49 protein-coding genes (1 of these 49 running past the window's edge) are annotated in these 57,671 nt (G+C 63.7%); 23 read left to right on the forward strand and 26 right to left on the reverse strand.

What is annotated here, in order from left to right; genetic code table 11:
• The 5 genes from CAF78_RS02800 to CAF78_RS02815 all read left to right on the forward strand — a co-directional run.
• On the forward strand, positions 1-344 hold a 344-nt coding region (locus CAF78_RS02800), incomplete at its 5' end, for a DcrB-related protein (RefSeq protein ID WP_143515004.1).
• Positions 341-1,564: a PAAR domain-containing protein gene (locus CAF78_RS02805; RefSeq protein WP_085691016.1), complete on the forward strand. Its 1,224-nt coding sequence runs from the start codon at positions 341-343 to the stop codon at positions 1,562-1,564. The genes CAF78_RS02800 and CAF78_RS02805, both read left to right, overlap by 4 nt.
• Positions 1,561-2,034: a YrhA family protein gene (locus CAF78_RS27635; protein WP_218189735.1), complete on the forward strand. Its 474-nt coding sequence runs from the start codon at positions 1,561-1,563 to the stop codon at positions 2,032-2,034. The genes CAF78_RS02805 and CAF78_RS27635 overlap by 4 nt, the downstream gene beginning before the upstream one ends.
• Positions 2,035-2,079: 45 nt before the next feature.
• Positions 2,080-2,475, forward strand: a complete 396-nt coding sequence (locus CAF78_RS02810) for a hypothetical protein (protein ID WP_256573842.1) — start codon at positions 2,080-2,082, stop codon at positions 2,473-2,475.
• A gap of 184 nt (positions 2,476-2,659) precedes the next feature.
• Complete coding sequence (locus CAF78_RS02815) at positions 2,660-3,091, forward strand: DUF2628 domain-containing protein (protein ID WP_085674917.1); 432 nt, start codon at positions 2,660-2,662, stop codon at positions 3,089-3,091.
• A gap of 74 nt (positions 3,092-3,165) precedes the next feature.
• On the opposite strand, the gene CAF78_RS02820 is transcribed toward CAF78_RS02815, so the two are convergent.
• The 10 genes from CAF78_RS02820 to CAF78_RS02865 form a co-directional block, all read right to left on the reverse strand.
• Positions 3,166-4,791 (reverse strand): BatD family protein, encoded by a 1,626-nt coding sequence (locus CAF78_RS02820; RefSeq protein ID WP_085674916.1) that lies wholly within the window; start codon positions 4,789-4,791, stop codon positions 3,166-3,168.
• Positions 4,788-6,506 (reverse strand): tetratricopeptide repeat protein, encoded by a 1,719-nt coding sequence (locus CAF78_RS02825; RefSeq protein ID WP_085674915.1) that lies wholly within the window; start codon positions 6,504-6,506, stop codon positions 4,788-4,790. The genes CAF78_RS02820 and CAF78_RS02825 overlap by 4 nt, the downstream gene beginning before the upstream one ends.
• A complete protein-coding gene (locus tag CAF78_RS02830; RefSeq protein WP_085674914.1) occupies positions 6,503-7,579 on the reverse strand; it encodes a VWA domain-containing protein in 1,077 nt (358 codons plus the stop codon). Before CAF78_RS02830 ends, CAF78_RS02825 begins: the two co-directional genes overlap by 4 nt.
• Positions 7,572-8,066 (reverse strand): DUF4381 domain-containing protein, encoded by a 495-nt coding sequence (locus CAF78_RS02835; protein ID WP_085674913.1) that lies wholly within the window; start codon positions 8,064-8,066, stop codon positions 7,572-7,574. Before CAF78_RS02835 ends, CAF78_RS02830 begins: the two co-directional genes overlap by 8 nt.
• Positions 8,063-9,007, reverse strand: coding sequence for a DUF58 domain-containing protein (locus CAF78_RS02840; RefSeq protein WP_085674912.1), 945 nt, complete (start codon positions 9,005-9,007; stop codon positions 8,063-8,065). The genes CAF78_RS02835 and CAF78_RS02840 overlap by 4 nt, the downstream gene beginning before the upstream one ends.
• A gap of 3 nt (positions 9,008-9,010) precedes the next feature.
• Positions 9,011-9,970 carry a MoxR family ATPase gene (locus CAF78_RS02845; protein ID WP_027919334.1) on the reverse strand — a complete coding sequence of 320 codons (960 nt, stop codon included), beginning with the start codon at positions 9,968-9,970 and terminating at the stop codon, positions 9,011-9,013.
• A gap of 135 nt (positions 9,971-10,105) precedes the next feature.
• On the reverse strand, positions 10,106-11,437 hold the full coding sequence (locus CAF78_RS02850) for an MFS transporter (RefSeq protein WP_085674911.1): 1,332 nt from the start codon (positions 11,435-11,437) through the stop codon (positions 10,106-10,108).
• Positions 11,438-11,481: 44 nt separating this feature from the next.
• Positions 11,482-12,675, reverse strand: a complete 1,194-nt coding sequence (gene lhgO / locus CAF78_RS02855) for an L-2-hydroxyglutarate oxidase (RefSeq protein ID WP_085674910.1) — start codon at positions 12,673-12,675, stop codon at positions 11,482-11,484.
• 104 nt (positions 12,676-12,779) lie between these two features.
• Complete coding sequence (locus CAF78_RS02860; RefSeq protein WP_085674909.1) at positions 12,780-13,490, reverse strand: FadR/GntR family transcriptional regulator; 711 nt, start codon at positions 13,488-13,490, stop codon at positions 12,780-12,782.
• 107 nt (positions 13,491-13,597) lie between these two features.
• The gene (locus CAF78_RS02865; RefSeq protein ID WP_085674908.1) at positions 13,598-13,951 is read right to left on the reverse strand and encodes a hypothetical protein; all 354 of its coding nucleotides are present in this window, start codon (positions 13,949-13,951) and stop codon (positions 13,598-13,600) included.
• 247 nt (positions 13,952-14,198) lie between these two features.
• Here CAF78_RS02865 and CAF78_RS02870 point away from each other — a divergent pair, with 247 nt between their 5' ends.
• Positions 14,199-19,064, forward strand: coding sequence for an NAD-glutamate dehydrogenase (locus tag CAF78_RS02870; RefSeq protein WP_085674907.1), 4,866 nt, complete (start codon positions 14,199-14,201; stop codon positions 19,062-19,064).
• 168 nt (positions 19,065-19,232) lie between these two features.
• Here the strand turns inward: CAF78_RS02870 and CAF78_RS02875 are convergent, their stop codons facing one another.
• The gene (locus tag CAF78_RS02875; RefSeq protein ID WP_027919327.1) at positions 19,233-20,051 is read right to left on the reverse strand and encodes a pyruvate, water dikinase regulatory protein; all 819 of its coding nucleotides are present in this window, start codon (positions 20,049-20,051) and stop codon (positions 19,233-19,235) included.
• Positions 20,052-20,240: 189 nt separating this feature from the next.
• Between CAF78_RS02875 and ppsA the strand changes: the two genes are divergently transcribed.
• From ppsA to CAF78_RS02915, 8 genes are all read left to right on the forward strand, one after another.
• Entirely contained in the window at positions 20,241-22,616 is a 2,376-nt protein-coding gene (ppsA, locus tag CAF78_RS02880) for a phosphoenolpyruvate synthase (protein WP_085674906.1), read from the forward strand.
• A 102-nt stretch (positions 22,617-22,718) separates the two neighbouring features.
• A complete protein-coding gene (locus CAF78_RS02885; protein WP_256573841.1) occupies positions 22,719-23,711 on the forward strand; it encodes an alpha/beta fold hydrolase in 993 nt (330 codons plus the stop codon).
• 218 nt (positions 23,712-23,929) lie between these two features.
• Complete coding sequence (gene rraA, locus CAF78_RS02890) at positions 23,930-24,421, forward strand: ribonuclease E activity regulator RraA (RefSeq protein ID WP_085674904.1); 492 nt, start codon at positions 23,930-23,932, stop codon at positions 24,419-24,421.
• A 27-nt stretch (positions 24,422-24,448) separates the two neighbouring features.
• Positions 24,449-25,444 (forward strand): CorA family divalent cation transporter, encoded by a 996-nt coding sequence (locus CAF78_RS02895; protein ID WP_085674903.1) that lies wholly within the window; start codon positions 24,449-24,451, stop codon positions 25,442-25,444.
• A gap of 93 nt (positions 25,445-25,537) precedes the next feature.
• A complete protein-coding gene (locus CAF78_RS02900) occupies positions 25,538-25,801 on the forward strand; it encodes a CrfX protein (protein ID WP_085674902.1) in 264 nt (87 codons plus the stop codon).
• A gap of 2 nt (positions 25,802-25,803) precedes the next feature.
• Positions 25,804-26,628: a mechanosensitive ion channel domain-containing protein gene (locus tag CAF78_RS02905; RefSeq protein ID WP_085674901.1), complete on the forward strand. Its 825-nt coding sequence runs from the start codon at positions 25,804-25,806 to the stop codon at positions 26,626-26,628.
• A 113-nt stretch (positions 26,629-26,741) separates the two neighbouring features.
• Positions 26,742-27,308: an RNA polymerase sigma factor SigX gene (sigX, locus tag CAF78_RS02910; RefSeq protein ID WP_033696348.1), complete on the forward strand. Its 567-nt coding sequence runs from the start codon at positions 26,742-26,744 to the stop codon at positions 27,306-27,308.
• A gap of 110 nt (positions 27,309-27,418) precedes the next feature.
• Positions 27,419-28,456 (forward strand): OmpA family protein, encoded by a 1,038-nt coding sequence (locus tag CAF78_RS02915; RefSeq protein WP_085674900.1) that lies wholly within the window; start codon positions 27,419-27,421, stop codon positions 28,454-28,456.
• A gap of 84 nt (positions 28,457-28,540) precedes the next feature.
• Here CAF78_RS02915 and cobA read toward each other — a convergent pair whose 3' ends face one another.
• From cobA to CAF78_RS02940, 5 genes are all read right to left on the reverse strand, one after another.
• On the reverse strand, positions 28,541-29,281 hold the full coding sequence (gene cobA / locus CAF78_RS02920) for a uroporphyrinogen-III C-methyltransferase (RefSeq protein WP_085674899.1): 741 nt from the start codon (positions 29,279-29,281) through the stop codon (positions 28,541-28,543).
• Between the two features lie 27 nt (positions 29,282-29,308).
• Positions 29,309-30,976: a bifunctional protein-serine/threonine kinase/phosphatase gene (locus CAF78_RS02925; RefSeq protein ID WP_085674898.1), complete on the reverse strand. Its 1,668-nt coding sequence runs from the start codon at positions 30,974-30,976 to the stop codon at positions 29,309-29,311.
• A 9-nt stretch (positions 30,977-30,985) separates the two neighbouring features.
• The gene (locus CAF78_RS02930; protein ID WP_085674897.1) at positions 30,986-32,197 is read right to left on the reverse strand and encodes a NarK/NasA family nitrate transporter; all 1,212 of its coding nucleotides are present in this window, start codon (positions 32,195-32,197) and stop codon (positions 30,986-30,988) included.
• Between the two features lie 198 nt (positions 32,198-32,395).
• Positions 32,396-32,971, reverse strand: coding sequence for an ANTAR domain-containing response regulator (locus CAF78_RS02935; RefSeq protein ID WP_085674934.1), 576 nt, complete (start codon positions 32,969-32,971; stop codon positions 32,396-32,398).
• A gap of 11 nt (positions 32,972-32,982) precedes the next feature.
• Positions 32,983-34,185 (reverse strand): CmpA/NrtA family ABC transporter substrate-binding protein, encoded by a 1,203-nt coding sequence (locus CAF78_RS02940; protein ID WP_085674895.1) that lies wholly within the window; start codon positions 34,183-34,185, stop codon positions 32,983-32,985.
• Positions 34,186-34,312: 127 nt separating this feature from the next.
• Here CAF78_RS02940 and CAF78_RS02945 point away from each other — a divergent pair, with 127 nt between their 5' ends.
• Complete coding sequence (locus CAF78_RS02945) at positions 34,313-35,338, forward strand: quinone-dependent dihydroorotate dehydrogenase (RefSeq protein ID WP_085674892.1); 1,026 nt, start codon at positions 34,313-34,315, stop codon at positions 35,336-35,338.
• 96 nt (positions 35,339-35,434) lie between these two features.
• Here CAF78_RS02945 and rmf read toward each other — a convergent pair whose 3' ends face one another.
• Positions 35,435-35,650, reverse strand: coding sequence for a ribosome modulation factor (gene rmf / locus CAF78_RS02950; protein ID WP_079227119.1), 216 nt, complete (start codon positions 35,648-35,650; stop codon positions 35,435-35,437).
• 562 nt (positions 35,651-36,212) lie between these two features.
• Here rmf and rlmKL point away from each other — a divergent pair.
• On the forward strand, positions 36,213-38,405 hold the full coding sequence (rlmKL, locus tag CAF78_RS02955; RefSeq protein ID WP_085674890.1) for a bifunctional 23S rRNA (guanine(2069)-N(7))-methyltransferase RlmK/23S rRNA (guanine(2445)-N(2))-methyltransferase RlmL: 2,193 nt from the start codon (positions 36,213-36,215) through the stop codon (positions 38,403-38,405).
• Positions 38,406-38,499: 94 nt separating this feature from the next.
• The gene (locus CAF78_RS02960; RefSeq protein WP_085674888.1) at positions 38,500-40,893 is read left to right on the forward strand and encodes a diguanylate cyclase; all 2,394 of its coding nucleotides are present in this window, start codon (positions 38,500-38,502) and stop codon (positions 40,891-40,893) included.
• A 162-nt stretch (positions 40,894-41,055) separates the two neighbouring features.
• Here the strand turns inward: CAF78_RS02960 and dacB are convergent, their stop codons facing one another.
• Positions 41,056-42,519 carry a D-alanyl-D-alanine carboxypeptidase/D-alanyl-D-alanine-endopeptidase gene (gene dacB / locus CAF78_RS02965; protein ID WP_085674886.1) on the reverse strand — a complete coding sequence of 488 codons (1,464 nt, stop codon included), beginning with the start codon at positions 42,517-42,519 and terminating at the stop codon, positions 41,056-41,058.
• Positions 42,520-42,706: 187 nt separating this feature from the next.
• Between dacB and CAF78_RS02970 the strand changes: the two genes are divergently transcribed.
• Positions 42,707-43,051: a YggL family protein gene (locus CAF78_RS02970; protein ID WP_085674884.1), complete on the forward strand. Its 345-nt coding sequence runs from the start codon at positions 42,707-42,709 to the stop codon at positions 43,049-43,051.
• Between the two features lie 38 nt (positions 43,052-43,089).
• Here CAF78_RS02970 and CAF78_RS02975 read toward each other — a convergent pair whose 3' ends face one another.
• The 6 genes from CAF78_RS02975 to CAF78_RS03000 form a co-directional block, all read right to left on the reverse strand.
• Positions 43,090-46,689: an ATP-binding protein gene (locus CAF78_RS02975; RefSeq protein ID WP_085674882.1), complete on the reverse strand. Its 3,600-nt coding sequence runs from the start codon at positions 46,687-46,689 to the stop codon at positions 43,090-43,092.
• A gap of 7 nt (positions 46,690-46,696) precedes the next feature.
• A complete protein-coding gene (locus CAF78_RS02980; protein WP_085674880.1) occupies positions 46,697-47,317 on the reverse strand; it encodes a response regulator transcription factor in 621 nt (206 codons plus the stop codon).
• A 293-nt stretch (positions 47,318-47,610) separates the two neighbouring features.
• Positions 47,611-48,942 (reverse strand): deoxyguanosinetriphosphate triphosphohydrolase, encoded by a 1,332-nt coding sequence (locus CAF78_RS02985; protein ID WP_085674878.1) that lies wholly within the window; start codon positions 48,940-48,942, stop codon positions 47,611-47,613.
• 105 nt (positions 48,943-49,047) lie between these two features.
• Positions 49,048-49,377 (reverse strand): hypothetical protein, encoded by a 330-nt coding sequence (locus CAF78_RS02990; protein WP_085674876.1) that lies wholly within the window; start codon positions 49,375-49,377, stop codon positions 49,048-49,050.
• Complete coding sequence (locus CAF78_RS02995; protein ID WP_085674874.1) at positions 49,374-49,748, reverse strand: phage holin family protein; 375 nt, start codon at positions 49,746-49,748, stop codon at positions 49,374-49,376. Before CAF78_RS02995 ends, CAF78_RS02990 begins: the two co-directional genes overlap by 4 nt.
• A 9-nt stretch (positions 49,749-49,757) precedes the next feature.
• A complete protein-coding gene (locus tag CAF78_RS03000) occupies positions 49,758-50,072 on the reverse strand; it encodes a YqjD family protein (protein ID WP_085674873.1) in 315 nt (104 codons plus the stop codon).
• Between the two features lie 322 nt (positions 50,073-50,394).
• Between CAF78_RS03000 and CAF78_RS03005 the strand changes: the two genes are divergently transcribed.
• The 5 genes from CAF78_RS03005 (at position 50,395) to CAF78_RS03025 (ending at position 53,772) form a co-directional block, all read left to right on the forward strand.
• On the forward strand, positions 50,395-51,603 hold the full coding sequence (locus tag CAF78_RS03005) for an ammonium transporter (RefSeq protein ID WP_085674872.1): 1,209 nt from the start codon (positions 50,395-50,397) through the stop codon (positions 51,601-51,603).
• A 74-nt stretch (positions 51,604-51,677) separates the two neighbouring features.
• Complete coding sequence (locus tag CAF78_RS03010) at positions 51,678-51,917, forward strand: glutaredoxin family protein (protein WP_085674871.1); 240 nt, start codon at positions 51,678-51,680, stop codon at positions 51,915-51,917.
• 108 nt (positions 51,918-52,025) lie between these two features.
• Positions 52,026-52,457 (forward strand): D-Ala-D-Ala carboxypeptidase family metallohydrolase, encoded by a 432-nt coding sequence (locus CAF78_RS03015; protein ID WP_085674870.1) that lies wholly within the window; start codon positions 52,026-52,028, stop codon positions 52,455-52,457.
• Between the two features lie 71 nt (positions 52,458-52,528).
• The gene (locus CAF78_RS03020) at positions 52,529-52,837 is read left to right on the forward strand and encodes a transcriptional regulator (RefSeq protein ID WP_085674869.1); all 309 of its coding nucleotides are present in this window, start codon (positions 52,529-52,531) and stop codon (positions 52,835-52,837) included.
• Positions 52,838-52,887: 50 nt separating this feature from the next.
• Positions 52,888-53,772 carry a pseudouridine synthase gene (locus CAF78_RS03025; protein WP_085674868.1) on the forward strand — a complete coding sequence of 295 codons (885 nt, stop codon included), beginning with the start codon at positions 52,888-52,890 and terminating at the stop codon, positions 53,770-53,772.
• Positions 53,773-53,840: 68 nt separating this feature from the next.
• Here the strand turns inward: CAF78_RS03025 and CAF78_RS03030 are convergent, their stop codons facing one another.
• Together CAF78_RS03030 and acnA are read right to left on the reverse strand one after the other, a co-directional pair.
• The gene (locus CAF78_RS03030; RefSeq protein WP_085674867.1) at positions 53,841-55,406 is read right to left on the reverse strand and encodes a PAS domain-containing methyl-accepting chemotaxis protein; all 1,566 of its coding nucleotides are present in this window, start codon (positions 55,404-55,406) and stop codon (positions 53,841-53,843) included.
• 301 nt (positions 55,407-55,707) lie between these two features.
• On the reverse strand, positions 55,708-57,671 hold the 3' portion of the coding sequence (gene acnA, locus CAF78_RS03035; RefSeq protein WP_085674866.1) for an aconitate hydratase AcnA. Its footprint extends 778 nt past the window's final position; only the last 1,964 of its 2,742 coding nucleotides appear in the window; its start codon lies off the right edge, out of view; it ends in the stop codon at positions 55,708-55,710.

Raw genomic sequence — 57,671 nt, forward strand, 5'->3', positions numbered from 1 at the left:
TTTCACCCGATGTAGATCTGGAAGTGCTTTCACAACAGTTGTTGAAGGAATTAGAAAAATCACTCGCTCATCTTCAATGGCTCGAGCCGCTTTCAGCTGCCGAGGTGGCAGGTGTTGAGGCTAGACGAGCCGAGTTGCGCTGGCGTCAACACGGTCAGCCCGTGCACCAGATTCAGCTGATTTTTCTGCACCGGGACGAACATGGATGCCCGCTACTGATTCAGATCACCGCGTCCAGCAACAATCCCAAGGGCATGACCGCTATCGAGCGCAGTGCCTTCGAGGAAATGCTCGGCAGCCTGGCGCTACGCGCAACGGAAGTTGAAAAGGCAGCCGCCGTATGACCGGCGCCGCTGCCCGACAGGATGATCCGGTAGAACACTCCAGTGCATTGAGCGGGTTATTGGCCGGCCTTGCTCTGGGGGCCGGAGCGGTGCTGGTCGGGATTGCAGTGGTCGGAACCGGTGGACTGGGTGGTTTGGCAATTGCGGCCATGATCGGCGCTGGCGCCGCAACAGGCGCTGGGATTGGTCAGTTGCTGGGAAGTCTTTCGCATGCTCAACGCGAGACCGGGTGGATTACCTCAGGCTCTGACAACGTGCATATCAATGGCAGGCCCGCTGCCAGAGCGCATGTCGATAAAGCGCTGTGCACCGATCATCCCGGCGTGCCGCAAACCCTGGCTCAAGGCAGTCGCACGGTTTACATCAACGGACAACCTGCTGCACGCGTTGGGGACAGTACGGTCTGTGACGGGAGAATTAGTGCGGGGTCATCGAACGTGTTTATCGGCGGTGATACCGAGACCACGGATGAGATCGTTCCAGAAGTACCCGGATGGCTTGAGGCGGCGGTATTTGGAGTGGGGGTTGCCAGTGCGGTGGCGTTGGTGGGGCCGGCAATGACGCTCTGGGGGACGTTTGGGGGTGTGGTTGGCGGCACCGTTGCAGGTGGCTATGGAGTAAAGCTGTATGGTCAGGATTCTGATCAACAAAAACTTTTGGCGTTTGGCGGAGCAGTGATAGCCGGAAGTTTGGCATCACGTTACCGATTCGGTGAGAACGGAGGTCTTGCTGCCAATTTTGGCAATCTGAAGATAACAAGACGTAGCGCAAAAGGCTATGTCGGCATGCTGCGCGGTGAGCTTTACAGGCTACCGGATGTGAAGACCGAGAGATTTCTCTATATCAAACGCCCGACCGATCAATTGAAGACCTTGCGGAGGGAGTTTGATAGCAGGGCTAGGTCTCAGTTTCTGAAAGAGTTATCCAGCGATGCGGAGAAGGTCACCCTCCTGAAAAAGGCAGGATTTAATGATGCGGAAATAAGCAGAATTCAAAGTGGAAGGGTACCTAGCAAAGAGTGGGAGGTTCACCATGTATGGCCTCTGGATGATGGAGGTACAAATGATTTTAGCAATCTGACACTTATCAAAAGTGAACCATTCCATAAAGTGTTAACGAATCAGCAGAAGGCTTTGACAAAAGGAATGCTGGCTGGCGATAAGCGCTGGATGGAGTGGCCAGTCATAGACTCGAAAATCTATCCGGGCCCCGGAGAATGAAATTGAATATTGAGGCTGAAAAGATAATACTAAAATTGATCAGTTCACTCTGTCCCGCGGAGATATTTGTGGGGAGGGCTGCCAGTAAGCATGATATTGAACTGCTTGAGCTATCTGTAAGGCGAGAATTTTCTGCAATTCTCCCGGAGCAGTATATAGATTTTTTGTCCAGGTTTGATGGCGTGGCATCAGGAGGGGTATTTATATATTCAAGTCGGCCGCATAAATATCCTGACAGTGATGGCTTTAGTCATGACTTTTTAGAATTAAACCAAATTGCAAGGGAGGTAGAGTTTATGAGGAATTTTTTAGTGTTTGGGGAAAGCGATCAAGACGAGTATGTGCTGGACTTGCTGAGCGGAAGATACCAAGTGAGGGATAAGCAAGCTTTTGATAATATTTTTGAGGAATTCGAATGTTTCGACGATATTTTAGGCTTTATGGTGAATCTAATCATGCAGCGCACTTGAGAGGCTGATAAATTTAGCGCTCTGTACTATTACATTGAGCCGGAGGTGGCAGGAGGGCTGGGTGGCGGGACAGTTCTGGATGCCTCTATACATCCTCCTGTTGTTCACTCTTTGGAATTTCAGTTTGATGGTTGGCTTGGTGATCAGCTTCTTGAGTCTTTTCCTTGCTTTATTGTTGCTGAAGTCGTATCGATCGCAATAAAAGAGGCTGGCCTCTCGGGGGTCGGCTTTGGTCCTGTTGGTGTTAAAAAATCCGAAATCTTTGATGCGTTCAACCCCGGTGTGATGCTTCCGGAGTTTGTATGGTTGAAGGTTTTCGGCGTAGCGGGTGTCTCTGATTTCGGTCTGGCTCAGGATCATCGTCTGGTTATTTCGGAAGCGGTATATAAACTTCTCAAGAGGTTTGGTCTGGAAAATGCGGAAGTTCGGGAGTGTAGCTAGAGGCGTTGGCTTTTGTTGAGGTGGTTTTGATTGCATGAGAAAGCGGGTTAAGGAACGGATTGTGATCTGGCTCTCACTCTGCCCCCGTTGCAGTGCTTGCTCTGATGTCAACCGTGAACTACCCTCCGAGCCTGCCATGTTCATGGCCATTCGAAACCCACGGACGATCATCACGGAGCTCCCCATGGAAGGTATCCCGCAATCCCAATCCACCTCTACCAACCTCAAGCCTAAATGGCAAGAGCGTTTCGCCTTCTTCGATCAGCACGGCGCGCCGACCTCCGAGTCATACAAAGCCGCTTTCCGTGCCTTGCCTTTTCGCAAGAAGCTGCTGATCAACAATAACTTCATCGGCTTTTTCTTCGGCCCGATCTACTGGTTCGTGCTGGGGTTGTGGAAGAAGAACCTGGTCATGCTGGCGATCATGATCGCCCTTGGGTTGCTGCTGGGTGTCGTCGAGGCGGTGACGGGGAGCGAGATTCCGCGTCCGGTGGATAACGGGATCAGCATGGCGTTTGCGTTTCTTTATAGTTTCTTGAGCAACCGGGCTTATTACCTGAAGCAGACCAAAGGGGTGAATGGCTGGAACCCGTTTGAGGGGCAGCGGTTTATCTGAATTCTTGATGGCGTCAGGGCTGGCAGGAGCCTGGCGAGAAAGATTCAGTGCCTGTCAGATCGAGCGCCGCCCCCTCACTTCGGATAAAGCGGCGGCAAGCTCCCACTCTCACCCGCCGGCAACAACACCTGTTCCGCCGGCGGGATCGTGCCGATCGCCCGCCACAGATCCTCACCCTGCCAATACTGCCCACTCTCGCTGTAAAGCGCCCCATTCAACCCATCCAGCGCATCCGACAGCGGCACGAACCGCGCCGCCATCTCGGCCAGGGTTTCCGGCTGCTGGCGTGCCCAGGCATCGAGCGCCTGGCGTGTAGCTTGCGGGTCGTTGGCCAGGCATGCGCGCTTGAGGTCGTCGAGCAAGGTACGCGGGCTTGGCCCGTTCTGCGCAGCACGCAATACCGCCGGTTGCGAGCGGGCGCGCCACCACAGGGCGAAGCCGAGCACCGTGGTCAGGGCGAACAGCAGGGTGGCGAGCTGCCAGGGCCACAGCAGGTGACTGGCACCGCTGCTGTCACTGACCGGCGTGTCGGCGCTCAGCGCCGGGTTGTCCTGCACGTCCAGCATACGCGCCGGCAGGCTGCTGTGTTCCAGGTGGTCTTCGCGGGTGTTCCACCAGGTGACTTCCACTGCCGGCAGGGCCAGCTTGCCGCTGTGGGTCGGCACCAGTGCTTCGCGTTCCTCGCGGTTGGCGGTCATGCCGCGTTCGCTGATCTCGTTGCGCAGCACTGGCTGGTCCGGGTAACGGCGCAGGCCGACGATCTCGGTGGCGGGCAGCTGCGGCAGCTGGGTGCTCGACAGGCCTTCGGCACGCAGGGTGATGCTGCGCGTCAGCGAGTCGCCAATCTGTGGCTGCTGGCTGGCGGGGTCGGGGTTCCAGTGTTCTTCCAGGGTCAGGCTGCGTGCCGGCAGCCACGGTACGTTGGCAGGCCAGGCTGCGGGAATGGGGCGTACGGCCAGGCGCAGCGGCAATGAACTGACCTGCACCTGGCGACCGACCCGGGCGGTACCGGCGGGTTGCTGGCCGTTGTCGGCGGCGGTGGCGGTGAAGGTCAGCGGTGGGATGTCCAGGTCGCCGCTCTGCTGTGGGTACACCGCGTAGCGGGTCTCGATCACCCCGTGGCGCACGCCGTTGATTTCTTTCTCGTAGGTGCGCGACTCGCCCAGCGGCTCGACCTTGGCGTTTTCCAGCTGCAGCGGGCTCAGGCTGCTGTCGTCGTACAGCGACACCGAATGGTAGATGCGCAGGGTCAGCACGGCCTGGGCCTGGACGTACACCTCGTTGCTGTCCAGGGTGGCCTCGACGAACACCTGCGAGGCGGTTTCCGGGCGGCTGGCGTCGGCCTGCAGCACCTGCAGGTCGATGGCCTGGCTGTGCGACTGGCCCAGCTGCAGCTCGGGGATGCGCAGGCTGCCGCTGCGCCGTGGCAGCAGGGTGATGATCCAGCGGGTGCTGGCGCGGGTTTCGCCGTCGAGGGTGTGCAGGCTGTTCAGCTGGCGGGTGCCGCGCACTTCGAAGTCGCTGTCCAGGGCGCGCAGGTCGGGCTTGCCGAACTGGGTCACGTCCTGGCTTTCGAGGGTCAGCTCAAGGGTTTCGCCGGCCTCCAGGCGCGTGCGGTCGACGCTGGCCTGCAGCGTGGGTAGGGCCTGGGCCATGACGGCCCACAACAGGCTGAGAAGCAAGACGCCGAAGCGACTCATCGTGTTTTTTCCTGATGCAATTGCTGTTCATACCAGAATTTGCGCCGCAACAGCTCCGCCGGGTTGTCGGGGATCTCGCGCAGCCATTGTTCCAGGGCCTGGCGCTGTTCGGCATCGAGGTTGGTCGATACCGGGCGCTGTGGCGGCTGGGTGATGCTGTCGTCATCGCCGCCCTGGTTGCCAGGCGCCGCCTGGCTGTTGTTGCTGCCTTCACCGGGTTGTTCGGCGCTGGCCTGTTGTTCACTGCCTGGCGTGCCTTGGACGGGGCTGCTGGCCGAGCTGCTGTTGCCTTCGGTTTCGCTGCCCGGGGTGCCTTGGGCATCGCTGTTGGCCGGTTGTTCCTCGGCCTGGGCAGCGCGTTGCTGCAGCAACTGCTGCACCAGCGCCTGGTTGGCCAGTGCCGGCTGCAGGTCGGGCTGGCGCTCCAGGGCCTGTTCGTAGGCGTCCAGGGCGGCCTCCAGTTCGCCGCTGCGGGCCAGGGCATTGCCTCGATTGTAGTGGGCTGCGGCGCTGTCGCCCTGGGCGAAGGCCTCGGCGGCACCGGCGTAGTCGCCAGCCTGGTACAGCGCCATGCCGCGCCACTGCGGGTTTTGGAAGTGCCGGGCAGCGTCTGCCGGGCGTTGCTTGCGCAGCAGCATCTGGCCCTGTTGATCGGGGCGCAGCCACAGGTCGTTGAACTCGAAGGCCTGGCTGGGTTGCGGCAGGGCCAGCAGCAGCGGCAGGCAGAACAGCCAGCCACGGCGCCCGGCACAGGCGGCCAGCAGCAACAGCGGCAACAACAGCCAGTAACCTTGGTCGGCCCAGCTGTCCAGTTGCAGGGTCTGGCCGGCATCACGCAGGTGGCGCGGGTTGTCGAACAGGCCCAGGCCGCGCAGGTCGAGGTCGTCGATGCGGGCATGGCGGTAACGCCCGCCGGTGCCACTGATGAAGGCCTTGAGGCTGGCGCTGTCGAGGCGCGGCAGGAGGATGCCACCCTGGTCATCCTTGAGGAATTCGCCATTGGCCTGGCGCACCGGAGCGCCGTCGCCGGTGCCGATGCCGAGCATCAGCAGGCTCGGGCCCTGGCGGCCGAGGGCCTGGGTGATGCCCTGGCGTTCCGGTGCGCTCAGCGCCGAGCCGACCAGTAGCAGGCGGCCCTGGCCGAGGCCGCTCTGGGCCAGCAGGGCCAGGCCTTTCTGTACGGCCAGGTCGGCGCGCTGGCCGGGCTTGGGCATGATCGACGGGTCGATGGCCTCCAGCAGGTTGCGCGTGGTGCCCAGGTCGTCCGACAGCGGCACCAGGGTGTGCGCACTGCCGGCATAGACGATCAGCGCGGTCTGGCTGTCGCTGCGGTGTTCGAGCAGGTCGAGGATCTTGCGCCGGGCCTGTTCCAGGCGGTTGGGGGCAACGTCTTCGGCGAGCATCTGCGGGGTCAGTTCGAGCAGGATCACCAGTGGGTCGGCCGGGCGCTGGCGGGTTTCTTCCAGGCGCTGCCAGCTCGGCCCGAGCAAGGCCAGTACCACCAGCAGCCAGGCCAGGCCCAGGGCCACCCACGGCAGCTTGCTGTTGCTGCCGCTGCCGCCGCCGAGCAGCACCGGGTGGAAGGCCGGCGGCAGGATCATCTGCCAGCGCCCGGCGCGCTTGCGCCGGTGCCACAGCTTGAACAGCAGCCAGCCGAGCAGGGGCACGACCAGCAGCCAGAGCGGGCGCAACCATTGTGGCCAGAGATCGATCATCGCCGTTTCCTCAGGCGCAGGCGTTTCAGGCGCTGGCGCCATTCCGGATGGGGCTGCAGGAAACGCGGTTTGCGCAGCACCTTGTGCAGCAGGTTGTCGGGCCATTGCACCGCCACCACCAGCAGCACGCTGAGCAGCAGGGCCAAGGCCAGCGGCCAGGCATACAGGGCCTTGGCGGTGCGCGCCTGAGTCGGTTGCTGGGCCACCGGTTCGAGCTGGTCGAGGGTGTCGCCGATGGCGCTGAGCTCGGCGCCGTCATGGGCGCGGAAGTAGGCGCCGTGGGTGATGTCGGCAATTTCCTTGAGCGACGCTTCGTCGAGGTCCAGGCTCGGGTTCAGGCCGAGCAGGCCGGGCGTGCCGCTGGCTTCGGGGTTGGCGCCGATGCCGATGGTGTAGATGCGCACGCCTTCCTGGGCAGCCAGGCGAGCGGCGGTCAGCGGGTGGATCTGCCCGCCGTTGTTGGCGCCATCGGTGACCAGCACCAGCACCCGGCTCTGTGCCGGGCGTTGGCGCAGGCGCTTGACCGCCAGGCCGATGGCGTCGCCGATGGCGGTGTTCTTGCCGGCGATGCCGATCTGCGCATCAATGAGGAAAGTGCGCACGGTGCGCCGGTCGAAGGTCAGCGGCGCTTGCAGGTAGGCCTGGCTGCCGAACAGGATCAGGCCGACACGGTCACCCTGGCGGTCCTGCAGAAAGTCGCCGAGCAAGGCCTTGACCAGGTCGAGGCGGCTGATGTCTTCGTCTTTCCACTGCATGTCGGGGAAGTCCATCGAACCCGAGACATCCACCGCCACCAGCAGGTCGCGGCCGCTGGAAGCCACCGGCACCGGTTCACCGAGCCATTGCGGGCGCGCGGCGGCCAACAGCAGCAACAGCCAGATCAGCACATACGGCGCCTGCTGGCGCAGGGTGGGCAAATTCAGGCGTGCGCGGCGCCCGGCCAGGCCTTCCAGTTCGTCGAGGAAGCCGACCTTGAGCACCGGCTCGCCGCTGTCGGCGGCAGGCAGCAGCAGGCGCGCCAGCCACGGCAGCGGCAGCAGCGCGAAAATCCACGGCCAGGCCAGTTCAAACATGTTTGCGAATCCAGGTTTCAACCGCCTGGCTGAGCCCGACGATGGCCTTGTCGTCGAGCTTGCACTCGGGCTTGTAGGCGCCTTCGACCAGCACCATCCAGCGGGTCAGGCCGGCCGCCGGGCAGCGGTTGTCGAGAAAGGCCAGCCACTGGCGGCCATTCAAGGTATGGCTGTTGGCGCCGGGGTAGTGGTTGCGGCACAGGCGCTTGAGCAGGGCGTTGATCTGCTGCAGCCAGGCGCCGGCCGGGGCGCCGTCGTAGGGGCGTGGCAGGCGGGCGAGTTCGGCCAGGGCTTCCAGGCGCACCGGGTCGAGCGGCAGCTCGGCGCGCACCACCGGGCGCTTGCCCGGGCGCCAGTGGCGCAACCGCCACAGGCCCCAGGCCAGCAGGGGCAGCAGCGCGAGCAGCAGCCACCAGCCCGGTGCCGGCGGCCACAGGCCGATCGCAGGCGGTGCAATCAACGGTTGCAGCTGGTCCAGCGGGTTCATTGACCGCTCCCGGGGCGCTGGGCGTTCAGGTATTCGCGCAGTTGCTCGATCATCTCGCTCTGGGTGCTCAGCGGCATCAGCAGCACGCGCAGCTTCTGCGCCATCAGCTCCCAGCGCTCGATGCGCGCTTCGGCCTGTTGACGGTAGGCCTGGCGCAGGTTGGCGTCCAGGGTGTCGAGCTCCAGCTGGGCGCCGCGCTGGGCGAAGCGCAGCAGGCCGGCAGCGGGCAGGGCGTGGTCGAGCGGGTCGGACACCGGCATCAGCAGCAGGTCGCAATGGCGCGAGAGCATGGCCAGGTGTTGCTCGGCCTGGGCGCTGAGCGAACGTTCGTCGCAGATGACGATGGCCAGGCTGCCGGGGCGCAGCACTTCACGGGCACGGCGCAGGGCCAGGCCAAGGTTGTCGGCCTGGGGCGCGGCTTCGGTGTGCAGGGCCTGATTGACCTTGGCCAGGCGGTTGAGCAGCTGCAACAGGCTTTGCTTGCTGCGCCGGGGTTTGATCTCGTGGTGCTCGTTGTCACCGAACACCAACCCGCCAATGCGGTCGTTGTGGCCCAGCGCGGCCCAGCCGAACAGCGCGGCCGCTTCGGCGGCGAGCACTGACTTGAACATCAGCCCCGAGCCGAAGAACAGGCGCTGGCTCTGTTCGACCAGGATGAAGATCGGCCGTTCGCGTTCTTCGTGGAACAGCTTGGTGTGCGGCTCCTGGGTGCGTGCGGTCACACGCCAGTCGATGTTGCGCACGTCGTCACCGGCCTGGTACACGCGCACCTGGTCGAAGTCCACGCCACGCCCGCGCAGCTTGGAATGGTGCAGGCCGACCAACGGGCTGCGCTGGCCGGGGCGGGAAAACAGCTGGATCTCGCGCACGCGGTGGCGCATGTCGATCAGTTCGGCGAGGCCGATGCGGATGCCGGGTTCGGCCTGCTGCGCGGTGGGCATGGGTCAGGCGACGGCCACGACGTCGAGGATGCGCTGGACCACGCGGTCCTGGTCGATCCCCGCCGCTTCGGCTTCGAACGACAGGATGATGCGGTGGCGCAGCACATCGAACAGCACCGCCTGGATGTCTTCGGGGCTGACGAAGTCGCGCCCGGCCAGCCAGGCATGTGCGCGGGCGCAGCGGTCGAGGGCGATCGAGCCCCGCGGGCTGGCGCCATAGGCGATCCAGTCGGCCAGCTCGGCGTCGAACTTGGCCGGGGTGCGGGTGGCCATGACCAGCTGCACCAGGTATTCCTCCACGGCGTCGGCCATGTACAGGCCGAGGATTTCCTTGCGCGCGGCAAAGATCGCCTGCTGGCTGACCCGGCGCTCGGGTTTCACTTCGCCGCCCAGCGCTTCGCCACGGGCCTGGGCCAGGATGCGACGCTCCACGGCGGCATCGGGGAAGCCGATCTTCACGTGCATCAGGAAGCGGTCGAGCTGGGCTTCGGGCAGTGGGTAGGTGCCTTCCTGCTCGATCGGGTTCTGCGTGGCCATGACCAGGAACAGCGGCGACAGGTCATAGGTGCTGCGGCCCACGCTGACCTGGCGCTCGGCCATGGCTTCTAGCAGTGCCGACTGGACCTTGGCAGGGGCGCGGTTGATTTCGTCGGCCAGCACCAGGTTGTGGAAGATCGGCCCCTGCTGGAACACGAAGCTGCCGGTTTCCGGGCGATAGATTTCGGTGCCGGTGATGTCGGCCGGGAGCAGGTCCGGGGTGAACTGGATGCGATGGAACTGAGCTTCGATGCCTTCGGCCAGCTCTTTGATGGCCTTGGTCTTGGCCAGGCCGGGCGCACCTTCGACCAGCATGTGGCCGTCGGCCAGCAACACGATCAACAGCCGCTCGACCAGCTTTTCCTGGCCTAGGATCTGGGAGGAAAGAAAGGTGCGTAGCGCGATCAGCGCTTCACGGTGTTCCATCGGCGGCGGTTCCTGGGGCTGGGCCAGGTCGCGGGCGACCTGGCAGGGGGTGATACTTTAATCTATCCAGGGGGGCGCCGACCAATGAACGCCGGGATTTTTATCGCTGCAGGCGCACCCGCGCGCCTGGTAGGGTCAGTTTTTCGAGGTGGAATGCTTGCGCCCCTGGTCGCACAGGGCGAACACCACCACCAGCACCCCGGCAATCGCCAGGATCAGCGCCACGCCATCGGTGGAATGGGTCGCCGACCCGGCCACCAGGGCGAGCCCGCCCAGCGGCGCCAGGCCACCGGCTACCGCCGTACCGATCTCGCGGCCGGTGCCAAAGCCGGACGAGCGTGTCTGGGTCGGGAACTGGCGGCTGAGGAACGAACCCTGCGGGGCGAACATCATCGGCGCAAGGATGCCGGTACCGATCGCGATGGCGATGTAGATCTGGGTGGGCTCGCCAGTGCTCAACAGCTGCAGGAACGGGTAGGCGAACAGTGCCGACAGCACCCCGCCGAGCATCAGCACGGTCTTGCTGCTCCAGCGGTCGCACAGCCAGCCGAAGAACGGCACGGCGAAGATCGCCACCAGGCTGGCAATGGTCACCGACAGCGAGGTGACATGCGCCTCCACGCCCTTGAACTGGGTCAGGTAGGCCAGCGAGAAGGTCTTGAAGATGTAGCTCAGGGCGTTGTAGCCGATGGCCACGAAGAACACCACGGCCAAGCCCTTGAGGTCGTTCCTGAACAGCAGCTTCAACGGCGATACCTGCGGCTTGCTGCTGTCGGCCTTGTCCAGCTCCTTGAAATCCGGTGTCTCGGGGATGCTCTTGCGCACCCACAGGCCGATCGCCACCAGGGCGATGCTGGCAATGAACGGGATGCGCCAGCCACCGGCGAGCAGGAAGTCGTTGCCATTCATCGTCAGCAGGTACACGGTCAGCGATGACAGCAGCAGCCCCAGGTTCAGCCCCAGCGCCGGCCAGGCGCCCTGGCTGCCGCGCTTGCCTTCACTGGCATGTTCGTAGGAGGTGACTGCCGCGCCGGACAGTTCGGCGCCCGCGCCCAGGCCTTGGATGATGCGGATCACCACCAGCAGGATCGGTGCCCAGATGCCGATGCTGGCATAGCTCGGGATCAGCCCGATCAGCGCCGTGCACACGCCCATCATGCAGAAGGTGATCACCAGCACATGCTTGCGCCCGAAGCGGTCGCCCAGGTAGCCGAACAGCACGCCACCGAAGGGGCGGGCGATGAAGCCGATGGCGAAGGTGGAAAAGGCCAGCAGCGAGGCCACCGCCGGGTTGCTGGCATCGAAGAAGATCTTCGAGAACACGATCGCCGCCATGGTCGCGTAGAGGTAGAAGTCGTACCACTCCAGCATCGAGCCGAAGATGGTCGCCGCCGCCACCTTGCGCAGGCGCTTGCGTTGCTGTTGCGGGGTCTCGTGCGCGGCCGGGGCCGCCTCATGTATCGACATGGGGGGGTTCCTTATTGTCTTTGTAGTTGTGGGTGTTGCAGGTTTCAGCGGGCCTTGAGGATCTTCTCGGCGATCATCTGGCCGATGGGGATGGCCGAGGTGGCAGCCGGCGACGGGGCATTGCAGACATGCACCATGCGCGGGGTCTCGGCGAACAGGAAGTCGTGCACCAGGGTGCCGTCGCGCATCACCGCCTGGGCACGGATGCCGGCTTCATACGGCAGCAGGTCCGCCACTTCCAGCGATGGGCAGTACTTGCGGCACTGTTCCAGGTAGCCGCGCCGGAACAGCGAGTTCTTCATCTCGGTGGTGCCCGAGCCGAGGTTGTTCCAGATCGTCTTCCAGAAGCCGGGGAAGCGGGCGTACTCGGCCACGTCGCGCCAGTTGACCGAAAACTTGCGGTAGTTCTCGCGACCGAAACCGAGCACGGCATTCGGGCCGACGGTGACGCTGCCGTCGATCATGCGCGTCAGGTGCACGCCGAGGAACGGCAGCTCCGGGTCAGGGATCGGGTAGATCAGGTGGTTGACGATCTGGTTCTTGCTGGCCGGCAGGCGGTAATACTCGCCGCGGAAGGGGATGATCTGGTGGTCGATCTTCACCCCGGCCAGGCGCGCCAGGCGGTCGGACTGCAGGCCGGCACAGGCGACCAGCTGGCGGGCGCGCCAGGTCTGGCTGTCGGTGCCGATGGCGACGTGGTCGGCATGCTCCTGGATGGCGCGCACGCTGGTCGACAGGTGCACCTCGCCGCCGGCCTGGCGGATCACCTTGGCCATGGCGTTGCACACCTGGGTGTAGTCGACGATACCGGTGGCATCGAGGAACAGCGCGCCGTTGCCGACGATGTTCGGTTCGCGTTCAGCCAGGGCGGCGGCGTCCAGGCGCTCGACCTTCAGGCCGTTCATCTGCGAGCGCTCATACAGCGCCTGCATGCGCTGCACTTCCAGGTCGTTGGAGGCCACCAGCAGCTTGCCGCAGACCTCGAAGGCAATGCCGTGCTCGCTGCAGAAGTCCTTGGTCGCCTGGGCGCCACGCTTGCACAGTTCGGCCTTGAGGCTGCCCGGCGCATAGTAGATGCCCGCATGGATCACGCCGCTGTTGTGGCCGGTCTGGTGGCGGCCGAGGCTGGCTTCCTTCTCCAGGATCAGCAGGGATGCGCCTGGGCGCTGCTGGAGCAGGGCCATTGCGGTGGCGAGGCCGACGATGCCGCCGCCGATGATGCAGTAGTCGTAGGTCATGCAGGGGTACCTTGGTGTTCTTGTCGGTGGATCTGCTTATCAGGTTGTCAGACTAAGTAGTGCGTAAAAAGGCCCGCGCCGGGCCGCGCCTGTATCTCCAGGGGTCAGTCGAGGGCGGGGAGGTCGAGCTTCAGGCGTTTGGCCGAAGCGCGCAGGTGCGCTTCGGCGCAGGCTGCGGCTGCCTGGTGGTCACCTGCGGCGATGGCCTGGTACAGCGCCTGGTGTTCGCGGTTGGCGTCGGCCGAGCCACCCACCGAGTGGGCAGCGGAGTTTTCCCAGGCGGTGCGCCGGGCGCTGGCCAGCTGGCCGCCGAGGAAGTCATGGAAGGCCACGAAGTAATCGTTCTTGCTGGCTTCGGCGATTGCCCGGTGGAAGGCCACGTCGGCAGCCGAGGCCGTGGCGAAATCGCTGCGCTTGTCGAGCATCTCTTGCAGGGCCTTGGCCATGTGGGCCAGGTCCTGTTCGTCGCGGCGGCGGGCGGCGATGGCGGCGGCCTGGGTTTCGATCCACAGGCGCATCTCGAACATCTGCACCAGGTCCGGCTTGCGGCCATGGCTGCCGGGGAAGCGGAACACGGTACCGGCAGGTGTTTGCGAAATGTAGGAACCAAGCCCGCGACGGGCGATCAGCACGCCGTCGGCCTTGAGCTGTGCCACGGCCTCGCGCACCACCGAGCGGCTGACGTTCAGCTGTTCGGCCAGTTGCTGTTCGGTGGGCAGGCGCGATTCGGCGGCCAGGCGGCCGGAATCGATCTCGGCGCGGATGGCGCTGACCACCCGCTCGACCAAGGTGTCGGGGCGCTGGAGCTCTAGCATGGAAACGGTTGCCTAGTTATCAGGTTGTCAGACAATGCCTGCGATCAGGCAGGGCTGTCAATTTTTTCAATGGGCTGTGCGCTTTGCAGGGCCGGAGCAGGAAAAAATCAGAGCTCGCTGACGAAGGTGCCGGTGCCATCGAGGATGTTTTTCAGGGTCAGTGCCACTTCCTCAAGGTCAGTCCCCGCCGAGGTCAGCAGGATCTCCAGCGCCTCATCCCCTTTCAGCGCATCGCGATCCCCGGCCGCCACCTCGATCAGCAGGCGTTGCGCGCTCAAGGTCACCTTCAGCCCATCCAGTGTCGAGGGCTCGTCATCCAGGGTCAGGTCGACGGTGTCTTCGTCCGGGTAGCGGGTCAGCAGAAACATCTGCCCCTTGTCGCTGTGGCAGCACAGGGTCGCCATGTTGTCTTCCTCGTCATCGCAAGGGGTGGCGAACAGCACGGCGGTCTTGATTTGCATGGCTACAACTCAGTTCGAGGGAATGAGAGGGAATTCTGACAGCCTTGCACACATCCATAAACGTAAAGTTGCCGCCCCTTGACCGAAATTGTCGCAGCGTTGCAAGCGGTGATGACCCATCAGTCGTTAAGCTTCGGCGAGCCCTGAACTTTACGTCCGGCTTGCCATGGGTTGGCTATCGTTGATCCGTACATGGCGGACGTGCGCGACGCTTCAACTATTACAAAGCCCAAGCGGAGTACCACAGATGGCGTTCTTCACCGCAGCCAGCAAAGCCGACTTCCAGCATCAACTGCAAGCGGCCCTGGCGCAGCACATCAGCGAACAGTCCCTGCCACAAGTGGCGCTGTTCGCCGAGCAGTTCTTCGGCATCATCTCTCTGGACGAGCTCACCCAACGCCGGCTTTCGGACCTGGCCGGCTGCACCCTCTCGGCGTGGCGCATCATCGAGCGCTTCGACCCCGAATACCCGCAAGTGAGGGTGTACAACCCCGATTACGAACGCAATGGCTGGCAGTCGACCCACACCGTGGTCGAAGTGCTGCACCACGACCTGCCGTTCCTGGTCGACTCGGTGCGTACCGAGCTGAACCGCCGCGGTTACAGCATCCACACCCTGCAGACCACGGTGCTGAGCGTGCGCCGAGGCGCCAAGGGCGAACTGCTCGAGCTGCTGCCCAAGGGCACCCAGGGCGAGGGTGTGCGCCATGAGTCGCTGATGTACCTGGAGATCGACCGTTGCGCCAATGCCGCCGAGCTGACCGTGCTGGCCCGCGAGATCGAGCAGGTGCTGGCCGAAGTGCGCGTGGCGGTGGCCGATTTCGAGCCGATGAAAGCCAAGCTGCGTGAAGTCGTCGCCGAGGTGGAAAACACCGCCTATGGCCCGGCCCAGCATGAAAAGGGCGAGGTCAAGGCCTTCCTGGAGTGGCTGCTGGACAACCACTTCACTTTCCTCGGCTATGAAGAATTCACCGTCCAGGCCGACAGCACCGGTGGCCAGATGGTCTACGACGAACAGTCGTTCCTCGGCCTGCCGCGCCGCCTGCGGGTGGGCCTGACGGCAGAAGAGCTGCGCATCGAAGACTACGCCGTGGCCTACCTCAACGAGCCGCTGCTGCTGTCGTTCGCCAAGGCTGCGCTGCCCAGCCGCGTGCATCGCCCGGCCTACCCGGACTACGTGTCGATCCGCCAGCTGGACGCCGATGGCAAGGTCATCAAGGAACACCGTTTCATGGGCCTGTACACCTCGTCGGTGTATGGCGAGAGCGTGCATGCCATCCCTTACATCCGTGTGAAGGTCGCCGAAGTCGAGCGCCGTTCCGGCTTCGACCCGAAAGCACACCTGGGCAAGGAGCTGGCCCAGGTGCTCGAAGTGCTGCCGCGCGACGACCTCTTCCAGACGCCGATCGACGAGCTGTTCAACACCGTGATGTCGATCGTGCAGATCCAGGAGCGCAACAAGATCCGCGTGTTCCTGCGCAAGGACCCATACGGGCGCTTCTGCTACTGCCTGGCCTACGTGCCGCGCGAGATCTACTCCACCGAAGTGCGGCAGAAGATCCAGCAGGTGCTGATGGAGCGCCTGAAGGCCAGCGACTGCGAGTTCTGGACGTTCTTCTCCGAATCGGTGCTGGCGCGTGTGCAACTGATCCTGCGGGTCGACCCGAAGAACCGCATCGACATCGACCCGCAGCAGTTGGAAAACGAAGTGATCCAGGCCTGCCGCTCGTGGCATGACGACTACTCGGCGCTGGTCATCGAGAACTTCGGTGAGGCCCAGGGCACCAATATCCTCGGTGACTTCCCCAAAGGCTTCCCGGCAGGCTACCGCGAGCGCTTCCCGGCGCATTCGGCGGTGGTCGATCTGCAGCACGTGGTGGCGCTGTCCGAGAGCAAGCCGCTGGCGATGAGTTTCTACCAGCCGCTGACCCGCCTGGGCGACCGTCTGCTGCACTGCAAGCTGTACCACGCCGACACCCCGCTGGCGCTGTCGGACGTGCTGCCGATCCTGGAAAACCTCGGCCTGCGCGTGCTCGGCGAGTTCCCTTACCGCCTGCGCCACGCCAGCGGCCGTGAGTTCTGGATCCACGACTTTGCCTTCACCTACAGCGAAGGCCTGAACCTGGACATCCAGCAGCTCAACGACACCCTGCAGGATGCCTTCGTCCACATCGTCAACGGCGACGCCGAGAACGACGCGTTCAACCGCTTGGTCCTCACCGCCGGCCTGCCATGGCGTGACGTGGCCCTGCTGCGCGCCTATGCCCGCTACCTCAAGCAGATTCGCCTGGGCTTCGACCTCGGCTACATCGCCAGCACCCTGAACAACCACACCGACATCGCCCGCGAACTGACCCGGTTGTTCAAGACCCGCTTCTACCTGGCGCGCAAGCTCACCAACGAAGACCTGGACGACAAGCAGCAGCGCCTGGAACAGGCGATCCTCACCGCCCTGGACGATGTCCAGGTGCTCAACGAGGACCGCATCCTGCGGCGCTACCTGGACCTGATCAAGGCCACCCTGCGCACCAACTTCTACCAGCCGGACGCCAACGGCCAGAACAAGTCGTACTTCAGCTTCAAGTTCAACCCCAAGCTGATCCCCGAGCTGCCCAAGCCTGTGCCGAAGTTCGAGATCTTCGTCTATTCGCCCCGGGTCGAGGGCGTGCACCTGCGCTTCGGCAACGTCGCCCGCGGCGGCCTGCGCTGGTCGGACCGCGAGGAAGACTTCCGCACCGAAGTGCTGGGCCTGGTGAAAGCCCAGCAGGTGAAGAACTCGGTGATCGTGCCGGTTGGCGCCAAGGGCGGCTTCCTGCCGCGCCGGCTGCCGCTGGGCGGCACGCGCGACGAGATCGCCGCCGAAGGCGTGGCGTGCTACCGCATCTTCATCTCTGGCCTGCTCGACATCACCGACAACCTCAAGGACGGTGGCGTGGTGCCGCCGGCCAACGTGGTGCGTCACGATGATGACGACCCGTACCTGGTGGTGGCGGCCGACAAGGGCACCGCGACCTTCTCCGATATCGCCAACGGTATCGCCATCGACTACGGCTTCTGGCTCGGCGATGCGTTCGCCTCGGGTGGCTCGGCCGGTTATGACCACAAGAAGATGGGCATCACTGCCCGTGGCGCCTGGGTTGGCGTGCAGCGCCACTTCCGCGAGCGCGGCATCAACGTGCAGCAGGACCCGATCACCGTCATCGGCGTCGGCGACATGGCCGGTGACGTGTTCGGCAACGGCCTGCTGATGTCCGACAAGCTGCAGCTGGTGGCGGCGTTCAACCACCTGCACATCTTCATCGACCCGAACCCGGACCCGGCCACCAGCTTCGTCGAGCGCAAGCGCCTGTTCGACCTGCCGCGTTCGGCCTGGAGCGACTACGACAGCAGCATCATGTCCGAAGGTGGCGGGATCTTCCCGCGCAGTGCCAAGAGCATCGCCATCAGCCCGCAGATGAAGGAACGCTTCGCCATCGAGGCGGACCGCCTGACCCCGACCGAGCTGTTGCACGCCTTGCTCAAGGCGCCGGTCGACCTGCTGTGGAACGGCGGCATCGGCACCTACGTCAAGGCCAGCAGTGAAAGCCACGCCGATGTCGGCGACAAGGCCAACGACGCCCTGCGGGTCAACGGCAACGAGCTGCGCTGCAAGGTGGTGGGCGAGGGCGGCAACCTCGGCATGACCCAGCTCGGCCGTGTCGAGTTCGGCCTGCACGGCGGCGCCACCAACACCGACTTCATCGACAACGCCGGTGGCGTGGACTGCTCCGACCACGAGGTCAACATCAAGATCCTGCTCAACGAAGTGGTGCAGGGTGGCGACATGACCGAGAAGCAGCGCAACCAGCTGCTCGGCAGCATGACCGACGAAGTGGCCGGCCTGGTGCTGGGCAACAACTACAAGCAGACCCAGGCGCTGTCGCTGGCTGCCCGCCGCGCCCGCGAGCGGATCGCCGAATACAAGCGCCTGATGGCCGACCTCGAAGGCCGTGGCAAGCTGGACCGGGCCATCGAGTTCCTGCCGTCCGAAGAACAGCTGGCCGAGCGCCTGGCCGCCGGCCAGGGCCTGACCCGCGCCGAGCTGTCGGTGCTGATCTCGTACAGCAAGATCGACCTCAAGGAACAGCTGCTCAAGTCGCTGGTGCCGGACGATGACTACCTGACCCGCGACATGGAAACCGCCTTCCCGCCGTCGCTGGTCAGCAAGTTCGCCGAAGCCATGCGCCGTCACCGTTTGAAGCGCGAAATCGTCAGCACCCAGATCGCCAACGACCTGGTCAACAACATGGGCATCACCTTCGTCCAGCGCCTGAAGGAGTCGACCGGCATGAGCCCGGCCAACGTCGCCGGGGCCTATGTGATCGTGCGCGACATCTTCCACCTGCCGCACTGGTTCCGCCAGATCGAGGCGCTGGACTACCAGGTGCCGGCGGAAATCCAGCTGACCCTGATGGACGAGCTGATGCGCCTGGGCCGCCGCGCCACCCGCTGGTTCCTGCGCAGCCGGCGCAACGAGCAGGATGCCGGGCGTGACACCGCGCACTTCGGGCCGAAGATCGCGCAGCTGGGGCTCAAGCTCGACGAGCTGCTGGAAGGGCCGACCCGCGAGCGCTGGATGGTGCGGTACCAGAGCTTCGTCGACGCCGGTGTACCGGAGTTGCTGGCGCGCATGGTGGCCGGCACTACCCACCTGTACACCCTGCTGCCGATCATCGAGGCCTCGGACGTGACCGGCCATGACCCGGCGCAGGTGGCCAAGGCCTTCTTCGCCGTGGGCAGCGCGCTGGACCTGACCTGGTACCTGCAGGAAATCAGCAACCTGCCGGTGGAGAACAACTGGCAGGCCCTGGCCCGCGAGGCGTTCCGCGACGACATCGACCTGCAACAGCGGGCCATCACCATCTCGGTGTTGCAGATGGCCGATGCCCCACAAGACATGGACGCCCGTGTGGCGCTGTGGGCCGAGCAGCATCGGGTGATGGTCGAGCGCTGGCGCGCCATGCTCGACGACCTGCGCAACGCCACCGGCACCGACTATGCGATGTACGCGGTGGCCAACCGCGAGCTGGTCGACCTGGCCATGAGCGGGCAGGCGGCGGTGGTGCCTTCCTGAACCTTTTGGTGAGGTAAACAAAGCCCCGGCAGCGATGCCGGGGCTTTTTTTTGTACTCCTGTGCCGGCCCTTTCGCGGGCAAGCCCGCTCCCACAGGATCTGCACCTCAGCTGATGACGGTGTAGTACCTGTGGGAGCGGGCTTGCCCGCGAAGAGGCCGGTGCAGGCTTATTTGAACCTGCGCTCCACACCTTTCTCAACGAGGATCTTCGCTGAAATTTCTTCCACCGAAAAATGCGTGGAGTTGATGTTGGGGATGTTCTCGCGGCGGAACAGGTTCTCCACCTCGCGCACCTCGAACTCGCACTGGGCAAAGCTCGAATAGCGGCTGTTGGGCTTGCGTTCGTGGCGGATGGCGGTCAGGCGGTCGGGGTCGATGGTCAGGCCGAACAGCTTGTTGTGGTGTTTTTTCAGCACCGCCGGCAGCTGCAGGCGCTCCATGTCATCCTCGGTCAGCGGGTAGTTGGCTGCGCGGATGCCGAACTGCATGGCCATGTACAGGCAGGTCGGGGTCTTGCCGCAACGCGACACGCCGACCAGGATCAGGTCGGCCTTGTCGTAGTAGTGGGTGCGCGCGCCGTCGTCGTTATCCAGGGCGAAGTTGACCGCCTCGATCCGTTCCATGTAGTTGGAATTGCCGCCGATCGAGTGCGACTTGCCCACGGAATACGACGAATGGGCAGTCAATTCCTGCTCCAGCGGGGATAAAAACGTCGAAAAGATGTCGATCATGAAGCCGTTCGACGTCGCCAGGATCTCACGGATGTCCTGATTGACGATGGTGTCGAAGATGATCGGCCGCATACCATCGCGCTCTGCAGCCGTGTTGATCTGCTGCACCATGGTCCGCGCTTTTTCCGGGCTGTCGATGTACGGACGGGTGAATTTATTGAACGGAATGCTTTCGAATTGAGCGAGCAGGCTCTGGCCCAGGGTTTCGGCGGTGATGCCGGTGCCATCGGAGATGAAGAACGCGGTTCGTTTCATTTGCGACTGGGGCCTTAAGCTGATGACGTTTCTTGGATATGATAGGTTCGGTTTGCCGAATGCGGCTGTCGGCATTCTGCCATATTTCGCGAGCCTATTTTCCAGGTACAGGCCACAAGCGTCCGGCCCAGTCAGAGCGGCAGGCGGGCGCCCTTGAGCTTTTCCCATACAGTTAGTGGAGAGATCACCTTGGTAGAGTACGTAGTTTCCCTCGATAAGCTCGGCGTCCATGATGTGGAGCATGTGGGGGGCAAGAACGCATCCCTGGGCGAGATGATCAGTAACCTCGCCGGTGCCGGCGTGTCGGTGCCGGGCGGCTTTGCCACTACGGCTCAGGCGTACCGTGACTTTCTCGAACAGAGTGGCCTGAACGACAAGATTCACGCCGCGCTCGATGCCCTGGACGTGGACGACGTCAACGCCCTGGCCAAGACCGGCGCGCAGATTCGCCAGTGGGTGATGGAGGCCGAGTTCCCTGCGCGTCTGGATAGCGAAATCCGAACCGCCTTCGCCGAAATGTCCAAGGGCAACGACAACATGGCCGTGGCCGTGCGTTCCTCGGCCACCGCCGAAGACCTGCCGGACGCCTCGTTCGCCGGCCAGCAGGAAACCTTCCTCAACATCCGTGGCGTCGATAACGTGATCCGCGCGGCCAAGGAAGTGTTCGCCTCGCTGTTCAACGACCGCGCCATCGCCTACCGCGTGCACCAGGGCTTCGACCACAAGCTGGTGGCCCTGTCTGCCGGCGTGCAGCGCATGGTTCGCTCGGAAACCGGCACCGCCGGCGTGATGTTCACCCTCGACACCGAGTCGGGCTTCCGTGACGTGGTGTTCATCACCGGCGCCTATGGCCTGGGTGAAACCGTGGTGCAAGGTGCGGTCAACCCGGACGAATTCTACGTACACAAGCAGACCCTGCAGGCCGGCCGCCCGGCCATCCTGCGCCGCAACCTGGGCAGCAAGGCGATCAAGATGGTCTATGGCGACGAAGCCAAGGCCGGTCGCTCGGTCAAGACCGTCGAGGTCGACCGTGCCGAGCGCGCCCGCTTCTGCCTGAGCGACGACGAAGTCAACGAGCTGGCCAAGCAGGCGATGATCATCGAGCAGCACTACCAGCGCCCGATGGACATCGAATGGGCCAAGGACGGCGACGACGGCAAGCTGTACATCGTCCAGGCCCGCCCTGAAACGGTGAAGAGCCGCGCCAGCGCCAACGTCATGGAACGTTACCTGCTCAAAGAGAAGGGCACCGTGCTGGTCGAAGGCCGCGCCATCGGCCAGCGTATCGGCGCCGGCAAGGTCCGCGTGATCAACGACGTGTCCGAGATGGACAAGGTGCAGCCGGGTGACGTGCTGGTCTCCGACATGACCGACCCGGACTGGGAACCGGTGATGAAGCGCGCCAGCGCCATCGTCACCAACCGTGGCGGGCGTACCTGCCACGCGGCGATCATCGCCCGTGAGCTGGGCATTCCGGCCGTGGTCGGTTGCGGCAACGCCACCCAGGTGCTCAAGGACGGCCAGGGCGTGACCGTCTCCTGCGCCGAAGGCGATACCGGCTTCATCTTCGAGGGCGAACTGGGCTTCGACGTCAAGCAGAACTCGGTGGATGCCATGCCGGAGCTGCCGTTCAAGATCATGATGAACGTCGGCAACCCGGACCGCGCCTTCGACTTCGCCCAGCTGCCCAATGCCGGTGTCGGCCTGGCGCGCCTGGAGTTCATCATCAACCGCATGATCGGCGTGCACCCCAAGGCGCTGCTGAACTACGCCGGCCTGCCAGCCGATCTGAAAGAAAGCGTCGACAAGCGCATCGCTGGCTACAACGACCCGGTCGGCTTCTATGTCGAGAAGCTGGTCGAGGGCATCAGCACCCTCGCGGCGGCCTTCTACCCGAAAAAGGTCATCGTGCGCCTGTCGGACTTCAAGTCCAACGAGTACGCCAACCTGATCGGCGGCAAGCTGTACGAGCCGGAAGAAGAAAACCCGATGCTGGGCTTCCGCGGTGCTTCGCGCTACATCAGCGAATCGTTCCGTGACTGCTTCGAGCTCGAGTGCCGTGCGCTGAAGCGCGTGCGCAACGAAATGGGCCTGACCAACGTCGAGATCATGGTGCCGTTCGTGCGCACCCTGGGCGAGGCCAGCCAGGTCGTCGACCTGCTCGCCGAAAACGGCCTGGCCCGAGGTGACAACGGCCTGCGCGTGATCATGATGTGCGAACTGCCGTCCAACGCGATCCTCGCCGAAGAGTTCCTCGAGTACTTCGACGGCTTCTCGATCGGTTCCAACGACCTGACCCAGCTGACCCTGGGCCTGGACCGCGATTCGGGCATCATCGCCCACCTGTTCGACGAACGTAACCCGGCCGTGAAGAAGCTGCTGGCCAACGCCATCCAGGCGTGCAACAAGGCCGGCAAGTACATCGGTATCTGCGGTCAGGGCCCATCGGACCACCCGGACCTGGCCAAGTGGCTGATGGAGCAAGGCATCGAAAGCGTGTCGCTGAACCCGGACTCGGTACTCGAGACCTGGTTCTTCCTGGCCGAAGGCCAGGGCGCGGCCTGATGCGGTAAATTGCGGGGGCGCGTCTGGCGCGCCTCCGCCTGGTTTTTTCCAGGGCGAGTTCCAGTGATGGATCCCGCCCTTTTTTGTGCACCAAGCAACCTTATGCAAAGCAGCAGCAACCTTTTTCCCGTGGCCTTGCTCAGTGCCGAGCGCCGCGGCGACCTCAGCGAAGACGTGTACCGGATCAAGGCCGGCAACAGCCCTGACCCCAGCGTCGAACTGGCCGTGACCCGCCTGGGCCTGGCCGATCAAGGCCGGCCCCAGGGCGTGCCGGTGATCCTGCTGCATGGCAGCTTCTCCAACCGGCGCTTCTGGTATTCGCCCAAAGGCATCGGCCTGGGTGCCTACCTGGCGCGGGCCGGCTTCGATGTGTGGATCCCGGAGATGCGCGGCCATGGCCTGTCGCCGCGCAATCTTGCGTGGAAGCACAACAGCGTCGCCGACTATGCCCGCGACGACCTGCCGCTGATCGGCGCGTTCGTGCGCGAGCAGTCTGGCCAGGCGCCGCACTGGGTCGGCCATTCCCTGGGTGGAACCACCCTGGTGGCAGCCTTGGGTGGCGGATTTCTCAAGGCCGAGCAGGTGGCGAGCGTGGCGCTTTTCGGTACCCAGATCAGCCGTGTCTATTGGCCGCTCAAGGTGCCACCGCTGACTTGGGGGGCGAAACTGCTGCTCAAGCGCTGGGGGCAGATTTCCGGGCCTCGGTTCAAGCGTGGGCCCGAGGACGAGCCAATTGGCCTGGCCCTCGAGAGCATGCGCTGGCATGGCCTGTTCGGCCGCTTTGGTGACAAGCAGGGCGACTGGTGGGCGGGGTTGGCCGAAGTGGATGTACCGCTGCTGGCGGTGGCGGGTGCCGGCGACTTCCAGGACCCGGTGTGGGCCTGCCGCAAGCTGTTCGATCAGCTTGGCGGGGCGCGCAAGCAGTTCCTGCGGCTGGGGCGCGAAGAGGGCTTCGAGGCGTTCGGGCATGTCGACATGCTGGTGAGCAAGGCGGCGCAGGCGCAGGTCTGGCCACTGGTGGAGCGCTGGTTGCGCAATCCGCTGCTGCCGGTGCATGAGTCGACGGTGGTGCGCGAGCCCGTGCCTGCCAACTGAACCAGTTGCGCCTGTACCGGCCTCTTCGCGGGCAAGCCCGCTCCCACAGGGCCCCCTCAGGCCCTGTGGGCAGTGATGTACCTGTGGGAGCGGGCGTGCCCGCGAGGCCGGTACAGGCTGAATACACAACTGACTGCCCGGTCCCGGATGACTGTGATGGCGTCTACGGTGTAGCCTTGGCCGATACCCGCTTTCGTTGTGACTGACAGGAGCTTCCCATGCAGCATTACGTAACGCCCGACCTGTGTGACGCCTACCCGGACCTGGTACAGGTGCTGGAGCCGATGTTCAGCAACTTCGGTGGCCGCGATTCCTTCGGTGGCCAGATCGTCACCATCAAGTGCTTCGAAGACAACTCGCTGGTCAAGGACCAGGTCGAGCTCGATGGCAAGGGCAAGGTCCTGGTGGTCGATGGCGGTGGCTCGCTGCGCCGTGCGCTGCTCGGTGACATGCTCGCGGAGAAGGCCGCGAAAAATGGCTGGGAAGGCCTGGTGATCTATGGCTGCGTGCGTGACGTCGACGTGCTGATCCAGACCGACGTCGGGGTGCAGGCCCTGGCCAGCCACCCGATGAAGACCGACAAGCGCGGCATTGGCGACCTCAACGTGGCCGTGACCTTTGCCGGTGTCACCTTCCGCCCGGGTGAGTACCTGTATGCCGACAACAACGGCGTGATCATCTCGCCAAGCCCGCTGAAGATGCCGGAGTGACGCGCCGTACGCGCTGATGGAGCTTTGATGTTCGAGGAAGACAACGCGCAGTGGGGGCTGGTGCATGCCCTGGTGCTCGATGGTAAGGGGGGCGCGCGTTCGATTGCCCGGACCGAGCTGGATGACCTGCAGTTGCAGCCACAGGAGAGCCTGTGGCTGCACTGGGACCGTAGCCATCCGCAGACCCGCACCTGGCTGTTGCAGGACAGTGGCCTGAGCGAATTCGCCTGCGACCTGCTGCTGGAGGAAAACACCCGGCCACGGTTGTTGCCGCAGCCGGGAGAACAGCTGCTGCTGTTCCTGCGTGGCGTCAACCTCAACCCGGGCGCAGAACCCGAAGACATGGTCTCGGTACGTATCCATGCCCAGGCGCAGCGGGTCATTTCGCTGCGCTTGCGGCCGTTGCGTGCCAGCGATGAAGTCCTTCAGCAGCTCGAAGAGGGCAGGGGGCCGAAATCGGCGTCCGAACTGTTGCTGTTGATGGGCGAGTTACTGACCGAGAAGGTCCAGAGCCTGGTGAGCGACCTTTCGGAACTGGTCGACCTGGAAGAAGAAAAGGTGGAATCCGACGAGCGGTACTCCCCTGAGCAAGGCAGCCTGCAGCAGATCCGTCGCCGCGCTGCGGCCTTGCGCCGCTTCCTGGCGCCGCAGCGGGAGATCTATGCCCAGCTGTCGCGCAGCAAGTGGAGCTGGTTCTGCGATGCCGATGCCGATTACTGGAACGAGCTGAACAACAGCCTGATCCGTTACCTCGAAGAGCTCGAGCTGGCCCGCGAGCGAGCAGCGCTGGTGCTGGAAAGCGAAGACCGCCGCCGTAGCGAGCGGATGAACCGGACCATGTACCGCTTCGGCATCATCACCTGCATCTTCCTGCCCATGAGCTTCATCACCGGGCTGCTCGGCATCAACGTCGGCGGTATTCCGGGGGCGAGCAACCCGTATGGCTTCCTGCTGGCCTGCATCGTCGTGCTGGGCCTCGCGGTGGGGCAATGGTGGTTGTTCCGGCGGTTGCGCTGGGTATGAAGATGTCGAGTCATCCTGAAACATTCGTTCCACTGCGATGTGTGACCCATCGCCCGGCCACCTCGTCTCTGAGTGACACTGCGCGAGGTGCCCATGCACGATCCGTTTGAACAATCCCTGCGTGACCTGCTCAAGGCGTCGCCCTCCGGTGAGGAGCGAGACGATGCCGCATGCCTGGGTCGCGTGCTGAAAACCGCTAACCGCCAGGTCGGTGCCGGTGATCTGTTCAGCCTGCTTGGCCGTTGGAGCCAGGCGCTGCTGATCGCCGTGAACAATGGTTCGGCGCATGTTGCGCCGGTGCGTCGACACTCTACCCGCAACGCTGCCGATGGCAGCAAAGCAGATAAGGCCGATTGAATATGGAACTCGATCTCTGGACCCAGAGCCTGGTCACTGCGATGACCGCCCTATGGACCAAGGTAGCGAACTTCATCCCCAACCTGTTCGGCGCGCTGGTCGTGGTGCTGCTCGGTTTCGTGGTGGCCAAGCTGCTCGACACGTTGCTTTCCAAACTCCTGGCCAAGTTCGGCCTGGACCGCCTGATGGCCGGCACCGGGTTGACCAAGATGCTTGGCCGGGTCGGTATCCAGGTGCCGATCTCGACCCTGATCGGCAAGATCGTCTACTGGTTCGTGCTGCTGATCTTCCTCGTCTCGGCCGCAGAGTCGCTGGGCCTTGAGCGGGTTTCGGCAACGCTCGACATGCTCGCCCTGTACCTGCCCAAGGTCTTTGGCGCAGCCCTGGTGCTGCTGGCCGGCGTGCTGCTGGCACAGGTGGCCAACGGCCTGGTGCGCGGCGCTGCCGAGGGTATCGGCCTGGAATACTCCGCCGGCCTGGGGCGCATTACCCAGGGCCTGGTGATCATCATCAGCATCTCGGTGGCCATCAGCCAGCTCGAGGTCAAGACCGACCTGCTCAACCACGTGATCGTCATTGGGCTGATTACCGTTGGTCTGGCCGTTGCGCTTGCCATGGGCCTTGGCAGCCGCGAAATTGCCGGGCAGATTCTGGCCGGCATCTACGTTCGCGAACTCTACCAGGTCGGCCAGCAGGTGCGGATTGGAGAGGTTGAAGGAATGATCGAAGAGATCGGCACGGTCAAGACGACGCTGTTGACCGATGATGGCGAACTGGTGTCGCTGTCCAATCGCGTGCTCCTCGAGCAGCGAGTCAATAGCCGCTAACCGCACAAAAGCTGTTAATGTATGCCGCCGCGAAAATCGCCCCATGGGGCTGAGCGGCGACATTGACCTGACTGTCGGCCAGATCCGTTTTGAATAAAGTTCATTCGCCGCCCATGCGTTATGACCCCCGCGAACTCACCGACGAGGAGTTGGTGGCGCGCTCGCATGAGGAGCTGTATCACGTAACCCGCGCCTATGAGGAACTCATGCGGCGCTACCAGCGGACCCTGTTCAACGTCTGTGCGCGTTATCTGGGGAACGACCGCGACGCTGATGATGTCTGTCAGGAAGTGATGCTGAAGGTGCTGTACGGTCTGAAGAACTTCGAGGGCAAGTCCAAGTTCAAGACCTGGCTCTACAGCATTACCTACAACGAGTGCATTACCCAGTACCGCAAGGAGCGTCGTAAACGCCGGTTGATGGATGCCTTGAGCCTGGACCCTGTAGAAGAGGCGTCCGAAGAGAAGGCTCCGAAACCGGAAGAAAAGGGCGGGCTGGACAAGTGGCTGGTGCATGTGAACCCGATCGATCGTGAAATCCTGGTGCTGCGCTTTGTCGCGGAACTGGAATTTCAGGAAATCGCCGATATCATGCACATGGGCCTGAGCGCAACGAAAATGCGCTACAAGCGCGCGCTAGACAAGCTTCGTGAGAAATTTGCAGGTCTGGATGAAACTTAGTCCCTTGTAAATATCTCTAACGGATCGGCGAGTTCTGCTAGACTTGCCGTCGAGTTGTCCCCCGGATGTTGGTGGGACTGCTTAACTATCACCAGATGGGGATTTAACGGATGAAATTGAAAAACACCTTGGGCTTGGCCATTGGCTCGCTCGTCGCAGCTACTTCGTTCGGCGTTATGGCTCAAGGCCAGGGCGCAGTCGAAATCGAAGGCAACGTTACCAAGCAGTACTATGACAGCGAACGTAACTTCAAGAACGACGGCACCAATCCTGGTGTTCGCCTGGGCTACTTCCTGACTGACGACGTATCCCTGGACCTGGGCTACAACGAGACCCACAACGCTCGTGGCGAAGTCTTCAACAAGGACATCAAAGGTTCCAAGGCCAAGCTGGACGCTACCTACCACTTCGGTACCGTCGGCGACGCTCTGCGTCCGTACGTTTCCGCTGGTTTCGCTCACGAGAGCCTGGGCCAGGCCACTCGTAGCGGCCGTGACCACTCCACCTTCGCCAACGTTGGCGCTGGCGCCAAGTGGTACATCACCGACATGTTCTTCGCCCGTGCCGGCGTAGAAGCCATGTACAACATCGACGACGGCAACACCGAGTGGGGTCCAACCGTGGGTGTTGGTCTGAACTTCGGTGGCAGCGGTGGCAAAGTTGCTGCAGCGCCTGCTCCAGTTGCTGAAGTCTGCTCCGACTCCGACAACGACGGCGTTTGCGACAACGTCGACAAGTGCCCAGACACCCCAGCCAACGTTACCGTTGACGCTGATGGCTGCCCGGCTGTTGCCGAAGTCGTTCGCGTTGAGCTGGACGTCAAGTTCGACTTCGACAAGTCGGTCGTCAAGCCAAACAGCTACGGCGACATCAAGAACCTGGCTGACTTCATGAAGCAGTACCCACAGACCACCACCGTGGTTGAAGGTCACACTGACTCCGTCGGCCCAGACGCTTACAACCAGAAGCTGTCCGAGCGTCGTGCCAACGCTGTGAAGCAGGTCCTGACCCAGCAGTACGGCGTAGAATCCAGCCGTGTTGACTCGGTTGGCTACGGCGAAACCCGTCCGGTTGCCGACAACGCCACCGAAGAAGGCCGTGCTATCAACCGTCGCGTTGAAGCTCAGGTAGAAGCCCAGGCCAAGTAATTGGTTTGAAGCTTCCATGAAAAACCCGGCCTCGGCCGGGTTTTTCTTTGCCTGGAATTTCTATTGCCTGTTACGGCCTCAGCATCATCCGGCCGCTGCTATCCGTACCTGCATCACCTGCTCCCCTACCACCTCGCCGATTACCAGGATTGCCGGGCTGCACAGCCCGAATACACGGGCGTCCTCGACCATCCCCGATACATCGCTGCGGCATTCCCGCTGCTGTGGCAACGATGCATTCTCGATCATCGCCACCGGCATCCCCGGCGCCATGCCGCCATCCAGCAGGCCTCGGCGGATTTGCTCCAGACGCGCCACACCCATGTACACCACCAGTGTCGTGCCGCCCTGTGCCAGTGCCGCCCAGTTCAGTTCGCTGTCATCCTGGGTGTGCGCGGTCACCAGCGTCACCCCGCGGCTGACGCCGCGCGAAGTCAGCGAGATGCCGCACTGGGTCGCACCGGCCAGGCCTGCGGTGATGCCGTTGACCAGCTCCACCTCGATGCCATGGCCCTGCAGCCACAGGGCCTCCTCGCCGCCACGGCCAAAGATGCACGGGTCACCGCCCTTGAGCCTGACCACGCAACGGCCCTGCCGCGCATGGCGCAGCATCAGGCGCTGGATGAAGGCCTGGGGCGTGGAGCGGCAACCGCCGCGCTTGCCTACGGCAATCACCCTGGCCTGTGGGCAATGCTCCAGCACTACGGGGTTGACCAGGTCGTCGATCATCACCACGTCGGCCTGTTGCAGTGCGCGCACGGCCTTGAGGGTGAGCAGTTCAGGATCGCCAGGGCCGGCACCGACCAGCCAGACTTTTGCATTCATCAGCGTTTCCTCATGGGCAGGGCGCGTTCAACCCTTGAGCAGGGCGAACAGCAGTATCAGGTTGAACAACAGGGACAGCAGGGCCAGGGTCCGCCAGACCTTCAGCGGCTCGCGCTCAAGCAGCGGGCGCGGGCGGCTGGGCAATTCCTGGCGGTCACCGCGTTCGAGCAGCAGCAGCCACTGTTCGGCGGTTTCAAAGCGTTGTGCCGGGTCTGTTGCCACGGCCTGCTGCAGGTTGTGCTGCAGCCATTCGGGCAGGTCGGGGCGATAGCGTGAGGCATTCACCGCCTGGCCGAAGCGGGGGCGCTGGAAGGCCTCGATCTCGCCGTAGGGGTAGTGGCCGGTCAGCAACAGGTAGAGCGTGACGCCGACCGCGTACAGGTCCTGGCGCGGGCTCGGCGGCTGGCCCTCGAAGGCTTCCGGGGCAATGAACGAAGGCGTGCCGGGCAGCTGGTGCAGCGGCTCCTGGGAAAGGCCGGGGCAATATGCCAAGCCGAAGTCCAGCAGGCGCAGCTGACCGTCATCGCCCAGGTGCAGGTTGTCGGGCTTGATGTCCCGGTGCAGCAGGTTGCGCCGGTGCAGGACGCCCACCGCTTGCAGCAGCTGGCGGGCGATTTCCATCCATTGCGCCAGCGCCAGCGGGCCCTGTTCGGCAGCATGTGCCGCGAGGGTCTTGCCGCTGTGCTCGCGCATCACGTAGTACAGGTGCTGACGCTGGCTGGCGGCATGCAGCTCGGGGAAGTGGCGGCCTGCCACCCGGCGCAGGAACCATTCCTCCAGCAGCAAGCCCTGGGCGGCGCCGGGTTCCTGTTCACGGTCCTCGGGCAGGGTCTTCAGCAGCCAGGGCTGGCCCTGTGCATCGCGCACACGGTAGAGCAGCGACTGGCGGCTGTGTGCCAGGCGCGTTTCCACCTGCCAGCCATCGAGCAGCTGGCCTTCGCGTAGCGGGCCCGGCAAAGGCCACTGCTGCAGTTGCACCAGGGTGTCGCCGAGGTTGGCCGTGCCCAGCTGCTCGACCCGCACCAGCAAGGCGCTGGCGTTGTCCTGGCTGCCGTTGTGATGGGCACTGGCAACCAGCGTGTCGGCAGCTGACTGCAGGTCGGGCTGCTCGCGCAGCACGGCCTGGATGTGCTGGTCGCCAAGGCTGGCCCATACGCCGTCGCTGAGCAGCAGGTAGCATTCACCGGCCTGCAGTTCGCCGTCCAGGTAGTCGACCAGCAGGTGCTGGTCCAGGCCCAGCGCACGCTTGAGCACATGCTGCATGCCGGGCTGGTCCCAGACGTGGTCTTCGCTCAGGCACTGCAGGCGCCCGGCGTGCCAGCGGTAGGCCCGGCAGTCGCCCACGTGCGCCAGGGTGAAGCGGCGCCCGCGCAGCACCAGGGCGCTCAGCGTGGTCAGCAACGGTTGATTACCCTGGGCGCGCAACCAGCGGTTCTGGGCCAGCAGCAGGCGGTCCAGGGCCTGGGCCACGCCCCAGGTGGCGGGCGTGGCGTAATAGTCCATGGCCAGTGCCTGCAGGCTGGCGCGGGCCGCCAGGCCGCCGTCGGCACACTGGCTGACACCATCGGCGAGGGCGAACAGGTAACCCTTGCTGGCGGCCAGCTCCGGCGCCGGCGTGACCAGGCGCAGGGCATCCTGGTTCTCCGTGCGTGGCCCGGTGGCGCTGGCCTGGGCAAAGCTCAGTTGCAGGCTCATGGCGCCGCCTCAGACCCGTGCTGCGGTCACGGCGGCCGAGCCCCAGGTGGTGCGCCAGCGTTGCTTGACCCCGTGCAGGCCGAACCAGGCGAGCAGGCCAAGGCTGGCGAACAGCCACAGGCCCAGCTGATAGTCGCCGGTGTGCTGCTTGATGGCTCCGAGCCCTGCCGCCAGCAGGAAACCGCCGATGCCACCGGCCATGCCGATCAGCCCGGTCATCACGCCGATCTCCTGGCGGAAGCGTTGCGGCACCAGCTGGAACACTGCGCCATTGCCAGCGCCGAGGCCGAGCATGGCACTGACGAACAGCGCCAGGGCAGCGGCGGCACTCGGCAGGTTGAAGCCGACCGCGGCGATGCAGACGGCGGCCACGCTGTACATGCCGAGCAGGGTGCGGATGCCGCCGAAGCGGTCGGCCAGGGCGCCACCCAGCGGGCGCATCAGGCTGCCGGCGAACACGCAGGCGGCGGTGTAGTAACCGGCGGTGACCGGGCTCAGGGCGTACTGGTCGCTGAAGTAGCCGGGCAGGGCACTGGCCAGGCCGATGAAACCGCCAAAGGTGACGCTGTAGAAGAACATGAACCACCAGCTGTCACGGTCGCCCAGGGCCTTGAGGTAGTCGGCCGCGGCCTTCGGCTTGGGCCGTTGTGGGGCGTTGCGGGCGAGCAGGGCGAACAGGACCAGGGTCAGCAGCAGCGGAATCACGGCGAAGCCGAACACGTTGTTCCAGCCAAACCCGGCGGCCAGCACCGGGGCCAGCAGGGCGGCGAACACCGTGCCGGAGTTGCCTGCGCCGGCGATGCCCATGGCCTTGCCCTGGTGCTGCGGCGGGTACCACTGCGAGGCGAGTGGCAGCGACACGGCGAACGAAGCGCCGGCAACCCCGAGGAACACGCCCAGCAGCAGAGCTTGTTCATAGGTGTGCACGCCCAGGTACCAGGCGCCGGCCAGGGCGACGATGACGATCACCTGGCCGATCAGGCCAGCGGTCTTTGGCGACAGGCGATCGACCAGCACACCCATGACAAAGCGCAAGACCGCACCGGCAAGGATCGGCGTAGCCACCATCAGGCCGCGCTGCTGGGCGCTCAGTTGCAGGTCGGCGGCGATCTGCACCGCCAGCGGACCCAGCAGGTACCAGACCATGAAGCTCAGGTCGAAATACAGGAACGCGGCGAACAGCGTGGGCACATGCCCGGATTTCCAGAAGCTGGTACTCATCGAACACCTCACTCGGCAATGCAACGGAAACGAAAAAGACGCCGCTACCCGGTCCACTGGTGTGGAGGGGAGAGCGACGTCTTTGTCGGGAGTTTTATGAGGCAACCGCCGTTGGCTACCGGTGGAATATCTTCAGCAAGAGCTGGGCCAACTTTGTACCTGGCAAGGCCGCTCCTGCAAGGATTGCGATCGCCGTGCTTAGCCGAGCATTTCGTGGATGGCGATGATCTGCTCGGCCACCTGGATGAGCTTCTGCTGCCGGCTCATGGCCTGCCGGCGCATCAGGGTATAGGCCTGCTCCTCGTTGCAGTCCTTCATCTTCATCAGCAACCCCTTGGCCTGCTCGATGCGCTTGCGTTCGGCCAGTTGCTGGTCGCGGGCCAGCAGCTGGGCCTTGAGCGCCTGGTCGCTCTCGAAGCGGGCCATGGCCACATCGAGAATGGGCTGCAACCGCGCCGCATGAATGCCTTCGACGATGTAGGCGCTGACCCCGGCCTGAATCGCCTGGCGCATCACCGCCGGGTCATGCTCGTCGGTGAACAGCACGATCGGCCGTGGCTGGTCGCGACTGACCAGCACCACTTGCTCCATCACGTCGCGGTCGGGTGAGTCGGTATCGATCAGCACCACGTCCGGGCGCACCGTTTCGACGCAGGCTGGCAGGTCGATGGTCAGGTCTGGCGCCTCGATCACCTCGAAGCCGGCTTCGCGCAGCGCGGCCTTGAGGCGGCCAACCTTCTTCTGGGTATCGTCGATCAGCAGGATGCGCAGCATGGTGATGGCCCTCACAGACCGACTCGGGCATCGGGCGTATCGCCCAGGGCGTGCAGGCGGAAGCTGCGGGCGTAGGCATACGGATCAGTGCCGTCCCAGCGCGTGCCGTCGATCAGCAGGCTGCTGCGCATGGCTGACGCGGGGCAGGGCACGCCGAGTGCGCCGGCGGCCTCGCGGTACAGCTGCAATTGTTGCACCTGGCGAGCCACGCCGAGGTAGTCGGGGTCGTCACGCAGCAGGCCCCAGCGGCGGAACTGGGTCATGAACCACATGCCGTCCGACAGGTAAGGCAGGTTGGCGCGGCCCTGGTCGAACAGGCGCAGGGCGTGCCGGTCGTGCCAGGCGTTGCCCAGGCCGTCCTGATAGTCGCCCAGCAGCCGCGGCTCGACGTTCTCCAGCGGTGTGTCGAGGTAGGCGCTGCCGCTGAGCAGTTGCGCGGTGCTGCGCAGGTTTTCCGGGCTCTGCTCGATGAACCGGCTGGCAGCGAGCACCGCCTTGACCAGCGCGCGTGCGCTGTTGGGGTAGTGTTCGACGAAGGCGCGGGCGCAAGCCAGGACCTTCTCCGGGTGGTCGGGCCAGATCGACTGGCTGGTGGCCAAGGTGAAGCCCTGGCCCTGGCTGACGGCGGCAGCGGCCCAAGGCTCGCCGACGCAGAACCCGTCGATGCGCCCGGCCTGGATATGCGCCGCCATCTGTGCCGGCGGCACCACCACGCTGGTGACGTCGTGCAGCGGGTGGATGCCCTGGCTGGCCAGCCAGTAATAAAGCCACATGGCGTGGGTGCCGGTGGGGAAGGTCTGGGCGAAGGTCAGCCGTGCGCCATGCTGGTGCACCATTTGAGCCAGTGCTTCAGGGCTGGTCACGCCCTGGCGCTGCAGGGCCGGCGACAGGTTGATGGCCTGGGCATTCTGGTTCAGCCCCATGAGCACCGCCATGTCGCTGGCCGGTACACCGCCGATGCCCAGGTGCACGGCGTAGACCAGGCCATAGAGGCAATGGGCGGCATCCAGCTCGCCGCTGGCCAGCTTGTCGCGCAGGCCCGCCCAGGAACCCTGGCGTTTCAGGTTGAGGGTCAGGCCGTGTTGCTGGGCGAAGCCCTGGGTGGCGGCGACCACCACCGAGGCGCAATCGGTCAGGGCCATGTAGCCGATGTTGAGGCTGGGTTTTTCCGGCGCGTCGCTGCCGTTTACCCAGGCTAGAGGTGCTGTGTTCACGAAGGTCCTCGCCCGTACTGAATAGGCTGTAGGCAAGGGAAGTAGCAACCCATGTGCCAAGCCCCTGTCATGCCGGGCGCGCGCTGGCTATAATCGCTGCCTCATTCACCCCGAGCCTTGCCCGCCCATGTATACCCTGGCCCGCCAGCTGCTGTTCAAGCTTTCCCCGGAAACCTCCCATGACCTGTCCCTGGACCTGATCGGCGCCGGTGGCCGGCTTGGGCTCAACGGTGTGCTGTGCAAGCAGCCGGCCGCATTGCCGGTGACCGTGATGGGCTTGAACTTTGCCAACCCGGTGGGGCTGGCGGCGGGCCTGGACAAGAACGGCGCGGCCATCGACGGCTTTGCCCAGCTGGGCTTTGGCTTCGTCGAGATCGGCACCGTGACCCCACGCCCGCAGCCGGGCAACCCCAAGCCGCGGTTGTTCCGCCTGCCGCAGGCGACGGCGATCATCAACCGCATGGGCTTCAACAACCTGGGCGTCGATCACCTGCTCGAGCGCGTGCGTGCTTCGCGCTATGACGGCGTGTTGGGAATCAACATCGGCAAGAACTTCGATACCCCGGTCGAGCGTGCGGTGGACGACTACCTGATCTGCCTGAACAAGGTCTATACCGAAGCCAGCTACATCACCGTCAACGTCAGCTCGCCGAACACCCCGGGCCTGCGCAGCCTGCAGTTCGGCGACTCGCTCAAGCAGCTGCTCGATGCCCTGGCCGAGCGCCGTGAGCAGCTGGCCGCCGAGCATGGCAAGCGTGTGCCGCTGGCGATCAAGATCGCGCCGGACATGAGTGACGAGGAAACCGCGCTGGTGGCCGCAGCGCTGATGCAATCGGGCATGGATGCGGTGATTGCCACCAACACCACCCTGGGCCGCGAGGGCGTCGAAGGGCTGGAGCATGGTGGCGAGGCCGGTGGCCTGTCGGGTGCGCCAGTGCTGGAGAAGAGCACCCATATCGTCAAGGTGCTGGCCGGCGAGCTGGGTGGCAAGCTGCCGATCATCGCCGCCGGTGGTATTACCGAAGGCCGTCATGCGGCAGAAAAGATCGCCGCTGGGGCGAGCCTGGTGCAGATCTACTCGGGCTTTATCTACAAGGGCCCAGCGCTGATCCGTGAAGCGGTGGATGCGATCGCGGCAATGCCCAAGGCCTGAAGGCGGGCATAAAAAAGGGCCCCTTCAAGGGGCCCCTGGGCCGAAGCCCGCCGCCCGGATAGGGCGCGCATGGTGACTCGAATTCAGTGTCCTCGTTCAGCCAACGGCGTGATTTTCGTTGAGTCTATGGATGCCAGCGGTGCCAGTCATTCCGTCCCAGTTATCGCCGCGACCTTCGCGCCAGCCGTTGATCCAGGCTTGGCGAACGGAAGGAAGTGTAAAGGGGCAAAGTTCGCGGGATTTGCCGGTGACCCCGTATTGGTAGCCACGTGAATATGCTCTTTCCAACGGATCACGCTTAAGTCTTCTCATAGGGTGTTGCCCTCACTTGTTGACTGTAATGTCCCGTCGGCCTCTCCGAGGCCGGGCAGAGTCGTTCTGCCGGTTTTGCGCTCGCTGCCGGCGTGGCGAGCTGAAGGTGCCGCCTCGTTGCGAAGCGGCCTGAGACCAGTTCTATCGAATGCACGTCACCCTGTGAATGATCGATTTGTCATAAGCACGTAACCTTTCCAAGGGTGAGGGGATAAGTAAATAAATGCGACTCAACCTTGTTTGGCGTTGAGCCCGCTATGATCAGGGTTTGCCGAACCTTGACGTCATTTCGCCAGCGTTGCGGCGGGATGACAGAAATATTTGGTAATGCGACGAAGGGTCACACGGGCCCCGACTCGACGGAAATTATTGGAACTGCCTGATGATCTAAGCTGTTTTTGCCACACGGCGAGCGGCAGATCGATCAGGTGGCCCGGCCGCCTTGCTGCGATGATGCAGTAGGTAAGGCCACTCGGACGCTTGCTGGAAGGGCGTTCGGGCAAACATCGGCACGGCGATGCGTCGCCTTGTCACTTACATAGCCCAAGGCGCTGGAATTCTCATGTCGGACCGTTTCGAACTCTATCTCACCTGCCCCAAAGGCCTGGAAGGCCTGCTTGCCGAAGAGGCCCGAGGCCTCGGCCTCGATGAAGTGCGTGAGCACACCTCGGCCATCCGCGGCGCCGCCGACATGGAAACCGCCTACCGCCTGTGCCTCTGGTCGCGCTTGGCCAACCGTGTGTTGCTGGTGCTCAAGCGCTTCTCGATGAAGAACGCCGACGACCTCTACGATGGCGTGCACGCCGTCGACTGGGCCGACCACCTGGCCGCTGACGGCACCCTGGCCGTGGAATTCAGTGGCCACGGTTCGGGCATCGACAACACCCATTTCGGTGCGCTCAAGGTCAAGGACGCGATCGTCGACAAGCTGCGCAACCGTGAAGGCCTGCGCCCGTCGGTGGAAAAGGTCGACCCGGATGTGCGCGTGCACCTGCGCCTGGACCGTGGCGAGGCGATCCTGTCCCTCGACCTGTCCGGGCACAGCCTGCACCAGCGTGGCTACCGCTTGCAGCAAGGCGCTGCGCCGCTGAAGGAAAACCTCGCGGCAGCGGTGCTGATCCGCGCCGGCTGGCCGCGCATCGCCGCCGAAGGCGGTGCGTTGGCCGACCCGATGTGCGGTGTCGGTACCTTCCTGGTGGAGGCGGCCATGATCGCCGCCGACATCGCGCCCAACCTCAAGCGTGAGCGCTGGGGCTTCAGTGCCTGGCTCGGCCATGTGCCGGCCACCTGGCGCAAGGTCCACGAAGAGGGCCTGGCCCGCGCGCAAGCCGGCATGGCCAAGCCACCCCTGTGGATTCGCGGCTATGAAGCCGACCCGCGGCTGATCCAGCCGGGGCGCAACAACGTCGAGCGTGCAGGCCTGGGCGACTGGGTGAAGATCTACCAGGGTGAGGTCAGCACCTTCGAGCCGCGCCCGGACCAGAACCAGAAAGGCCTGGTCATCAGCAACCCGCCGTACGGCGAGCGCCTGGGTGACGAAGCCAGCCTGTTGTACCTCTACCAGAACTTTGGCGAACGCCTGCGCCAGGCCTGCATGGGCTGGGAAGCGGCGGTGTTCACCGGCGCGCCGGAGCTGGGCAAGCGCATGGGCATTCGCAGCCACAAGCAATATGCCTTCTGGAACGGCGCCTTGCCGTGCAAGTTGCTGCTGTTCAAGGTCCAGCCTGACCAGTTCGTCACCGGCGAGCGCCGCGAGGCCCAGGCCGAGCAGGGCGAGGCGCGCCGCCCTGCGGCGGTTGCCAGTGAGCCGGCACGCCTGTCGGAAGGCGCGCAAATGTTCGCCAACCGCCTGCAGAAGAACCTCAAGCAGTTGGGCAAGTGGGCCCGCCGTGAGCAGGTCGACTGCTACCGCCTGTACGATGCCGACATGCCTGAGTATGCCCTGGCGGTCGACCTCTACCAGGACTGGGTGCACGTGCAGGAGTACGCAGCCCCCCGCTCGATCGACCCGGACAAGGCACAGGCGCGCCTGCTCGATGCCCTGGCGGCGATCCCCCAGGCACTGAACATCGACCCGCAACGGGTGGTACTCAAGCGCCGCGAGCGCCAGAGCGGCACCCGCCAGTACGAGCGCCAGGCCACCGAAGGGCGTTTCCAGGAGGTCAATGAAGGCGGCGTGAAGCTGCTGGTCAACCTCACCGACTACCTCGACACCGGGCTGTTCCTCGATCACCGCCCGATGCGCATGCGCATTCAGCGCGAGGCCAATGGCAAGCGCTTCCTCAACCTGTTCTGCTACACCGCCACGGCCACCGTGCACGCGGCCAAGGGCGGTGCGCGCAGCACCACCAGTGTCGACCTGTCGAAGACCTACCTGGACTGGGCGCGGCGCAACCTGTCGCTGAACGGCTTCTCCGAGCGTAACCGCCTGGAGCAGGGCGATGTCATGGCCTGGCTGGAAGGCAACCGCGACAGTTACGACCTGATCTTCATCGACCCGCCGACCTTCTCCAACTCCAAGCGCATGGAAGGGGTGTTCGACGTGCAGCGTGACCATGTGCAATTGCTCGACCTGGCCATGGCCCGCCTGGCACCCGGTGGCGTGCTGTATTTCTCCAACAACTTCCGCAAGTTCCAGCTCGATGAGCATGTGAGCACGCGCTACGCGGTCGAAGAAATCACTGCTCAGACGCTGGACCCGGATTTCGCCCGCAACAACCGCATCCACCGCGCCTGGCGCCTGCAGTTGCGTTAATTCGACGAGGCACATTGCGCGCCTAATGGCCAATAGCTATAACTCAGCACAGGGCCAGAGAATTCGCAGGACGCTGACGTGATGAGATCGATCTATGTCGAAGTGGGGCGTGCGTGCGAAGGTGCTGGGCCTGTGCAGCGAGGCGATGGCTGCCTGGGCGGTGGCGCTGGTGGCGTTGGTGGCCGGCGCCCTGCTGTCGGCTGCCCTGGCGCTGGCCGCCCAGGCATTCTACAAGCAGCAGTTGCGCCAGCGCTTCGAGCTGCTGGCCAGCGAGCGCCATAGCCGCATTGCCGAGCGTTTCGACGACCAGGAGCAACGCCTGGATGGCTTGCGGCGCTTCTTCAGCTATTCCAGCGAAATCACCCCGGGCGAATTCGATGGCTACGCCCGCCCCCTGCTGCAGCGGACCCAGGCCTATTCCTGGGCGCCGCGTGTCGAGGCCGGGCAGCGGCGCGAGTTCGAGCGCCAGGCCAGTGCCTGGCTGGGGCAGGACTACCTGATCCGCGAGCTGGATGGCGCAGGTAACTGGCACCCTTCGCCACGGCGCGACCATTACTACCCGGTGCTCTACACCCAGGCCGACATGATGCAGGGGCAGCCCTACGGGCTCGATCTGCGCAGCCAGCCGGCCCGCGAGCAGACCTTGGTGCGGGCACTGCAGCCAGGCAGCATGGCGGTTTCCGAGCCGCTGGACATGCTCAGCGTCGCGCCCGATCTCAGCCGTGGCCTGCTGATGGTCGCACCGGTGTTCTCCGATGCACGGCCGGATGGCCCGCCAGCGGGGTATGTCATGGCCTTGCTGAACATGCGTCAGCTGATCACTGAAGGCCTGCCCGTCGCCACGGATGACAACCTGGTGGTGCGCATCATCGACCCGAGCGGGCGCGACGGCCATGAAGTGCTGTTCGATTCGCAGAACCCGGTGGCGGCGCTGGCCTTGGTCAGTACGCAGTTGCTGCACCTGGCCGACCACCATTTCCAGCTCGACATCCGCCCGAGTCAGGCCTTCCTGCAGGCCAACCAATCCGCCGCCGCCCTGGCCGTGGGGTTTCTCGGCGGGCTGCTGAGCCTGTTGCTGAGCGCGTTGCTCTACAGCCTGTTCAGCCAGCGCCAGCGTGCCTTGACCCTGGTCGAGCAGCGCACAGCGCAGCTGCGGGTCAGCGAGCAGTCGCTGCGCGATACCCACAACCAGCTGCGCAGCGTGCTGGACGCCGCAACCCAGGTGGCCATCATCGCGACCAGCCTAAAAGGCGAGATCAGCACCTTCAACGCCGGTGCCGAACGCATGCTGGGCTATGCGGCCAATGAAGCCATCGGGCACCTGCAGCTGGAAGACCTGGTGATGCCTGAAGAGCTCAGCCAGCGCGCCCATGCCTTGAGCCTGCGCTACGGACGGCACATCGCCGGTGGCCAGGCGATGTTTGCCGAGACCATTCAGGACAGTGGTGGCGAGCCGGGTGAGTGGACCTTGGTGCGCAAGGATGGCAGCCATTTGCTGGCCAACATGTTGGTGACCGCCGTGCTCGACGAGCAGGGGCTGTGGGTCGGCTACCTGGCGATCTGCATCGATGTCACCGAGCGGCGCCGTGTGCACGAGGCGTTGGCCCTGCGTGACCGCTTGCTGGAAAAGCTCAGCGCGGAAGTGCCTGGCGGGATCTATCAATACCAGCTGGATGCCGATGGCCATTCCTGCTTCCCCTATGCCAGCCAGGGGCTGTTCGACATCTACGAGGTCGATTTGCAGCTGTTGCGCGAGGATGCCACGGTGGTGTTCGAGCGCATTCACCCCGATGACCTGGAGCGCGTGCGCCGGTCGGTGCGTTATTCCGCCGAACACCTGTCGCCGTGGCGCGAAGAGTACCGGGTGTGCCTGCCGCGTGCCGGGTTGCGCTGGGTGCGTGGCGAAGCCACACCGGAGCCCGGCGAGGGCGGTTGCACGCTGTGGCACGGCTACCTCACCGATATCTCAGACCTCAAAGGGGTGGAGGAGGAGTTGCGTGCCCTGTCGGTGACCGATGCGCTGACCGGTATTCATAACCGCCGTTATTTCCAGGATCGGCTCAAGGTCGAACTGGACCGCGCTCAGCGTGATGGGCTGGACCTGGCGGTGATCATGCTCGACATTGACCATTTCAAGCGCATCAACGATCAGTTTGGCCATGCCGTGGGTGACCACGTATTGCGTAGCCTGTGCCAACGGATCGGTCAGCGTTTGCGCCGCACCGATGTGTTCTGTCGGTTGGGCGGCGAGGAGTTCATGGTGCTGTGCCCGGGCAGCAATGCCGAGCAGGCGCGGATGCTGGCCATGGAGCTGTGGCAAGGGGTGCGCGGTGTGCCGGTCGAGGGGGTGGGCAAGGTGACCGCGAGCTTTGGTGTGGCCGGGTGGCGGCTGGGGGAGGGGGCGGATGCCTTGCTGCTGCGTGCGGATGCCGGGGTTTACGCGGCCAAGCAGGCAGGCAGGGACAGGGTCGAGTCAGAGTTGACCTGAGGTTTTCATTGCCTGTACCGGCCTCTTCGCGGGCAAGTCGGGGCGCCGAACCGCCGCTCCCACAGGTAAACCACAGACCTCAGGCTTTGTGATGTACATGTGGGAGCGGCGGTTCGGCGCCCCGACTTGCCCGCGAAGAGGCCAGTACAGGCTAAAGGCGTATCAAGGTGCAGCAGCGGTTGTGCTGTTGTTCAGCTTCGGCTGGCGATACAGGTCGAGCAGCACCTGGTCGAGCACCTGCGAGGCACCCCAAGGCTTCGGATCGTTGAGGATCGCCGCCACCGCCCAGGTGTTGCCGTTGCTGTCGCGGCTGAAGCCGGCGATCGCCCGCACGGTGTTCAGAGTGCCGGTCTTGATGTGCCCTTCACCGGTCATGGCGGTGCGCTTGAGGCGCTTGCGCATGGTGCCGTCCATGCCTACCAGCGGCATCGAGCTGATGAACTCGGCCGAGTAGGGGCTGTTCCACGCGGCCTGCAGCAGTGCTGCCATCTCGCGGGTGCTGACCCGCTCGGCGCGCGACAGGCCGGAGCCGTTCTCCATCACCAGGTGCGGTGCGGTGATGCCTTTCTTCGCCAGCCACTGGCGCACCACGCGTTGCGCGGCACGGGCATCGTCGCCATCGGCGTCGGTGCGGAACTGTGCACCCAGGCTCAGGAACAGCTGCTGGGCCATGGTGTTGTTGCTGTACTTGTTGATGTCGCGGATCACTTCCACCAGGTCGGGCGAGAAGGCCCGGGCCAGCAGGCGTGCACTCTTCGGCACGTTTTCAAAACGGTCGCGGCCCTGGATGCTGCCACCCAGCTCGTTCCAGATCGCCCGCACGGCGCCAGCGGCGTAGGTCGGGTGGTCAAGCAACGACAGGTAGGTCTGCGAGTTGCAGCCGTCGCCCAGCTGGCCGGTGACGGTCACGCTGATGCCGTCGGCCTGCTGCACCGGGTTGTAGCGCACGTCGCCGCTGCACTGCTTGGAGGCCACGGCCTTGACCTGGTTGTCGATGTGGATGCTGGCGATCGGTGGTTCGACTGCAACGGTGACCTTGCCGCCATCGTTGCGGGCAACGAAGCGCAGGGCCTTGAGGTTGATCATCAGCGAGTCGGGCTTGACCAGGAACGGCTTGTTGACGTCGCCGCCGTCATCGTCGAACTGCGGCAGGTTGGGTTGCACGAAGTGGCTGCGGTCCAGCACCAGGTCGCCGGTGACGGTGCGTACGCCATTGGCGCGCAGGTCACGCATCAGCAGCCAGAGCTTTTCCATGTTCAGCTTGGGGTCGCCGCCGCCCTTGAGGTACAGGTTGCCGTTGAGCACGCCGTTGCTCAGGGTGCCATCGGTGTAGAACTCGGTTTTCCACTGGAAGGTCGGGCCGAGCAGTTCGAGGGCGGCGTAGGTGGTGACCAGCTTCATGGTCGAGGCCGGGTTGACCGATACATCGCCATTGAACACGGTGGCCGCGCCTGGGCCGTTCAGCGGCAGCATGACCAGCGACAGTGCGCTGTCTTGCAGCTTGTTGGCCTTGAGCGCCTGCTGGACTTTCGGCGGCAGGGTGGTATTGACGGTGGCAGCCTGGCTGGGCATTGCGAGCGGCAGCAGCAGGCCGGCGAGAACGAGGGGGCGGAGCTTTTTGATCATATGGTTTAAATACCCTGCGGACGAGGGAAAAAGACTATGGGGCTGTAAGAGATGATCACCCCAGGACGAAATATAGAGCGCATTATGCCCCAAGCGCAGCGTTCATGGGCCACGTTCGACGGAAAAGCGCCTTTGTAGCGCGGAAACTGGTAAAGTGCCGCGCGTTATTACTCAAGAGGATTGTTTCATGGCTACCAACCGTTCCCGTCGTCTGCGCAAGAAACTGTGCGTTGATGAATTCCAGGAGCTGGGTTTCGAACTGAACCTGGGTTTCAAGGAAGACCTGTCCGACGAAGCCATCGATGCCTTCCTCGACGCCTTCCTGGCAGAAGCCATGGATGCCAACGGCCTGGACTACGTCGGCGGCGATGATTTCGGCCTGGTCTGCCTGGCCAACCGCGGCTCGGTCAGCGAAGAGCAGCGCGCCACTGTCGAAGCCTGGCTCAAAGGCCGCAGTGAACTGACCAACATCGAAGTCAGCCCGCTGCTGGACGCCTGGTATCCGGAAAAGCCGATCAACCCGGCTTCCTGATGCGTGCATGAACGGCGCCCGGCACGGGCGCCGCTCGCTCAAGCCCTGGCCAGTTCCCTGGCCAGCGCTTTCTCCGCCCGGCGCATATGCCGTGCCAGAGCCTGCCGCTGCAGCTTGATGCAGGCCGCAGGCTGATGTTGCTCCTCCAGGGCCGCGCAGGCCTTCATCATGCCCTTTGCCTCCAGCAGCCGTGCCGCGCTGAGGATCTTGTGCGCCTGCTCGCGGATCTCGGCTGCCTGATGGAGGGGGTCGAAGCCCATGAGCAGTGCCAGGTCTTCCTGCAGGCTTGCATGCACGGCGGTGAGAAAACGGGCACGGTTTTCAGCGTTGTTGCCGACGATGCTGGCCAGGCCCGCAAGGTTGAGCGGGGGGGTAATGACCTGCTGCCGACGGGGTGTGATCCTGGCCAGGCATTGGCTGAGCGTACGCAGGCTGATGGGCTTGAGCAGGCAATCGTCCATGCCGGCGCTGAGGCACTTCTGCCTGACTTCCGGTTGAGCGTTCGCCGTGTAGCCCAGGATGACGCAACGCGGGCGCCCGTTCTGGCGCTCTTCGCAACGAACGGCGGTGGCAACCTGGTAGCCGTTCATGTGTGGCATGTTGCAATCGAGCACCAACACGTCAAACGGCGTGTGACGCCATTTTTCCAGGCCTTCGCGGCCATCGCTGGCGCTGGCATGGGTTAACCCCAGGTAGTTGAGTTGCTGCGCCATCAGCATCAGGTTGGCAGGGTGATCGTCGATGACCAGCACCTTCAGGTCGGGAGCGGGCGCTTCTACCTCTTCCACGTCCACTGCGGGTGTCACCGGGGTATCGACGCGCTCCAGCGGCAGCATCAGGCGAACCTGTGTGCCAAAACCCGGATGGCTCCTGATGCTCAGGTTGCCCCCCATCATCTCGCACAGGCTGCGGCAGATGGCCAGGCCCAGCCCGGTACCTGCGCGGGCGCCCTGGCTATGGGGGTTGGCCTGGACGAACGGGTTGAACAGCCGCTGCAAATCATCGTCATCAATGCCGATGCCACTGTCACGCACCTCGAGCTCCAGCGTTGACAGCACGCCTGGGCCTTCGTCGCGCAAGCCGAGCGTGACGTGGATCTGCCCTTGCTCGGTAAACTTGATGGCGTTGCTGACAAGGTTGGACAGGATCTGTTTGAAGCGCAGTGGGTCGAGCAAGGCATGGCAGCGGGCAGCGGGGCTGATGTTGACCACCAGGGACAGGTTCTTCTGCCGGGCCTGGCCATCGAACACGCGGCCTACCGACTCGACCAGTGCGGCAGGGTCGACCGCTTCCGGGCTGAGTGACAGGTGGCCGGATTCGATACGCACGATATCCAGGATGTCGCCGATCAGGCCAAGCAGGTCCCTGGCCGAGTGGTGGGCGACTTCCAGCGAGGCGGGGTCTGCTTGCCCCTGCAGGGCGCGCCTCAGTGCCAGTTCGAGCATGCCGATGACTGCATTCATCGGCGTGCGAATCTCGTGGCTGATGGTGGCAAGGAAGGTGCTCTTGGCGCGGTTTGCATCGTCGGCCAGGCGCTTGGCTTCGCGCAGTTCCTGCACCAGCTTGCGGCGTTCGCTGATGTCGATCCAGCCGCCGATGATCCCTTGCACTTCGCCCAGCGAATCACGGTAGGGCAGGATCCAGTGGTAGATGGTCATCTGCCTGTCCTTGAAGCGCAAAGGCCGGTCGATGATCAGCGGCACGCCCGCCGCCATCACCTGCTGGTAGTCGGCCTGGATCTGGCGAGTGTTCTCGGCGCTGGCGAACAGGCTCTCGTCCAGGCGCCTGCCAATCACTGCTTCCAGGCTGGACTGGACGGCCTCCAGGTAGCTGGCGTTGCAGCTTTGCAGGCGGCCCTCGCGGTCGCGCACATACATCGGGTGCGGGGTGCCGTTGAGCAGCGCACCCATGAACTCGAGCTGATCGTTAAGCGCGCGTTCGGCGCGTTGGCGATGCTTGATCTGCCCCCGCAGGTGGGCGTTCCAGATCAGGGCCAGCAACAGCAACACGCCAGTGCCCAGCAGCACTTGCAGGATCAGGCGGCGCAAGGCTGGCCAACTGGCATCTTCATGGGCATCGTAGCCGCGCCAGCGATTGTTTATGACCCCCAGCTCTTCCGGCGAAATACTCAGCAGGGCCTTGTCGAGGATCGTGGCAAGCGGCATGTCCTGTTCGCTGGTGGCCATGGCGAAGACGGCCGGCTCGCTGCCCACCGTGCTGCGAATGATCAGGTCGGTGTTGCCGGCCAAGGCATGATTGGCGTCGATCAAGGGGGTGATCACGGCGTCGACGGCGCCACTTTTAAGCAGTGCCACGGAATAATAGGGGCTCTCGGTCTCGATCCAGTTGACCTGTGGGAAGCGGGTTGTCAGCAAGTCGTCCAGCTTGCTGTAACGGGAGATGGCAACGCGCTGGCCGCTCAGGTGCTCCAGCGAACCGAACTGTTCATCTTTAGCGCGGGTGACCAGCACATGCGGGCTTTCGAGGTAGGGCCGGCTCAGGTGCAAATTTTCAACGGCCATCCCGTCGCTGGCAAGCGCGGCAATCATGTTCACCCGCCCGTTTTCCAGGCGGGCAAGCATGTCGGCGGTGCCATTGGCCCGTTGCACCTCGAAGCGCAGGCCGGTACGCAGCCGTATCAGGTCGAGCAGGTCAGCGGTTATCCCGCGAAAATGGCCGTTGCCATCGAAATAGGAAAGTGGCGCCGCCGTTTCGTCGATGGCGACCTGCATGATCGGGTGGCTGCGCAGCCACTGCTCTTCCTCGGGCGTCAGCTGGAGTTTTCGATCGCTCAGCAGCAGGTCGGCGCCCGCGCTCCAGCGTTTGTAGATGCTGGCCCGTACGGCGCTGGACTGGCGATCGAGGGTGGCATTGACCAGGGTGATGAGCTGCACGTCCTGAGCGCGCATGGCAAAACTGAAACCGACGTTTTCGTGCTGGCCGAAACTGGCCATGTGCAAGCGTGGCAGGTGCCCGCGATTGAGTTGGTAGTGAGTCGAAATGGTGTCGCCGATGTACACGTCGGCCTGGCCGAATGCCACGGCGTTGAGGGCCTGGGTGGAGGAGCCGAATGCCAGCACTTCGGCATTGGGGTAGGCCGCACGGACATTCTCCTGGGGCAGGTAATGGTAGAGCATGCCCAGGCGCATGCCGGCCAGGCCTCCGTTGAGAGGGCGCTGTTCATCTTCCCGGGTGACCAGCACAGGCTGATCGACGGCATAGGGGTGGGAAAGTGCCAGGTCCTCGGTTGCCGCTTCGTAACCATTGGCGCTGCCGAGCAGGTCGATGTCGCCACGTTTAAGCGCCTGGACGGCTGCTTGCCGGTGGGGGTAGCGCACGACCTGGACCGGCAGGTTCAACGCCTTGCCGATCAGGCTGGCATATTCGGCGGTGAGGCCCTGATAGACCTGGCCACCACTGGTGATGTCGAAAGGCGGATAGTCGGGCGCCGAGGTGCCCAGGACCAGGGCATGCCGGCCCTGCAGCCATTGCCGTTGCTCTTCGGTCAATGTCGGGCTCAGCGTCATCGTCGAGGAACGGGCCAGCAGGGTATAGGGCATGGCTTCATGGGATGAGGCCTGCACCCGGTTGCAGCCCAGCGCCAGGATGACGAGCAGGAAGGTAGTCCATTGCACCATCAAGACCTCAGACCAGGGCGTTGCGTTTGGCCATTTCGATCAGGTCGACCAAAGAATCAGCCTGCAGTTTCTGCATGAGTCGCTTCTTGTAGGTACTGACCGTCTTGTTGCTGAGGAACATGCCTTTGGCGATCTCCTGATTACTGCGGCCTTGGGCGAAAAGTTGCAGGACCATCAGTTCTCGATCGTTAACGAGTCGGAAAAGTCGCAAATCTGAGTCCGCTGTTTCGTGGTTATTGTGAATGGCCTGGCTGGGGAAGTAGTTGTATCCGGCGATAACGGCCTTGATTGCACTGAGCAGTTCGTTCAGGTCTTCCTGTTTGCACACATAACCCGCTGCACCTGAATGCATGCAGCGCACGGCGAACAGCGCCGGGGACTGTGCAGTGAGGATCAGCACCTTCAGTGGCAGGGCCATGGCCTGGAAGCGCGACAGCACCTCCAGGCCGTCAAGCCTGGGGATGCTGATGTCCAGGATCACCAGTTCAGGCTGGGTTTCACGAATCAGCTGCATGGCATCCACGCCGTTGTCCGATTCGCCCACGACCTTGTAGTTCTGGTTTTCAAGCAACATGCGGACGGCAAGGCGGATGACAGGATGGTCATCGACAATAAATACAGTATTCATGTTCAAGTTCCCTGCAGCGGATGACGGAGGCAGGAGGCACCTTACCCCAGTTGCAAGTCATCGGGGATACGCGGCGAGGAGATTCGCTATATATGGGAAACGGCTTACAGGTTAATGCAAATTGAGCCACGAAGTGTAAGCATTTACTTCATTGGCAAAGGTGATTGGGTGGCTTTTCGTTTGTCTGTTTATTGGGTGTTTAATCAGTTGGCAGAGCTTGTAGGAAATTTCTGATGGGTTTCTGAAAGAGGGCGGCGTCGCTCGGTATTGCACCGGGCGATGCCGCCATGTCTTCAGACCGGGCTCGAGTGCCCGGTCATTTCCCGGGCCATCTCGCTGGCATAGCTGTCGGTCATGCCGGCGATGAAATCGATCATGCGCAGGAAGGCCGTGTGCAGCGAGTCGTGCGGGTTGGGGGCGTTGTTACCGATCAGGTCGAGCACGCGCCGGCTCTTGAACGAAGGGGCGCGCCCGCCGTGCTGTTCCAGGGCGGCCCCACAGAACGTATTGAGGAGGATTTCCAGCGTGGTGTAGGCGCCAATTTCGTGGAGTGTCTTGCGTTTGTCCTGGAAAATCTTGTTGCGCGCCATGTCCTTGGCTTGCAAAACGCAGCGCTTGGCCGGGCCATGCATGTGCTCGACCAGGTCGCCGCTCAGGTGCCCACTCAACAGTGCCTGCTGCTGTTCGACGAACGCGCGGGCAGCGGCGTTGGTCAGGTGCTCGATGGCCTTGCCGCGCAGGATTGCCAGTTTGCGTCGCCGGGAGTCGGCAGGGCCAAGCTGGCGATAGGTTTCCGGCAAGTCGTCGCCGACCAGGTCGAGCAACAGCGCTTCGACTTCGGCGTAGTGCAGCAACTCCATCTCCAGGCCGTCTTCCAGGTCGATCAGGGCGTAGCAGATGTCATCTGCCGCCTCCATCAGGTAGACCAGCGGATGGCGCGCCCAGCGCTGTTCCTCGAGCAGCGGCAGGCCGAGCTTGCGGGCGATCTGTTCGAGCAGTGGCAGCTCGCTCTGGTAGCAGCCGAACTTGTGCTTCTTGTACCCAAGGGCATCGGCATGCCGGGCAGTCCAAGGGTATTTGAGGTAGGTGCCCAAGGTGGCGTAGGTCAGCCGGGTGCCGCCATCGAACTGGTGGTACTCGAGCTGGGTGAGCACGCGAAAGCCTTGGGCGTTGCCCTCGAAGTTGAGGAAGTCGGCGCGCTCGTCGTCACTCATGTCGTCCAGCCAGCCACGCCCGGCGGCCTGCTGGAACCAGTGGCGGATGGCATCTTCCCCGGAGTGGCCGAACGGCGGGTTGCCGATGTCGTGAGCCAGGCAGGCCGATTGCACGATCATGCCCAGATCGCTGGGTTCGCACCATTCAGGCAGGCTGGCGCGCAGGGTTTCACCGACGCGCATGCCCAGTGAGCGGCCAACGCAGCTGACTTCCAGGGAATGGGTCAGGCGCGTGTGGATATGGTCGTTGCTGGTAACGGGATGGACCTGGGTCTTGCGCCCGAGGCGGCGAAAGGCCCCTGAGAAGATGATCCGGTCATGGTCTTTGTGGAAAGGGCTGCGGCCCAGTTCTTCGGCGCTGTAGAGGGCTTTGCCGAGGCGTTCGCGGGTGAGCAGGGTGTGCCAGTCCAAGGCGCGTTCTCCTGTCGATCGAAAGGTATAGCTTCCGGTGTCGTGGGCAGGCGTGCAAGGGGCAGGGTGACACCGGCCCTGTGGTATCCGGGCCGGTAATGGCGCTCAAGGGCGCCGGTTGCCTTGCAGGTAGAGGCGCACCAGCGGCAGCAGGCTGGTGCCCAGCCGGACCAGGCGGCTCAGGTTACCGCTGCGCACGCCTTTGCCGGTCAGGAAGCCAAGCGCCACGACGGCACCGATGCCCCACAATGGCGCATGCTTGATACCCAACCCGTCATGCAGCGAGCTGCCCATGCCGCGCAGGCGCTGCAAGGGTTGCAGCAACTGCCCGGACTCGTGGCGGATCTCCTGGCGGTGCATTTCCAGGCGCAGCCGCAGCAGCGCCTTGCGCAGTTCCCGCGGGTTACGGGTGTTCGGTAGTTCAGGCAGGCTCATGGCAACAGGCGCTCCCTATCCTTGGCCAGTTCTTCGAGGGTCGCACCAAACGGTGAGGACTCATCGAACACCGCAGCCTTCAGGCGCAGGCCGCAATACACCGCCGCCAAACCATAGAAGATGCACAGCCCGATGATCCCAGCCAGCCGATAGCTGTCCCACAGCAGCACCAGCAGCAAGCCGGACAAGGCCGTCAGCAGCAGCAGCGCGAACACCAGGGCCAGGCCGGCGAACAGCAGCAGGCTCAGGGTGCGCGCTTTCTGTTCCTGCAATTCGATGCCGAACAGTTCGATGTGGCTGTGCAGCAGCCCCAGCAGCGCCGCGCCCAGGCGTTTGCCCGAGGCGCTGGTGCCAATGCTGTCATTCTCCATGGGAGCTCCTTAACGCCGATTGGCCAGCAGGCCGATCAACAAGCCGACGCCTGCGGCAATTCCGATGGCCTGCCAGGGGTTTTCCTGGACGTACTGTTCGGCGCTGCCGAGGGCTGCCTGGCCGCGCTCACGCACCGAGTCCTGGGTCAGCTGCAGGGTTTCGCGGGCCTGGGTCAGGCGGTCGTGGATCTGCTCGCGCAGCTCGTCGGCCTGGTCGCCTGCCAGGTTGGCAGTATCGGCCAGCAGTTTCTCGGTATCGCGGACCAAGGCCTGGAAGTCAGCCATCAATATCTCTTGTGCATTCTTTGCCGATTTGCTGGCCATGGGGCTCTCCCTGTGTCGGTGTGCAAGTGTGTGTAGGTCATTCGAGTGACCGGGTGTATGGAAGGTTCACTGTCGGCGCTGGTATGGGCCTTGCTAATGAGACTTGCCACAACGCGGGGCGTAACCCCGGGCGGTGCGCCGAACCAGGGCGTCGAACCTGGCGGATACCGATAAACCTTAACCCAATCCATGACAAACCCAAGAAAAAACCACGCAGGCCGCGCCCGGTTCGGCAAAACCGGGCACACGCTGGCACCGAATCGGTGCAGGGATGCAGGTTCTTGAACTGTCCTGGTGCTTTTTCAGCAGGTCTGCCACTTACATGGAAAACATGCACAGCGCGATGGACTCCCTCGTCCACGGCTCCAATACCCTGTTCATCCTCATGGGCGCCATTCTGGTGCTCGCCATGCACGCCGGCTTCGCCTTTCTCGAAGTGGGCACCGTGCGCCACAAGAACCAGGTCAATGCGCTGTCGAAGATCCTCAGCGATTTCGCCATCTCGGCGTTGGTGTATTTCTTCATCGGCTATTGGGTCGCCTATGGCGTGAATTTCCTGCAGCCTGCGTCGCAACTGGCGGCCGATCATGGCTATGCGCTGGTCAAGTGCTTCTTCCTGCTGACTTTCGCTGCCGCGATTCCGGCGATCATCTCGGGGGGTATCGCCGAACGTGCGCGCTTCGCGCCGCAGCTGTGCGCCACGGCACTGATCGTGGCGTTCATCTACCCCTTCTTCGAAGGCGTGGTGTGGAATGGCAACTTCGGCGCGCAGGCCTGGCTGCAGGCCCGCTTCGGTGCGCCGTTCCACGACTTTGCCGGCTCGGTGGTGGTGCATGCCATGGGCGGCTGGCTGGCGCTGGCGGCGGTCCTGTTGCTGGGCGCGCGGCGCGGGCGCTATCGCGACGGCCGCCTGGTGGCTTTCGCACCGTCGAGCATTCCGTTCCTGGCGTTGGGCTCGTGGATCCTGATCATCGGCTGGTTCGGCTTCAACGTCATGAGTGCCCAGACCTTGCAGGGCGTCAGCGGCCTGGTGGCGATCAACTCGCTGATGGCGATGGTCGGCGGCACCCTGGCGGCCTTGTTGGCCGGGCGCAACGACCCGGGCTTCCTGCACAACGGTCCGCTGGCCGGCCTGGTGGCGATCTGCGCGGGCTCTGACCTCATGCACCCGATCGGTGCACTGGCCACCGGCCTGGTGGCCGGGGTGCTGTTCGTCTGGAGTTTCACGGCTGCGCAGAACCGCTGGAAGATCGACGATGTGCTCGGTGTCTGGCCGCTGCACGGCTTGTGCGGCCTGTGGGGTGGGGTGGCCTGCGGTGTGTTTGGCCAGACGCTGCTGGGAGGCATGGGCGGCGTCAGCCTGATCAGCCAGCTGCTGGGCAGCCTGGCAGGCGTAGTGGTCGCACTGGTGGGTGGTTTTGCCGTGTATGGCCTGATTCGCCAGTTGCACGGCCTGCGCTTGAGCCATGAGCAGGAGTTCCAGGGCGCGGACCTGTCGCTGCACCGGATCGGGGCCACCAGCCAGGATTGAGCGAGGTCAGGTGCACAGGGGGCAGGACGGACCTAGAATAGGCTTCTTCCCACAGCCAAATCGAGCCTTGCCCCATGCTGCCTGAATGCCAACTCTTCGGCACCGTCGGGTGCCACTTGTGCGAAGTGGCCGAAGCCGTGCTCATGCCCTTTGTCGATCATGGCTTGCTGATCGAACTGGTCGACATCGCCGATGACGAGGCGCTGTTCGAACGCTACGGTTTGATCATTCCGGTGTTGCGCCGCGGCGATACCTCGGCCGAACTGCACTGGCCATTCGATGCCGAACAGGTGGTCGCCTTTCTCGCCAATTGAGTGGCAGGGGTACGAATTACCTGACTGCATGACCTGGTTGTCCGAGGCAATGATGTCGAGCCGATGAACAGTCTTCGGCTCCCATGCATTGTCACCGAGAACCTTTCCATGCAGATCACACCTCATTTCACCTTGAAAGAACTGACCGCTTCGCAAACGGCCGCAAGAGATGGGCTGGACAACACCCCTTCGCCAGAGGTGGTGGCTAATCTGCGCCTGCTTTGCCAGGCGCTCGAGCAAGTGCGGGCGTTGTTCGCCAGCCCTGTCATCATCAGCAGCGGATACCGTAGCCCGGCAGTGAATGCGCGCGTTGGCGGGGTGCGCAACAGCCAGCACATCAGTGGGCTGGCTGCTGATTTCATGGTTCTCGGTGTTAACAATCGTGAAGTGGTTCGACGGGTGAGCGAGAGTGACGTGCCGTTCGACCAGTTGATTCTGGAGTTCGACAGCTGGGTACACCTTTCGGTATCGGCGGCCGCGCCTCGCCGTGAGGTGCTGACCATTCGCAAGGGGACGGGCTACCTGCCAGGCCTGCAGTGACGCTCGCTTTGATTGACGGCGCTGTGTCAGTCTTCGTATGCTGTATATAAATACAGTATCGAGGTGAACCCATGCTCAACGTCGAGCAACTCAAGTACAGCGTCAACCGTATGCCGGTGGAGCGGGTGTACGACGCTGTACTGGAATTGCGCCTCGAGGGCCTGGTCACCGATGACCGCACGCCATTCGGCAAGGTGCATTTCAATACCTGTTTTGCAGAAATCGAGGCCTTGTTCCAGCGCGCCGGTTACCACCGCGGGCTGGATGTGGTGGGCTATCAGGGGCTGGTCTACGCACTCTATGACCCTGGGCGTTGGGAGGCCGTGCAGGTGTTGCGCTGGTTGAAGGCGCATAGCGAGGGTGTGGTCGAGGCTGGTTGAGGCGTCGGGCTTGGGGGATAATGCCCGGCTTTGATTGTTCGAGCCTTGCCATGACCACGCCTTTCGACCCCGCCCACCAGCAAGCCAGCACGGTCTGCCTGCCGCCCGGCAACTGGACCACGGTGCTCGATTGCCTGTGCGATCATTTCAAGGCCATCGAGCGCGATCAGTGGCTCGACCGGTTCGCACGCGGTCGGGTGCTCGATGCCGAGGGCAGGGCGATTGCCGCCGATCTGCCCTACCGTCGCGGCATGCGCATCCACTATTTTCGCGAAGTGCCCAACGAGCGGCCGATTCCGGTACTGGAGACCATCCTGCATTTCGATGAGCACCTGGTGGTGGCCGACAAACCGCACTTTCTGCCGGTGACGCCAACCGGTGAATACGTCGAGCAAACCCTGTTGCGTCGCCTGATCCGGCGCCTGGGCAACCCTCATCTGGTGCCGTTGCATCGCATCGACCGCCATACCGCCGGGTTGGTGCTGTTTTCCGCCAATCCCCAGACGCGCAGCGCGTATCAGCGTTTGTTCCCGGAGCGGCGTATCGACAAACGTTACCAGGCCATCGCGGCCGCCTTGCCGCAACATGCATTCCCGCTGGTGCACAAAAGTCGCCTGGTGCATGGCGAGCCGTTTTTCCGCATGCATGAAGTGGCAGGGGAGGCCAACAGCGAGACCTTCGCCGAAGTGTTGGAGAAGAATGGCGAGTGGTGGCGCTACGGCCTTTCGCCTGTCACGGGCAAGACGCACCAGCTGCGTGTGCACATGGCGGCCTTGGGAGCGGGAATCTGCAATGACCCGTTCTACCCCGAGTTGCTCAAGGAAGAAGACGACTATCAGCGGCCCTTGAAGCTGCTGGCGCAGCGCTTGCGATTTGCCGACCCGTTGACCGGCGAGGAACGCTACTTCGAAAGCCAGCTGACGCTGGACTGGTAAGTTTGGAGCCTGTAATGGCCTCATCGCCGGCACGCGGGTGATGGGGCCATTACAGCGCGGCGACCGGCCTAGCGGTTGAACCGCTCCACCAGCGAATACTGGCTGCCGGCAGTGCTGGTCAGCTCTTCGCTGAGCTGCGCCGAATGCTGCGCCTGCTCGGCTGTCTGGTCGGCCAGTTCGGCGATGGTGCTGATGTTGCGGCTGATCTCGTCGGCCACCGCCGTCTGCTCTTCGGTGGCGGCGGCGATCTGGGTCGCCATGTCGGTGATGTTGGCCACCGCTTCGCTGATCCCCACCAGTGCCTGGTCGGCCTGCATGACACGGTCCACGCCTTCCTGGGCCTGGCGGTGGCCCGCTTCCATGGTCAGCACGGCGTTGTTGGCCGTCTGTTGCAGCTTGGCGATCAGGCCGTGAATCTGCCCGGTCGATTCGGCGGTGCGCTGGGCCAGTTGGCGCACTTCGTCGGCGACCACGGCAAAACCGCGGCCCATCTCACCGGCACGGGCCGCCTCGATGGCCGCGTTGAGCGCCAGCAGGTTGGTCTGGTCGGCAATGCCCTTGATCACATCGACCACGCCACCGATTTCGTCGCTGTCCCTGGCCAGTTGGGTCACGGTCTGGCCGGTTTCGCCCACGGCGGTCGACAGGCGCTCGATGGCATCGCGGGTTTCACCGGCAATCTGTCGGCCCTGGCTGGTCAGGCGGTTGGCTTCCTGGGTGGCGTCAGCGGTGCGTTGCACGTGGTTGGCCACTTCTTGCGTGGTGGCAGCCATCTGGTTGACGGCGGCGGCGACCTGTTCGGTCTCCACCCGCTGCCGCTCCAGGCCCGAGGAGCTCTTGTGGGCCAGGGTATCGGACTGGCGGGCCTGGTCGCTGAGGTGCTCGGCGCTGTCCTGCAGGCGGGTCAGGCAGGTCTTCATGCGCGCGTCCTGGCTGAGCATGGCCATCTCCAGGCGTGCCTGCACCCCACGGCTGTCGGTGAACATCTGCGCGATCAGCGGGTCGGAGGTGGTCTGTTCGGCCAGGCGCAGCAAGCGCTTGAGGCCTCGCTGCTGCCAGCCCAGGCCGAGCAGGCCGAGCGGTACCGAAAGGCCGGCGGCCAGCGCAAAGCCCCACCAGTGGCCGAGCCAGTTGCCGATCAGGAAACCAACCTGGCTGACCAGGATGAACGGCAGCCAGTCCTGCAGCACCGGCAGCCAGCGGTCACGGCGCGGGATGGCGGTCTTGCCGTCGTTGATGCGCTGGTACAGGGCTTCGGCGCGGCGGATCTGCTCGGCGGTAGGCTTGACCCGCACCGACTCGAAACCGACAACCTGGTTGTTTTCGAAAATCGGGGTGACGTAGGCGTTTACCCAATAGTGGTCGCCAGATTTGCAACGGTTCTTGACGATGCCCATCCATGGCAAGCCTTGCTTGAGGGTTTGCCACATGTGGGCGAACACCGCAGTCGGCACATCGGGGTGGCGAACCAGGTTGTGCGGTGCGCCAATCAGCTCCTCACGGTTGAAACCGCTGATCTCGATGAAGGCATCGTTGCAGTAGGTGATCACACCCTTGGCATTGGTGGTGGAGATCAACCGTTGTTGGGCAGGGAAGGTCCGTTCCCTTTGGGTAATCGGCTGGTTGTTACGCATGGCTTGAGTAATCCGCAAGGCTTTCGACTGGTATCGGCAAGCCACTGGTTTTATTGAATGGATATTTAATTTACTTGATCTTTAGCAATTGGCCATCACTGCGATTGCAGTAAGGGAAGGAGGGGCAGTGCTGAGAATGCTGTTTATACGCCCACGTTTATGACCATGAGGTGACAATTCGGGCCAATGATGACTGAGCGGCCATTAAAGTGCTACTGGTAAAGGCAGACTTTTCTTGTGGGCATGCGCATCAGGCACCGCCGGAGCGGTACCTGATGGCGCTGGCGTTGAACATGGCGTGTCAGTTGCGAATCATCTGCCGCAATACGTAGTGCAAAATGCCGCCTGACTTGAAGTATTCCACTTCATTGAGCGTATCGATCCGGCACAGCACTTCGATCTGCTGCTGTTGCCCATCTTCACGCGTGATACGCAGCGGCAGGCTCATGCCCGGTTTGAGCGTGGTACCGGCCAAGCCCAACACATCGATCCGCTCCTTCCCGGTCAACCCCAGCTGCTTGCGGTCGTCGCCAGCCTTGAACTGCAGCGGCAGCACGCCCATGCCCACCAGGTTGGAGCGGTGGATGCGCTCGAAGCTTTCCGCCAGCACCGCCTTGACCCCCAGCAGGTTGGTACCCTTGGCCGCCCAGTCGCGGCTGGAGCCGGTGCCATACTCCTGGCCGGCGATCACCACCAGCGGTGTGCCTTCGGCCTGGTAACGCATGGCCGCATCGTAGATCGACAGTTTCTCGCCCGTGGGCACATACAGCGTGTTGCCGCCTTCCTCGCCGGCAAGCATCTCGTTGCGGATGCGGATGTTGGCGAACGTGCCGCGCATCATCACTTCATGGTTGCCGCGCCGTGAGCCATAGGAGTTGAAATCGCGTGGTTCCACGCCTTTCTCGCGCAGGTAACGCCCGGCCGGGCTGTCGGCCTTGATGTTGCCGGCCGGGGAGATATGGTCGGTGGTCACCGAATCGCCGAGCAGGGCGAGGATGCGTGCGCCCTGGATGTTCTCGATGACGGGCAACGGCCCGCCGATGTCGTCGAAGAACGGTGGGTGCTGGATATAGGTGGAATCATCCTGCCATACGTAAGTCGCTGCCTGCGGCACTTCGATGGCCTGCCATTGGGCATCGCCGGCGAACACCTCGGCGTATTCCTTGTGGAACATGCCCGTGTCCACCTTGGCGACGGCTTCGGCAATTTCCTGCTGGGTGGGCCAGATGTCGCGCAGGTACACCGGTTGGCCGTCCTTGCCAGTGCCCAGGGCATCCTTGTTCAGGTCCACCCGCACGCTGCCGGCCAGGGCGTAGGCCACCACCAGCGGTGGCGAGGCCAACCAGTTGGTCTTGACCAGCGGGTGCACGCGGCCTTCGAAGTTGCGGTTGCCCGACAGCACCGAAGCCACGGTGAGGTCGGCGTTGCCGATGGCTTTTTCGACGGCTTCATCCAGCGGGCCGGAGTTGCCGATGCAGGTGGTACAGCCGTAGCCAACGAGGTCGAAGCCGAGCTGGTCGAGGTAGGGGGTAAGCCCGGCGGCTTTGTAGTAGTCGGTGACCACCTTGGAACCGGGCGCCAGCGAACTCTTGACCCACGGTTTGCGCTGCAGGCCCTTTTCCAAAGCCTTTTTCGCCACCAGCCCGGCCGCCATCATCACGCTGGGGTTGGAGGTGTTGGTGCACGAGGTGATCGCGGCGATCACCACGGCGCCATGGCGCAGAGTGTGTGTCTGGCCGCCGTGGCTGTAGTCGATCTCGCCGGCCTGGTCGGCATTGCCCACGGCCACGCCACCACCGCCTTCGCTTTCCAGGCGGCCGACTTCCTTGGCCAGCACCTTGGGTTGCTGTTCGATGAAGTGGTTGAACGCCTGGCTGACCTGGCCCAGCGCGACTCTGTCCTGGGGCCGCTTGGGCCCGGCCAGGCTGGCTTCGACCTCGCCCATGTCCAGCGCGAGGGTATCGCTGAACAACGGCTCCTGCCCAGGCAGGCGCCACAAGCCTTGGGCCTTGCAGTACTGTTCCACCAGTTGCACGGTTTCGGCCGGGCGGCCGGACAGGCGCAGGTAGTCGAGGGTGACCTCATCGACCGGGAAGAAACCACAGGTGGCGCCGTATTCCGGTGCCATGTTGGCAATGGTCGCACGGTCGGCCAGCGGCAGGTCGGCCAGGCCGTCGCCGTAGAACTCGACGAATTTGCCCACCACGCCTTTCTTGCGCAGCATCTGCGTCACGGTCAGCACCAGGTCGGTGGCGGTGATGCCTT

Origin of the sequence: Pseudomonas sp. R28(2017), from assembly GCF_002112505.1 — a bacterium.
In the GTDB taxonomy this organism is placed as follows: domain Bacteria; phylum Pseudomonadota; class Gammaproteobacteria; order Pseudomonadales; family Pseudomonadaceae; genus Aquipseudomonas.

Coding starts and splice junctions, on each gene's coding strand:
- CAF78_RS02870 (WP_085674907.1), top strand. CDS start 14,199: ATGGCGTTCTTCACCGCAGCCAGCAAAGCCGACTTCCAGCATCAACTG.
- CAF78_RS02865 (WP_085674908.1), bottom strand. CDS start 13,951: ATGCAAATCAAGACCGCCGTGCTGTTCGCCACCCCTTGCGATGACGAG.
- CAF78_RS03020 (WP_085674869.1), top strand. CDS start 52,529: ATGCTCAACGTCGAGCAACTCAAGTACAGCGTCAACCGTATGCCGGTG.
- CAF78_RS02975 (WP_085674882.1), bottom strand. CDS start 46,689: ATGGTGCAATGGACTACCTTCCTGCTCGTCATCCTGGCGCTGGGCTGC.
- CAF78_RS02900 (WP_085674902.1), top strand. CDS start 25,538: ATGCACGATCCGTTTGAACAATCCCTGCGTGACCTGCTCAAGGCGTCG.
- CAF78_RS03000 (WP_085674873.1), bottom strand. CDS start 50,072: ATGGCCAGCAAATCGGCAAAGAATGCACAAGAGATATTGATGGCTGAC.
- CAF78_RS02930 (WP_085674897.1), bottom strand. CDS start 32,197: ATGAGTACCAGCTTCTGGAAATCCGGGCATGTGCCCACGCTGTTCGCC.
- CAF78_RS02960 (WP_085674888.1), top strand. CDS start 38,500: ATGTCGAAGTGGGGCGTGCGTGCGAAGGTGCTGGGCCTGTGCAGCGAG.
- rraA (WP_085674904.1), top strand. CDS start 23,930: ATGCAGCATTACGTAACGCCCGACCTGTGTGACGCCTACCCGGACCTG.
- CAF78_RS02980 (WP_085674880.1), bottom strand. CDS start 47,317: ATGAATACTGTATTTATTGTCGATGACCATCCTGTCATCCGCCTTGCC.
- CAF78_RS02990 (WP_085674876.1), bottom strand. CDS start 49,377: ATGAGCCTGCCTGAACTACCGAACACCCGTAACCCGCGGGAACTGCGC.
- CAF78_RS27635 (WP_218189735.1), top strand. CDS start 1,561: ATGAAATTGAATATTGAGGCTGAAAAGATAATACTAAAATTGATCAGT.
- CAF78_RS02935 (WP_085674934.1), bottom strand. CDS start 32,971: ATGCTGCGCATCCTGCTGATCGACGATACCCAGAAGAAGGTTGGCCGC.
- CAF78_RS02845 (WP_027919334.1), bottom strand. CDS start 9,970: ATGGAACACCGTGAAGCGCTGATCGCGCTACGCACCTTTCTTTCCTCC.
- CAF78_RS02970 (WP_085674884.1), top strand. CDS start 42,707: ATGGCTACCAACCGTTCCCGTCGTCTGCGCAAGAAACTGTGCGTTGAT.
- CAF78_RS02995 (WP_085674874.1), bottom strand. CDS start 49,748: ATGGAGAATGACAGCATTGGCACCAGCGCCTCGGGCAAACGCCTGGGC.
- CAF78_RS02885 (WP_256573841.1), top strand. CDS start 22,719: ATGCAAAGCAGCAGCAACCTTTTTCCCGTGGCCTTGCTCAGTGCCGAG.
- CAF78_RS02895 (WP_085674903.1), top strand. CDS start 24,449: ATGTTCGAGGAAGACAACGCGCAGTGGGGGCTGGTGCATGCCCTGGTG.
- CAF78_RS02820 (WP_085674916.1), bottom strand. CDS start 4,791: ATGAGTCGCTTCGGCGTCTTGCTTCTCAGCCTGTTGTGGGCCGTCATG.
- CAF78_RS02925 (WP_085674898.1), bottom strand. CDS start 30,976: ATGAGCCTGCAACTGAGCTTTGCCCAGGCCAGCGCCACCGGGCCACGC.
- CAF78_RS02825 (WP_085674915.1), bottom strand. CDS start 6,506: ATGATCGATCTCTGGCCACAATGGTTGCGCCCGCTCTGGCTGCTGGTC.
- CAF78_RS02835 (WP_085674913.1), bottom strand. CDS start 8,066: ATGAACCCGCTGGACCAGCTGCAACCGTTGATTGCACCGCCTGCGATC.
- CAF78_RS02915 (WP_085674900.1), top strand. CDS start 27,419: ATGAAATTGAAAAACACCTTGGGCTTGGCCATTGGCTCGCTCGTCGCA.
- rlmKL (WP_085674890.1), top strand. CDS start 36,213: ATGTCGGACCGTTTCGAACTCTATCTCACCTGCCCCAAAGGCCTGGAA.
- CAF78_RS02815 (WP_085674917.1), top strand. CDS start 2,660: ATGGAAGGTATCCCGCAATCCCAATCCACCTCTACCAACCTCAAGCCT.
- lhgO (WP_085674910.1), bottom strand. CDS start 12,675: ATGACCTACGACTACTGCATCATCGGCGGCGGCATCGTCGGCCTCGCC.
- CAF78_RS02850 (WP_085674911.1), bottom strand. CDS start 11,437: ATGTCGATACATGAGGCGGCCCCGGCCGCGCACGAGACCCCGCAACAG.
- CAF78_RS02905 (WP_085674901.1), top strand. CDS start 25,804: ATGGAACTCGATCTCTGGACCCAGAGCCTGGTCACTGCGATGACCGCC.
- dacB (WP_085674886.1), bottom strand. CDS start 42,519: ATGATCAAAAAGCTCCGCCCCCTCGTTCTCGCCGGCCTGCTGCTGCCG.
- CAF78_RS03015 (WP_085674870.1), top strand. CDS start 52,026: ATGCAGATCACACCTCATTTCACCTTGAAAGAACTGACCGCTTCGCAA.
- CAF78_RS02840 (WP_085674912.1), bottom strand. CDS start 9,007: ATGCCCACCGCGCAGCAGGCCGAACCCGGCATCCGCATCGGCCTCGCC.
- CAF78_RS02945 (WP_085674892.1), top strand. CDS start 34,313: ATGTATACCCTGGCCCGCCAGCTGCTGTTCAAGCTTTCCCCGGAAACC.
- CAF78_RS03010 (WP_085674871.1), top strand. CDS start 51,678: ATGCTGCCTGAATGCCAACTCTTCGGCACCGTCGGGTGCCACTTGTGC.
- rmf (WP_079227119.1), bottom strand. CDS start 35,650: ATGAGAAGACTTAAGCGTGATCCGTTGGAAAGAGCATATTCACGTGGC.
- CAF78_RS03025 (WP_085674868.1), top strand. CDS start 52,888: ATGACCACGCCTTTCGACCCCGCCCACCAGCAAGCCAGCACGGTCTGC.
- CAF78_RS03030 (WP_085674867.1), bottom strand. CDS start 55,406: ATGCGTAACAACCAGCCGATTACCCAAAGGGAACGGACCTTCCCTGCC.
- CAF78_RS02805 (WP_085691016.1), top strand. CDS start 341: ATGACCGGCGCCGCTGCCCGACAGGATGATCCGGTAGAACACTCCAGT.
- CAF78_RS02860 (WP_085674909.1), bottom strand. CDS start 13,490: ATGCTAGAGCTCCAGCGCCCCGACACCTTGGTCGAGCGGGTGGTCAGC.
- CAF78_RS02830 (WP_085674914.1), bottom strand. CDS start 7,579: ATGTTTGAACTGGCCTGGCCGTGGATTTTCGCGCTGCTGCCGCTGCCG.
- sigX (WP_033696348.1), top strand. CDS start 26,742: ATGCGTTATGACCCCCGCGAACTCACCGACGAGGAGTTGGTGGCGCGC.
- cobA (WP_085674899.1), bottom strand. CDS start 29,281: ATGAATGCAAAAGTCTGGCTGGTCGGTGCCGGCCCTGGCGATCCTGAA.
- CAF78_RS03005 (WP_085674872.1), top strand. CDS start 50,395: ATGGAAAACATGCACAGCGCGATGGACTCCCTCGTCCACGGCTCCAAT.
- CAF78_RS02875 (WP_027919327.1), bottom strand. CDS start 20,051: ATGAAACGAACCGCGTTCTTCATCTCCGATGGCACCGGCATCACCGCC.